At 68.9% G+C, this 57,215-nt stretch carries 55 protein-coding genes (1 of these 55 running past the window's edge); 17 read left to right on the plus strand and 38 right to left on the minus strand.

The window, feature by feature from the left end:
- A partial coding sequence (guaA, locus tag QSJ19_RS21850) for a glutamine-hydrolyzing GMP synthase (RefSeq protein ID WP_286323107.1) occupies positions 1-804 on the minus strand: 804 nt, incomplete at its 3' end.
- 43 nt (positions 805-847) lie between these two features.
- Between guaA and QSJ19_RS21855 the strand changes: the two genes are divergently transcribed.
- The 3 genes from QSJ19_RS21855 to QSJ19_RS21865 are packed head-to-tail and all read left to right on the plus strand — an operon-like array spanning position 848 to position 2,761.
- Positions 848-1,459: a biotin transporter BioY gene (locus QSJ19_RS21855; RefSeq protein ID WP_286323108.1), complete on the plus strand. Its 612-nt coding sequence runs from the start codon at positions 848-850 to the stop codon at positions 1,457-1,459.
- Positions 1,460-1,487: 28 nt separating this feature from the next.
- The gene (locus QSJ19_RS21860; RefSeq protein ID WP_286323109.1) at positions 1,488-2,162 is read left to right on the plus strand and encodes an energy-coupling factor ABC transporter ATP-binding protein; all 675 of its coding nucleotides are present in this window, start codon (positions 1,488-1,490) and stop codon (positions 2,160-2,162) included.
- Complete coding sequence (locus tag QSJ19_RS21865) at positions 2,159-2,761, plus strand: energy-coupling factor transporter transmembrane component T family protein (protein WP_286323110.1); 603 nt, start codon at positions 2,159-2,161, stop codon at positions 2,759-2,761. Before QSJ19_RS21860 ends, QSJ19_RS21865 begins: the two co-directional genes overlap by 4 nt.
- Here the strand turns inward: QSJ19_RS21865 and QSJ19_RS21870 are convergent.
- The 3 genes from QSJ19_RS21870 to guaB are packed head-to-tail and all read right to left on the minus strand — an operon-like array spanning position 2,708 to position 7,244.
- The gene (locus QSJ19_RS21870; RefSeq protein WP_286323111.1) at positions 2,708-4,474 is read right to left on the minus strand and encodes a GMC family oxidoreductase; all 1,767 of its coding nucleotides are present in this window, start codon (positions 4,472-4,474) and stop codon (positions 2,708-2,710) included. The genes QSJ19_RS21865 and QSJ19_RS21870 overlap by 54 nt on opposite strands.
- 48 nt (positions 4,475-4,522) lie before the next feature.
- Complete coding sequence (locus tag QSJ19_RS21875) at positions 4,523-5,680, minus strand: GuaB3 family IMP dehydrogenase-related protein (RefSeq protein WP_286323112.1); 1,158 nt, start codon at positions 5,678-5,680, stop codon at positions 4,523-4,525.
- 52 nt (positions 5,681-5,732) lie between these two features.
- Positions 5,733-7,244 carry an IMP dehydrogenase gene (guaB, locus tag QSJ19_RS21880; RefSeq protein WP_286323113.1) on the minus strand — a complete coding sequence of 504 codons (1,512 nt, stop codon included), beginning with the start codon at positions 7,242-7,244 and terminating at the stop codon, positions 5,733-5,735.
- A gap of 131 nt (positions 7,245-7,375) precedes the next feature.
- Here guaB and QSJ19_RS21885 point away from each other — a divergent pair, with 131 nt between their 5' ends.
- Entirely contained in the window at positions 7,376-7,765 is a 390-nt protein-coding gene (locus tag QSJ19_RS21885; RefSeq protein ID WP_187584743.1) for a DUF5319 domain-containing protein, read from the plus strand.
- Between the two features lie 19 nt (positions 7,766-7,784).
- Here the strand turns inward: QSJ19_RS21885 and QSJ19_RS21890 are convergent, their stop codons facing one another.
- The 3 genes from QSJ19_RS21890 to QSJ19_RS21900 form a co-directional block, all read right to left on the minus strand.
- Positions 7,785-8,759, minus strand: coding sequence for an anti-sigma-D factor RsdA (locus QSJ19_RS21890; RefSeq protein WP_286323114.1), 975 nt, complete (start codon positions 8,757-8,759; stop codon positions 7,785-7,787).
- Entirely contained in the window at positions 8,743-9,330 is a 588-nt protein-coding gene (shbA, locus tag QSJ19_RS21895; protein ID WP_286323115.1) for an RNA polymerase sigma factor ShbA, read from the minus strand. Before shbA ends, QSJ19_RS21890 begins: the two co-directional genes overlap by 17 nt.
- Positions 9,331-9,421: 91 nt before the next feature.
- Positions 9,422-10,207, minus strand: a complete 786-nt coding sequence (locus QSJ19_RS21900; protein WP_286323116.1) for a hypothetical protein — start codon at positions 10,205-10,207, stop codon at positions 9,422-9,424.
- Positions 10,208-10,647: 440 nt separating this feature from the next.
- Here QSJ19_RS21900 and QSJ19_RS21905 point away from each other — a divergent pair, with 440 nt between their 5' ends.
- Complete coding sequence (locus tag QSJ19_RS21905; protein ID WP_187584736.1) at positions 10,648-10,944, plus strand: WhiB family transcriptional regulator; 297 nt, start codon at positions 10,648-10,650, stop codon at positions 10,942-10,944.
- A gap of 106 nt (positions 10,945-11,050) precedes the next feature.
- On the opposite strand, the gene groL is transcribed toward QSJ19_RS21905, so the two are convergent.
- The 21 genes from groL to eccCa all read right to left on the minus strand — a co-directional run bounded on the left by groL (position 11,051) and on the right by eccCa (position 33,950).
- On the minus strand, positions 11,051-12,664 hold the full coding sequence (groL, locus tag QSJ19_RS21910; RefSeq protein WP_286323117.1) for a chaperonin GroEL: 1,614 nt from the start codon (positions 12,662-12,664) through the stop codon (positions 11,051-11,053).
- Positions 12,665-12,757: 93 nt separating this feature from the next.
- Complete coding sequence (gene groES, locus QSJ19_RS21915) at positions 12,758-13,057, minus strand: co-chaperone GroES (RefSeq protein WP_006334733.1); 300 nt, start codon at positions 13,055-13,057, stop codon at positions 12,758-12,760.
- 180 nt (positions 13,058-13,237) lie between these two features.
- Entirely contained in the window at positions 13,238-14,290 is a 1,053-nt protein-coding gene (gene tsaD, locus QSJ19_RS21920) for a tRNA (adenosine(37)-N6)-threonylcarbamoyltransferase complex transferase subunit TsaD (RefSeq protein WP_286323118.1), read from the minus strand.
- Positions 14,287-14,793 carry a ribosomal protein S18-alanine N-acetyltransferase gene (gene rimI / locus QSJ19_RS21925; RefSeq protein ID WP_286323119.1) on the minus strand — a complete coding sequence of 169 codons (507 nt, stop codon included), beginning with the start codon at positions 14,791-14,793 and terminating at the stop codon, positions 14,287-14,289. Before rimI ends, tsaD begins: the two co-directional genes overlap by 4 nt.
- Positions 14,790-15,509: a tRNA (adenosine(37)-N6)-threonylcarbamoyltransferase complex dimerization subunit type 1 TsaB gene (tsaB, locus tag QSJ19_RS21930; RefSeq protein WP_286323121.1), complete on the minus strand. Its 720-nt coding sequence runs from the start codon at positions 15,507-15,509 to the stop codon at positions 14,790-14,792. Before tsaB ends, rimI begins: the two co-directional genes overlap by 4 nt.
- Entirely contained in the window at positions 15,494-15,955 is a 462-nt protein-coding gene (tsaE, locus tag QSJ19_RS21935) for a tRNA (adenosine(37)-N6)-threonylcarbamoyltransferase complex ATPase subunit type 1 TsaE (protein WP_286323122.1), read from the minus strand. The genes tsaB and tsaE overlap by 16 nt, the downstream gene beginning before the upstream one ends.
- Positions 15,952-17,073, minus strand: coding sequence for an alpha/beta fold hydrolase (locus QSJ19_RS21940; RefSeq protein ID WP_286323123.1), 1,122 nt, complete (start codon positions 17,071-17,073; stop codon positions 15,952-15,954). The genes tsaE and QSJ19_RS21940 overlap by 4 nt, the downstream gene beginning before the upstream one ends.
- Complete coding sequence (alr, locus tag QSJ19_RS21945; protein WP_286323124.1) at positions 17,066-18,211, minus strand: alanine racemase; 1,146 nt, start codon at positions 18,209-18,211, stop codon at positions 17,066-17,068. The genes QSJ19_RS21940 and alr overlap by 8 nt, the downstream gene beginning before the upstream one ends.
- A 38-nt stretch (positions 18,212-18,249) precedes the next feature.
- The gene (locus QSJ19_RS21950; protein ID WP_286323125.1) at positions 18,250-19,707 is read right to left on the minus strand and encodes an NAD(P)H-hydrate dehydratase; all 1,458 of its coding nucleotides are present in this window, start codon (positions 19,705-19,707) and stop codon (positions 18,250-18,252) included.
- Between the two features lie 7 nt (positions 19,708-19,714).
- Positions 19,715-21,577 (minus strand): glutamine--fructose-6-phosphate transaminase (isomerizing), encoded by a 1,863-nt coding sequence (glmS, locus tag QSJ19_RS21955; RefSeq protein ID WP_286323126.1) that lies wholly within the window; start codon positions 21,575-21,577, stop codon positions 19,715-19,717.
- 23 nt (positions 21,578-21,600) lie between these two features.
- Complete coding sequence (locus QSJ19_RS21960) at positions 21,601-22,473, minus strand: dienelactone hydrolase family protein (protein ID WP_286323127.1); 873 nt, start codon at positions 22,471-22,473, stop codon at positions 21,601-21,603.
- A gap of 105 nt (positions 22,474-22,578) precedes the next feature.
- Positions 22,579-22,854, minus strand: a complete 276-nt coding sequence (locus QSJ19_RS21965) for a hypothetical protein (RefSeq protein ID WP_502876315.1) — start codon at positions 22,852-22,854, stop codon at positions 22,579-22,581.
- Positions 22,851-23,870 (minus strand): hypothetical protein, encoded by a 1,020-nt coding sequence (locus QSJ19_RS21970; protein WP_286323128.1) that lies wholly within the window; start codon positions 23,868-23,870, stop codon positions 22,851-22,853. The genes QSJ19_RS21965 and QSJ19_RS21970 overlap by 4 nt, the downstream gene beginning before the upstream one ends.
- Positions 23,867-24,229, minus strand: coding sequence for a hypothetical protein (locus QSJ19_RS21975; protein WP_286323129.1), 363 nt, complete (start codon positions 24,227-24,229; stop codon positions 23,867-23,869). Before QSJ19_RS21975 ends, QSJ19_RS21970 begins: the two co-directional genes overlap by 4 nt.
- Positions 24,230-24,304: 75 nt before the next feature.
- Positions 24,305-25,345: an NAD-dependent epimerase/dehydratase family protein gene (locus QSJ19_RS21980; protein ID WP_286323130.1), complete on the minus strand. Its 1,041-nt coding sequence runs from the start codon at positions 25,343-25,345 to the stop codon at positions 24,305-24,307.
- A 15-nt stretch (positions 25,346-25,360) separates the two neighbouring features.
- Entirely contained in the window at positions 25,361-26,065 is a 705-nt protein-coding gene (locus QSJ19_RS21985; RefSeq protein ID WP_286323131.1) for an HAD-IA family hydrolase, read from the minus strand.
- On the minus strand, positions 26,062-27,405 hold the full coding sequence (glmM, locus tag QSJ19_RS21990) for a phosphoglucosamine mutase (protein WP_286323132.1): 1,344 nt from the start codon (positions 27,403-27,405) through the stop codon (positions 26,062-26,064). Before glmM ends, QSJ19_RS21985 begins: the two co-directional genes overlap by 4 nt.
- A 2-nt stretch (positions 27,406-27,407) precedes the next feature.
- Positions 27,408-27,959, minus strand: a complete 552-nt coding sequence (rpsI, locus tag QSJ19_RS21995; protein WP_286323133.1) for a 30S ribosomal protein S9 — start codon at positions 27,957-27,959, stop codon at positions 27,408-27,410.
- The gene (gene rplM / locus QSJ19_RS22000; RefSeq protein ID WP_286323134.1) at positions 27,956-28,399 is read right to left on the minus strand and encodes a 50S ribosomal protein L13; all 444 of its coding nucleotides are present in this window, start codon (positions 28,397-28,399) and stop codon (positions 27,956-27,958) included. Before rplM ends, rpsI begins: the two co-directional genes overlap by 4 nt.
- Before the next feature lie 173 nt (positions 28,400-28,572).
- Positions 28,573-29,859 (minus strand): type VII secretion-associated protein, encoded by a 1,287-nt coding sequence (locus QSJ19_RS22005; RefSeq protein WP_286323135.1) that lies wholly within the window; start codon positions 29,857-29,859, stop codon positions 28,573-28,575.
- Between the two features lie 5 nt (positions 29,860-29,864).
- Complete coding sequence (gene eccCa, locus QSJ19_RS22010; RefSeq protein ID WP_286323137.1) at positions 29,865-33,950, minus strand: type VII secretion protein EccCa; 4,086 nt, start codon at positions 33,948-33,950, stop codon at positions 29,865-29,867.
- A 132-nt stretch (positions 33,951-34,082) separates the two neighbouring features.
- On the opposite strand from eccCa, the gene eccD reads away from it, so the two are divergent.
- Both eccD and mycP read left to right on the plus strand, forming a co-directional pair.
- On the plus strand, positions 34,083-35,609 hold the full coding sequence (eccD, locus tag QSJ19_RS22015; protein ID WP_286323139.1) for a type VII secretion integral membrane protein EccD: 1,527 nt from the start codon (positions 34,083-34,085) through the stop codon (positions 35,607-35,609).
- A 46-nt stretch (positions 35,610-35,655) separates the two neighbouring features.
- On the plus strand, positions 35,656-37,011 hold the full coding sequence (gene mycP / locus QSJ19_RS22020; protein ID WP_286323182.1) for a type VII secretion-associated serine protease mycosin: 1,356 nt from the start codon (positions 35,656-35,658) through the stop codon (positions 37,009-37,011).
- Positions 37,012-37,043: 32 nt separating this feature from the next.
- Here the strand turns inward: mycP and QSJ19_RS22025 are convergent, their stop codons facing one another.
- A complete protein-coding gene (locus QSJ19_RS22025) occupies positions 37,044-37,997 on the minus strand; it encodes a 4-hydroxy-3-methylbut-2-enyl diphosphate reductase (protein ID WP_286323140.1) in 954 nt (317 codons plus the stop codon).
- Between the two features lie 146 nt (positions 37,998-38,143).
- Here QSJ19_RS22025 and QSJ19_RS22030 point away from each other — a divergent pair, with 146 nt between their 5' ends.
- The 3 genes from QSJ19_RS22030 to QSJ19_RS22040 are packed head-to-tail and all read left to right on the plus strand — an operon-like array spanning position 38,144 to position 40,502.
- Positions 38,144-38,995 (plus strand): lipid droplet-associated protein, encoded by an 852-nt coding sequence (locus QSJ19_RS22030; protein ID WP_286323141.1) that lies wholly within the window; start codon positions 38,144-38,146, stop codon positions 38,993-38,995.
- Positions 38,992-40,248, plus strand: coding sequence for an exodeoxyribonuclease VII large subunit (xseA, locus tag QSJ19_RS22035; protein ID WP_286323142.1), 1,257 nt, complete (start codon positions 38,992-38,994; stop codon positions 40,246-40,248). The genes QSJ19_RS22030 and xseA overlap by 4 nt, the downstream gene beginning before the upstream one ends.
- A complete protein-coding gene (locus tag QSJ19_RS22040; protein WP_286323183.1) occupies positions 40,248-40,502 on the plus strand; it encodes an exodeoxyribonuclease VII small subunit in 255 nt (84 codons plus the stop codon). The genes xseA and QSJ19_RS22040 overlap by 1 nt, the downstream gene beginning before the upstream one ends.
- A 22-nt stretch (positions 40,503-40,524) precedes the next feature.
- On the opposite strand, the gene QSJ19_RS22045 is transcribed toward QSJ19_RS22040, so the two are convergent.
- Positions 40,525-41,091, minus strand: coding sequence for a DUF4245 domain-containing protein (locus QSJ19_RS22045; protein WP_286323143.1), 567 nt, complete (start codon positions 41,089-41,091; stop codon positions 40,525-40,527).
- Positions 41,092-41,197: 106 nt separating this feature from the next.
- Here QSJ19_RS22045 and QSJ19_RS22050 point away from each other — a divergent pair, with 106 nt between their 5' ends.
- The 5 genes from QSJ19_RS22050 (at position 41,198) to QSJ19_RS22070 (ending at position 46,845) form a co-directional block, all read left to right on the plus strand.
- Positions 41,198-42,685: an ABC transporter permease subunit gene (locus QSJ19_RS22050; protein WP_286323144.1), complete on the plus strand. Its 1,488-nt coding sequence runs from the start codon at positions 41,198-41,200 to the stop codon at positions 42,683-42,685.
- The gene (locus QSJ19_RS22055; protein ID WP_286323145.1) at positions 42,682-43,491 is read left to right on the plus strand and encodes an amino acid ABC transporter ATP-binding protein; all 810 of its coding nucleotides are present in this window, start codon (positions 42,682-42,684) and stop codon (positions 43,489-43,491) included. Before QSJ19_RS22050 ends, QSJ19_RS22055 begins: the two co-directional genes overlap by 4 nt.
- 111 nt (positions 43,492-43,602) lie before the next feature.
- Positions 43,603-44,595 (plus strand): class II fructose-bisphosphatase, encoded by a 993-nt coding sequence (gene glpX, locus QSJ19_RS22060; protein ID WP_286323146.1) that lies wholly within the window; start codon positions 43,603-43,605, stop codon positions 44,593-44,595.
- A 75-nt stretch (positions 44,596-44,670) separates the two neighbouring features.
- Entirely contained in the window at positions 44,671-46,071 is a 1,401-nt protein-coding gene (locus tag QSJ19_RS22065; RefSeq protein ID WP_286323147.1) for a class II fumarate hydratase, read from the plus strand.
- A 90-nt stretch (positions 46,072-46,161) separates the two neighbouring features.
- Positions 46,162-46,845, plus strand: a complete 684-nt coding sequence (locus QSJ19_RS22070) for a PIG-L deacetylase family protein (RefSeq protein WP_286323148.1) — start codon at positions 46,162-46,164, stop codon at positions 46,843-46,845.
- A 10-nt stretch (positions 46,846-46,855) separates the two neighbouring features.
- On the opposite strand, the gene QSJ19_RS22075 is transcribed toward QSJ19_RS22070, so the two are convergent.
- The 5 genes from QSJ19_RS22075 to QSJ19_RS22095 all read right to left on the minus strand — a co-directional run bounded on the left by QSJ19_RS22075 (position 46,856) and on the right by QSJ19_RS22095 (position 53,305).
- Positions 46,856-47,839 carry a L,D-transpeptidase family protein gene (locus tag QSJ19_RS22075; protein ID WP_286323149.1) on the minus strand — a complete coding sequence of 328 codons (984 nt, stop codon included), beginning with the start codon at positions 47,837-47,839 and terminating at the stop codon, positions 46,856-46,858.
- A 410-nt stretch (positions 47,840-48,249) separates the two neighbouring features.
- Positions 48,250-49,548 carry an RNA 5'-3' helicase PhoH2 gene (gene phoH2 / locus QSJ19_RS22080; RefSeq protein WP_286323150.1) on the minus strand — a complete coding sequence of 433 codons (1,299 nt, stop codon included), beginning with the start codon at positions 49,546-49,548 and terminating at the stop codon, positions 48,250-48,252.
- Between the two features lie 295 nt (positions 49,549-49,843).
- Complete coding sequence (locus QSJ19_RS22085) at positions 49,844-50,710, minus strand: acyl-ACP desaturase (protein WP_286323151.1); 867 nt, start codon at positions 50,708-50,710, stop codon at positions 49,844-49,846.
- Positions 50,711-50,768: 58 nt separating this feature from the next.
- The gene (gene glyA / locus QSJ19_RS22090; protein ID WP_286323184.1) at positions 50,769-52,046 is read right to left on the minus strand and encodes a serine hydroxymethyltransferase; all 1,278 of its coding nucleotides are present in this window, start codon (positions 52,044-52,046) and stop codon (positions 50,769-50,771) included.
- Between the two features lie 26 nt (positions 52,047-52,072).
- Positions 52,073-53,305 (minus strand): DUF885 domain-containing protein, encoded by a 1,233-nt coding sequence (locus tag QSJ19_RS22095; RefSeq protein WP_286323152.1) that lies wholly within the window; start codon positions 53,303-53,305, stop codon positions 52,073-52,075.
- Between the two features lie 52 nt (positions 53,306-53,357).
- Here QSJ19_RS22095 and coaA point away from each other — a divergent pair, with 52 nt between their 5' ends.
- The gene (gene coaA, locus QSJ19_RS22100) at positions 53,358-54,299 is read left to right on the plus strand and encodes a type I pantothenate kinase (RefSeq protein ID WP_286323153.1); all 942 of its coding nucleotides are present in this window, start codon (positions 53,358-53,360) and stop codon (positions 54,297-54,299) included.
- A 31-nt stretch (positions 54,300-54,330) separates the two neighbouring features.
- Here the strand turns inward: coaA and QSJ19_RS22105 are convergent, their stop codons facing one another.
- Together QSJ19_RS22105 and QSJ19_RS22110 are read right to left on the minus strand one after the other, a co-directional pair.
- Positions 54,331-54,816, minus strand: a complete 486-nt coding sequence (locus QSJ19_RS22105; RefSeq protein ID WP_286323154.1) for a carboxymuconolactone decarboxylase family protein — start codon at positions 54,814-54,816, stop codon at positions 54,331-54,333.
- Complete coding sequence (locus QSJ19_RS22110; RefSeq protein ID WP_286323155.1) at positions 54,813-55,568, minus strand: SDR family oxidoreductase; 756 nt, start codon at positions 55,566-55,568, stop codon at positions 54,813-54,815. Before QSJ19_RS22110 ends, QSJ19_RS22105 begins: the two co-directional genes overlap by 4 nt.
- A gap of 86 nt (positions 55,569-55,654) precedes the next feature.
- Between QSJ19_RS22110 and pdxR the strand changes: the two genes are divergently transcribed.
- On the plus strand, positions 55,655-57,169 hold the full coding sequence (gene pdxR / locus QSJ19_RS22115; RefSeq protein WP_286323156.1) for a MocR-like pyridoxine biosynthesis transcription factor PdxR: 1,515 nt from the start codon (positions 55,655-55,657) through the stop codon (positions 57,167-57,169).
- Here pdxR and QSJ19_RS22120 read toward each other — a convergent pair.
- Positions 57,136-57,215 carry the end of an isoprenyl transferase gene (locus QSJ19_RS22120; protein ID WP_286323157.1) on the minus strand. The gene runs 703 nt beyond the window's last position, so only the last 80 of its 783 coding nucleotides appear in the window; its start codon lies off the right edge, out of view — the gene reads right to left on this strand; it ends in the stop codon at positions 57,136-57,138. The genes pdxR and QSJ19_RS22120 overlap by 34 nt on opposite strands.

Below are 57,215 nucleotides of genomic sequence, written 5' to 3' on the forward strand. Positions count from 1 at the left end.
GAGCGCACCGGCGACCGCGGAGTCGACACCCCCGGACAGTCCGCAGATCGCGCGACCATCCCCGATCTGGTCGGAGACGGCATCGATCAGGGCGTCGGCGATGTTGGCCGGCGTCCAGGTCGCCTCCAGCCCGGCGATCTCGTAGAGGAAGCGGGTGAGGATCTGCTGGCCGTGCGGGGTGTGCAGCACCTCGGGGTGATACTGGACACCGGCCATCTGCCGCGCGACGCACTCGAATGCGGCCACCGGCGCACCCGGCGTCGACCCGGTCACGGTGAAGCCGTCCGGCGCGACCTGGACCGCGTCGTTGTGGCTCATCCACACGGGCTGGGTCTCGGTCAGCCCTTGGTGCAGGACACCGTCGCCGCTGATGGTCAACGTCGTGCGGCCGAACTCGCGACCGCCCGTGTTGGCGACCTCGCCACCCAGTTGCTGCGTCATCGCCTGGAATCCGTAACAGATCCCGAAGACCGGGATACCCAGGTCGAACACCCCGGGATCGAGCGACGGCGCATCGTCGGCGTAGACCGAGGCCGGTCCCCCCGACAGGATCAGGGCGACCGGGTTGCGCGCCTCGATGTCGGCCAGCGGCGCGTCGTGGCCGATGACCTCCGAATAGATCCGGGCCTCACGCACCCGCCGGGCGATCAGCTGGGCGTATTGCGCGCCGAAGTCGACCACGAGGACGGGTCGGGGGCCGTCGGGAAGGGCCGCGGCGGGAGAACCGTCGGTGGAACCGGCAGAGGTACCGGCAGAGGTACCGGCAGGGGTACCGGCAGGGGTACCGGCAGGGGTAACTGTCACCCCAGCGAGTTTAGTGACCGCGGCCGCCAGACATAATGCAGGCATGTCCCAGACCACCGGCGTCCCCCGGACGCGACGGTTCTCCCTGTCGGTGGCCGACCTCACCCAGGCCGCCGTCTTCGCCGCTCTCATCGCCGCGCTCGGCCTGCCGGGCACCATCACGATCGGGTCGTCGGGCGTGCCGATCACCCTGCAGACCCTCGGTGTGATGCTCGCCGGATCCATCCTGGGGCCCCGCAAGGGCACCCTCGCGGTGATCATCTTCGCCGTCCTGGCGATCGCGGGGCTGCCCATCCTGGCCGGCGGACGCAGCGGGCTGGTGGCGCTGGCATCGCCGACCGCCGGGTTCTTCGTCGGCTTCCTGCCCGCCGTCCTCGGGATCGGCCTCGCGACCGCGTTGATGATGCCCCGCTACCGGGTGCTGTGGGGCATCGTCATCAACATCGTCGGCGGCATGGTCGTCATCTACGCGTGCGGTGTGATCGGACTGCTGCTCCGCACCGATCTGTCGCTGTGGGCGGCGATCTCGACCAATGGCGTCTACGTCCCGGGCGACATCGCCAAGGCGGTCGTCGCGGCGCTGGTCGCCGCGCAGGTCCATCGCGCATATCCGGGGCTGATCGCACCGATCCGCCTGCGGCGCGGCACACGCTGACCGCGGTCGAACACGGCAGCGTGCGTCCATGATCGAGTTCCGGGCCGTCGGGCATGCCTACGACGATCGTGTCGTGTTGTCCGACATCACCCTTGACCTCGCCGAACGCCGGATCGGCATCATCGGTGCCAACGGCAGCGGCAAGTCGACACTGGCACGGATGATCAACGCCCTCGTCGTCCCGGACACCGGCACGGTGCGCGTGAACGGGATCGACGCCGCACGCGACAAGCGCCGTGTACGCCGCGAGGTCGGGTTCATCTTCAGCGATCCGGACCGCCAGATCATCATGCCGACGGTTGCCGAGGACATCGAGCTCTCGCTGACCCGCACCGTCTCCGACCGCGCGACGCGACGCGACCGCGCCCAGGACGTCCTGCGCCAGTTCGGACTCGCCGATCACGCCGACCATCCGGCACACCGACTGTCCGGCGGCCAGAAGCAACTCCTGGCGCTGGCGTCTGTGCTGGTGACCGGCCCATCGGTCCTGGTCGCCGACGAGCCGACGACACTTCTCGACCTACGCAACAGCTCCATGCTGGCCGATGTCTTCACGACACTCGACGAGCAGCTGGTCGTCCTCACCCACGATCTGGACCTGATCGCCGACTACGACCGGGTCATCGTGCTCGATGAGGGACATGTCGTCGCCGACGACGAGCCGGCGGCCGCCGTCGCCGCCTATCGGGCGCTGATGGCATGACCGCACTCGGCGTCTATCGGCCCGGACGATCTCCGCTGCACCGACTGCCGGCGGGCGTCAAGCTGTTCGCGCTCGGCGCGGCGATCCTGCTCATCAGCCTGACCGTTCGCACTCTCCCCACGGTCGGCGCCGCCGCCGCCGCGGTCGTCGCCGTGTTCGCGCTGGGCGGCATCGGACCGGCCGAGGCGTGGCGACAGATGCGCCCCATGCTGTGGGTGCTGCTGTTCGTCTTCGTCTTCCAGGTGATGTTCACCGACTGGCGACGGGCCGTGATCGTGTGCGCCGTGCTCGCCGCGTCGGTCGCGCTGGCCGCCGCGGTATCGCTGACGACGAGGACCTCGGCGATCCTCGACACCATCCTGGCCGCGCTGTCCCCTCTTCGGCGGATCGGCGTGCGCACCGACCACATCGCGCTCGCCCTGGCGCTGGCGATCCGCTCCATCCCGCTGATGGTCGAGGTCGTCGCCCAGGTCGACGAGGCCCGCAAGGCCCGCGGATTGCGGCCCGGCGCACGGATACTCGTCGCACCGGTGGTGATCGCCGCCCTACGCACCGCCGACGGCTTCGCCGACACACTCGTCGCGCGCGGGCTGGACTGACACGATCGGCAGGATCAACGCGCCCGGCGCGTCGGCCGGGACGACCGGCCTCCGTGGGGGCGTCGGATCGATGCGCCGGTAGGCCTCACCCTGCGGAGGCCGACGGTCGGCCTCACCGTTGTTGGGCCACAACGACATCGCACGTTCGGCCTGGGCACAGATGGTCAACGACGGGTTCACCCCGAGGTTGGCGCTGATCGCCGCGCCGTCGGTGATGTGCAACGTCGGATGGTTCCACACGCGGTGATACGGGTCGATCACCCCGTGGGCCGGGTCGTCGGAGATGACGCATCCGCCCAGATAGTGCGCGGTCAGCGGCATGTTCACGATGTCACCCCAGGTGCCTCCGGCGACACCGCCGGGAAGCTTCGAGGCCACCCGGCGGGTGGCCTCGTTGCCCTTCGGTATCCACGTCGGATTGGGTTCACCATGTCCCTGGCGGCTCGTGATGTATCGGAACGGACCGCGCCGTCGGACGAACGTCGTCAGCGAGTTGTCACTGTTCTGCATCACCAGTGCGATCACCGTCCGTTGACTCCACTTGCGCACCACGAGGAGTCGGACGAGCAGGAACGGATTGGCGATGACCTGGCGGAAGAACTGGGAGAACCGATTGCGCCGTGTCCCGCCGTCGGTGAGCAGGCTCTGCAGGTACGCGATGGCGTTCGATCCCCGGCCGTACCGCACGGGTTCGATGTGGGTGGTCGGTTCGGGGTGGAAGGACGACGTGATCGCGACTCCACGCGAATAGTCATGGGCGGGATCGTACTTCGCGGCCATCGCGCCGAGGATCGACTCCGAGTTGGTCCTGGTCAACACCCCCATCGCGTCCGAGATGTCCGGCAGTGTGGTGCGTTTCGCCGTGTGCAACAGGCGCTGGGTGTTGAAGGTGCCTGCCGCGACGATCACGTGTCCCGCGGTGAGAGTGCGCCGACGACCCCGGCCCAGCCACGCTGCGGACGGCCGCATCCCGACCTCCCAACTGCCGTCGCCCCGTGGTGCGATCCGATCGACGGTGGTGCGGTCGATGATGGTCGCGCCATGGCGTTCGGCCAGTCCGAGATAGTTCTTCATCAACGTGTTCTTCGCGCCCACCCGGCACCCCGTCATGCACGCCCCGCATTCGGTGCAGGCCGTGCGGTCGGGCCCCGCGCCACCGAAGTACGGATCCGGCACGGTCTCACCGGGCGTGCCGTCGAGGCCTGTCTTCTCGCCGAAGAACACGCCGACCGGGGTGGCCGTGAACGTGTCCCCCGCACCCATCTCCTCGGCGACGTCTCGCATGACCCGATCCGACGCGGTGACGGTCGGGTTCGTCACGACACCGAGCATGCGGCGCGCCTGCTCGTAGTGGGAGGCGAGTTCGTCGTGCCAGTCGGTGATGTGTCGCCATTGCGGATCCTCGAAGAACGGCGCGGGCGGCTTGTACAGGGTGTTGGCGTAGTTGAGCGACCCGCCGCCGACGCCGGCACCGGCCAGGATCATGACGTCTTTGAGCGCGTGGATGCGCTGGATGCCGAACAGTCCGAGCCTCGGCGCCCACAACCACTTGTGCAGACGCCAACTGGTCTTCGCGAACTCGTGATCCTCGAACCGCCGCCCGGCCTCGATCACCCCGACGCGGTATCCCTTCTCCACCAGACGGAGGGCGCTGACGCTCCCACCGAATCCGGAACCGATGATGAGGACGTCGAAGTCATGGTGGGCTGCCATGACGGAACATACTAACGAACATTGTCAAGGTCTGCGCAGCCCCGACGCTCAGGAGTGCAGCGAGAGCCCGACCTTCTGGAACTCCTTGAGATCGCTATACCCGGCTTTCGCCATCGAACGGCGCAGCGCACCAACGAGATTCAGCTCGCCGAACGAATCCTGCGACGGCCCGGTCAGCACCGACTCCAGACTCGGCCGATCCGACTCGGTCGCCACCTGGAGCAGGGCCCCGCGCGGGGTGTCCGGGTGCGCCGCCGCCGACGGCCAATACCAGCCCCGTCCCGGCGCCTCCGAGGACGCGGCGAGCGGGGTCCCGAGCACCGCGGCGTCGGCGCCGCACGCGATCGCCTTCGCCAGGTCGCCCGAGGTGTGGATGTCGCCGTCGGCGATGACGTGCACGTAGCGTCCGCCGGTCTCGTCGAGGTATTCCCTTCGGGCCGCCGCGGCGTCGGCGATCGCGGTCGCCATCGGCACGCCGATACCGAGGACCTCACCGGTCGTCGTCGCCCCTGCCGCCGATCCGTACCCGACGATCACTCCGGCGGCGCCGGTCCGCATCAGGTGCAGAGCCGTCCGGTGGTCGTGTACGCCGCCGGCGATGACGGGGATGTCGAGGTCGGCGATGAAGGTCTTGAGATTCAGTGGCTCCCGGGCCGCTCCGTCGGCGTCGACCTGCGCAACATGCTCCGCAGAGATGATGGTGCCGTGCACGACGAGCAATTCGACACCGGCCTCGAGCAGGGCCGGGGTCAGCTCCGGTGCATGCTGCGGGCTGACCCGGACGGCCGTGGTGACGCCGGCCTCGCGGACGGTGGCGACGGCCTCGCGCAGCAGTCCGGTGTCGAGTGGGGCCGAATGCAGGTGCTGCAGATGGCGGATCGCCGCCTGCGGATCGGAATTCTCCGTCGCCACCGCGATCAGATCGGCGATCTTCTCGTCGACGTCGCGATGTCGGGCCCACAGTCCCTCACCGTTGATGACACCGAGCGCACCGAGTTTGCCGAGCGCGATGGCCATCGCCGGCGACACCAGGGCGTCGGTGGGATGGCTGAGGATGGGCGACTCGAAGCGATAGGCGTCGATCTGCCAGGCCGTGGAGACGTCCTTCGACGACCGGGTCCGGCGGGACGGGACGATGCTGATGTCAGCGAGTTCGAACGTCCGACGAGCCGTCCGGCCCATCCCGATGTCCACGAGGTCACGCACCATTGCGCCTTTCTGCTACGCGGGCTGTTCTGACGACAGGTGTGCAACAGCGTCAGCGAGAATAGTAGTTGGGCGCCTCGGCCGTGAGCGTGATGTCGTGGGGATGCGACTCCTTGAGACCCGCGGAGGTGATCTGCACGAAGCGGGCCTGCTGCAGCCCGGCGATCGACGATGCGCCCGTGTAGCCCATCGCCGCGCGAAGACCGCCCACCAGCTGGTGGATGACCTGCCCGAGCGGTCCGCGGAACGGCACCCGTCCCTCGATGCCCTCGGGGACGAGCTTCTCCTCCGCGAGGACGTCATCCTGGAAGTAGCGGTCCTTCGAATACGATTTGACCTGGCCGCGGCCCTGCATCGCACCCAGCGATCCCATGCCGCGGTAGCTCTTGAACTGCTTGCCGTTCACCAGGATCAGTTCTCCCGGGGCCTCGGCCGTGCCGGCCAGCAGCGAACCGAGCATCGCCGTCGACGCACCGGCGGCGAGGGCCTTGGCGATGTCGCCCGAGTACTGGAGGCCGCCGTCGGCGATCACCGGGACGTCGTGCTGCTTGCAGACCGCGACCGCCTCGAGGATCGCGGTGATCTGCGGCGCACCGACACCCGCGACCACTCGCGTGGTGCAGATGGAACCGGGACCGACACCGACCTTGACCGCGTCGGCACCCGCCTCGACGAGTGCCAGCGCCGCCTCGCGGGTGGCGACGTTGCCGCCGACGACCTGGACGCGCTCCCCCACCTCGGCCTTGAGCTTGGCGACCATGTCGAGGACCAGACGATTGTGGGCATGTGCGGTGTCGACGATGATGACGTCGACACCGGCGTCGGCCAGCGCCATCGCGCGATCCCACTGCGGATCGCCGGTACCCACGGCGGCGCCCACCAGCAATCGGCCGTCGGCGTCCTTGGTGGCCAACGGATGCTGCTCGGTCTTGACGAAGTCCTTCACCGTGATCAGACCGGTGAGTTTGCCGTTGCCGTCGACGATCGGGAGCTTCTCGATCTTGTTGCGTCGCAACAGACCCAGAGCCGCCTCGGCCGAGACGCCCTCCTGGGCCGTGATCAGCGGGGCCTTGGTCATGACCTCCGAGACCGGGCGGGACTGATCGACCTCGAACCGCATGTCGCGGTTGGTGATGATGCCCACGAGCTCGCCGACCTCGTCGACGACGGGCAGACCCGAGATGCGGTAGCGCGCGCACATCGCGTCGACCTCGGCAAGAGTGTTCGTCGGAGAACACGTGACGGGGTCGGTGACCATCCCGGCCTCCGAGCGCTTCACCGTCTCGACCTGACCGGCCTGGTCCTCGATGGCGAGGTTACGGTGCAACACACCCATCCCACCCGCGCGCGCCATCGCGATGGCCATCCGCGACTCGGTGACGGTGTCCATCGCCGAACTCACCAGCGGGACCCGCAGGGTGATGTTCTTGGTCACGCGCGACGAGGTGTCGGCGTCGCTGGGGATCACGTCGGATGCCGCGGGCAGCAACAAGACGTCATCGAAGGTGAGGCCGAGCATCGCGACCTTGCCGGGGTCGTCTCCTCCGGTGCGAACGTGCGTCATTGCTCCATGGTATCGGCATCACGGGTGTGGTCAGGCCCACCCCGTACGGATGCCACTCGACGACTCGCCCGACGTCGGCGCCTGTGTACTCCTCGAAGCACCCGGGCGCCGTCATCGGTTACCGTGGTGGTGTGCGTGACCACCTACCACCCGGCCTGCCGCCAGACCCGTTCGCCGACGATCCCAGCGATCCGGCGTCGGCCCTGGACTCGGTGGAACCGGGCATCCCTCTCGACGAGAACGAGCGCATGGCGGTCGAGGAGGATCTCGCCGATCTGGCGGTCTATGAAGCGCTGCTGGCACATCGGGGAATCCGCGGCCTCGTCGTCGTGTGCGACGACTGTCACGAGGATCACTATCACGATTGGGACATGCTGCGCGCGAACCTGCTGCAGCTGCTGATCGACGGCACCGTCCGCCCGCATGAGCCGGCGGTCGATCCGCGCCCGGATGCCTACGTGACGTGGGATTACTGCCGTGGCTACGCCGATGCGCGCAGCCACGTCGACGACGAGCGCTGAGCGCCCGCAGCTCAGCGGATCACCAATACCAGCGGGCCGGCGCCGGCAGCAACGTCGTCGTGATCGTCGGCAGTTCCGGGCTCACCGTCGGTTCGGGCTCCACCGGTGACGGATTCGCGGTCGGCACCGGGGTCGTCGTCGGCACCGGGATGTCCGTCGTGCTCGGCAGCTGCGGATCGGTGGTACCCGGCTGACCCGTACCGGGCTGGCCGGTGCGTGCGTCGGTCGGCGGATCGCTGGTCGGGGGTGTGCTCGGCACGGTCACGGAGGTCGACCGGCCGTCGGTACCCGACTTCAGCAGATCTCGCGGCGGCGACGCCGGATCGTTGGGATTCCGGCCGGTGACCGAGGAGTCACGGCTCGCCGAGGACTTCGACGAGCTGCTCGATGCGGCCTTCGACGCGCCGTCGGTGCGCAGACGATCGATCCACTCGTTCATCCGCTTCTTGTCCGCGTCGGCCACCGGGCCCATGTTCTTCTGGGCCTTGGCGATCAGTTCCGCGGCCTGCGCGGTGTCGCCCGAAGCGGCGGCCGCCTCGGCCTGCTCCAGATAGGACTGGACGTCCATCGACGCCTGGGTCTGGCTCGCCGCCTCGGCGAACACCACACGCTTGACGCCCCACAGCGGATCTCCCGGCGACGAGCCCTCGGCGAGGACCGTCAGGCCGGCACCCGCGATCACGACGATTGCGGCAGCGCCGGAGGCGACGCGCAGATGTCGGATCACGCCCCGCCCACGACGCGCACGCTCGGTGGCGGCGATCGCGGATTCGACCTCCTCCACAGTGGGCAGCTCGGGCAGCGGCTCGACGATCACGTCGTGGCGCCAGCCGGCGAGAAGTTCAGCGAGGTGATACTCGGCGTCGTCTCGCGTCGGTACGGGCTTGTCGCCGGACAGCGCGTCGAGGAACCGGTCGTCGAGGTGGACGGCCGTCAGATCGATCGGATCCGTCAGGTCCCAGGTGGGGTCGGCAGGATCATGCTCCTCGTTCATCCGCCTCACCTGCTTTCCTCAGTTGGTCCTTCAATTTCGCCAGTGCCCGATGCTGTGCCACCCGGACGGCGCCTGCCGTGCTGCCCACCGCATCCGCGGTCTCTTCAGCCGAGAGGCCGACGACCAGACGCAGGACCAGCACCTCGCGCTGCTTCTCCGGGAGGATCGTCAGCAGCGCGCGCATACGGCGGCTGGCATCGGCGTCCAGGGCCATCTGTTCCGGTCCCCCGGTGAACGTCGTCAACTCCGGCAACGTCTCCACCGGGTCGGCCTTGACCCTCCCCGCCACTCGCATCGCATCGGCGACCTTGTGGGCGGCGATACCGTATACGAAGGCCATGAACGGCCTGCCCTGGTCTTGGTACCGGGGCAGTGCTGTCATCACCGCCATCAACGCCTCCTGCGCGATATCGTCGGCGGAGAACAGGTGGCGTTCTCCGACTCCAATTCGCCCTCGGCAGTAGCGCAGGATCGGCTCCTGCACACTCTCGAGAACTGACGTGAGCGCGCCGCGATCGCCCTGCCCCGCAGAGCGGACTGCCTCGTCGAGCTCAACACCCGTCAGTTTCATCGTCAGTTGAGATCCCCGTGTTACATGTGTGGTGGTGTTGCCGAGCGATTTCGTCCCCACGTCACCTTAGCGATCACCTGTCACGCTCCGATCACCCACTCGCCGTCACCCGGTGTTCGAACGGGACACCTCGGCGGATGAGGTCGGCCCGCAGCCGCGCGAGATCCGCTGCGACCGCGGTGTCCGACGGATTCAGACCCGTGCGCAGCGCTGATGACGCCCATTCGAGCGGGAGCAGCCCGTGTTCGGCGGCACGAGCACCCACCCGCGCGGCCTGATCTGAGGCCTCGGCCGATCGGCCCGCCGTCGCCGCGGCCGCCGCGGCGATGAGGGACGTCTTCACCCGATGGCGGTGCGGTGTGTCGGGTGCAGCCGCGATCAACAGTGCAGCGTCGGCGTGGCTGCACGCACCGGGGGCGTCGCCCGAGTACATCGCGAGCTCGGCCGACACCCATTCGATCCGCAGCCGCGGACGTCGTCCGGCGAGCCACTCGGGGTCGTCGGCCGCCACGCACCGGCGGGCCCGCTGCAGCAGACTGCGCGCGGCAGTGAGATGGAGCTGTCCGAGATGATCGGCGGCGAGTCCGACGACGGCATCGAGGACGGCCGCCCGGGTGTGCGGATCGCCGTCGCGTCGCGGGCCACCGACGGAAAGCAGCGCCCTCCCGTCGATCGTCGCGGCGAGCCGGTGGCGGCCGGCCTGGCGCAGCAACGATGCGCGCGTCGAACCGGACAGAGAGGCCAGCACGCCGTCGTCGGCGGCCCGTGCACTGCGGTCCACGTCGGCGAGCAGTGAGAAGGCGCGCGCGGTGTGACCCACACCTCCCCACTCGACGGCGTCGTACCAGCGCGCATACCCTTCCGTACGTCTGCGCATTTCAGAGCCTATTTTCCGACTCTTTCACGCGGTCTACGCGCAGTGGAACCGGTTGCAGTTTGCATGAATTTAACCTGCCGTCACAAACGTTAATTCGGGAAACAGATCACGTATGAATAATCGTCGGGTTTCTTCTGGGTTACACGGCCCGCGTCGTGTCACCTGCCTGTCATGCGCGAAATGGTTCATCGAAATGGCCCCTCCAGCAAGAGAACCCGCAGATCAGCGGGGATTGTCAGGACATACACGGGGGGCGGATTCGGCACCCTCCGTTCATATGCTATGCCTTCTGCACTCCTCAACATTGCGTTAACAATTACCGAACTTTCACCATCGTAGAGCAGCCATTTAGCGGGATTGACTCAATTAATTTCGCTTGCCTACTGTGTGTTTGCGCCGACGAAAAACGGAGCGCCACACGCAGACAAGGAGCCGCTGCCATGCCTCAGCCGAATCATCTCCCCGGTCCGAATGCTGACATCTGGGATTGGCAGATGCAGGGCTTGTGCCGCGGAGTGGAATCCTCGATGTTCTTTCATCCGGACGGTGAGCGAGGACGGGCCCGCGCCCAGCGTGAGCGGCGCGCCAAGGAGATGTGCCATCAGTGCCCGGTCATCGCCCAGTGCCGAGAGCACGCGCTCGCGGTGGCCGAACCCTACGGGATCTGGGGCGGGCTGTCCGAGTCCGAGCGGAGCATGCTGATGAAGCGCGGCGTCGGACGCCGCATCGCGAGCTGAATCCGGGCGCCGACCTACACCTCCACGACGACGAGACGGGGGCATCGATCAGTGGATCGATGCCCCCGTCTTCGTCGGTCAGCGTCCGAGAGGGTCGATGCGCACGTCAGTGCGCGTGACCGTGGTGTCCGCCGGCCGGCTCGTCCTCGGGCTGGTCGACGACAGCGGTCTCCGTCGTCAGTACCATCCGAGCCACCGACGCCGCGTTCACCACGGCCGAACGGGTGACCTTCACCGGGTCGATGATGCCGTCGGCGAGCAGGTCGCCGTAGGTGAGCGTGGCCGCGTTGAATCCCTGGCCGGGTTCGGCCTCGGACACCTTCGCGACGACGACGGCACCGTCGACACCTGCATTGCCGGCGATCCAGAACAGCGGGGCACGCACAGCATCGCGGACCAGCCGCACACCGAGCGCCTCGTCCTCGTCGAGGCCGTCGGCCAGTCCGTCGAGGATCTTGGCGGCCTGGACGATGGCGGTCCCGCCGCCGGGGATGATGCCCTCCTCGACCGCGGCCTTGGCTGCGGCGACCGCATCCTCGACACGGTGCTTGCGCTCCTTGAGCGCGGTCTCGGTGGCCGCCCCCACCCGGATGACGGCGATGCCACCGGCGAGCTTCGCCAGACGCTCGGCGAGTTTCTCGCGGTCCCAGTCGGAATCGCTGTTCTCGATCTCGCGACGCAACTGCTCGGCACGCTTGGCGATCTCCTCGGAGGTCCCGGCGCCCTCGACCAGCGTGGTGGTGTCCTTGGTGACGACGACGCGGCGGACCGAACCGAGCAGATCGAGCTCCGCGTTCTGCAGGCTCACCCCGATGTCGGAGGAGATCACGGTGCCACCGGTCACGACGGCGAGATCCTCGAGGAACGCCTTGCGGCGGTCACCGAAGAACGGCGCCTTCACGGCGACGGCCTTGATCGTCTTGCGGATCGAGTTGACCACCAGGGTCGACAGCGGCTCGCCCTCGACGTCCTCGGCGATGATCAGCAGCGACTTGCCCTCGGAGGCGACCTTCTCCAGCAGCGGGAGGAAGTCCGGCAGCGAACTGATCTTGTCGCGGTAGAGCAGCACGAGGGCGTCGGTGAGGACGGCCTCCTGGCTGTCGCCGTCGGTGATGAAGTACGGCGAGAGGTAGCCCTTGTCGAACTGCACGCCCTCGGTGATGTCGAGTTCGGTCTGCAGGCCCGAACCCTCTTCGACGGTGACGACGCCGTCGCCGCCGACCCGGCTCATCGCCTTGCCGACCATCTCACCGACCTCCTCGTCACGTGACGAGACGGTGGCGACCTGTCCGATGGCCTTCTCCCCTTCGACCGGGGTCGCGACGCGGAGCAATTCGGCGCTGATGGCGTCGGCGGCCTTGCCGATCCCGATGCCGAGAGCGATCGGGTTCGCGCCGGCCGCCACGTTGCGCAAACCGGCCGAGACCATGGCCTGGGCGAGGACCGTCGCGGTGGTGGTCCCGTCGCCGGCCACGTCATTGGTCTTCGTCGCGACCGACTTGACCAGCTGGGCGCCGAGGTTCTCGAAAGGATCCTCGAGGTCAATGTCGCGGGCGATGGTGACGCCGTCGTTGGTGACGTTCGGGCCGCCGAAGGCCTTGGCCAGCACCACGTGACGGCCACGCGGGCCGAGGGTGACCTTCACGGCGTCGGCGAGCTGGTTGATGCCACGCTCGAGCGCGCGGCGCGCTACGTCGTCGAATTCAATCTGTTTGGACATGGGTCTCTTTCACATACGGAGATTGTGGTGAACGGCAACGCCCCGGCGCCCGAGAGGGCACCGGGGCGCGAGACACGCGGAAAGTCGCGGGTCTTACTTGCCGATGACGGCCAGCACGTCGCGCGCCGACAGGATCAGGTACTCCTCACCGGCGTACTTGATCTCGGTGCCGCCGTACTTGCTGTAGATGACGGTGTCGCCTTCTTTGACGTCGACCGGGACGCGGTTGCCCTGCTCGGTCACCCGTCCCTCGCCGACGGCGATGACGGTGCCTTCCTGCGGCTTCTCCTTGGCTGTGTCCGGGATGACCAGACCGGACGCGGTGGTCGTCTCTGCCTCCACGGCCTGCACCAGGATCTTGTCCTCAAGCGGCTTGATGTTCACGCTCGCCACGATGTGGGTCCTCAACTTTCGTACTGAGTTGTTGAACGGTATCGACTTGCACGTTCATTGGCCCTGGGCCGAAGCCCCGCAGTCGCGGGTGTACGAGACTTCATCACAGTGCCACTAGCACTCTATACATGCGAGTGCCAGCACTCAAGGGCAGAGGGTGCGAAAGTCTGGGCTGATCGCTCAGAGCTGACTGACCTGCACCGACATACCGGGGTCGGTCGCCACTGTCAGCGGCGACGGTGTCGCTCCGCCGCCGATGACGTGAGCACCGAGCGTCGCGATCATGACACCGTTGTCGGTGCACAGACGCGGTCGCGGCACGCGCAGGGTGATGCCGGCCGCGGCGCAGCGCTCCTGTGCCATCGAGCGGATGCGGGAGTTCGCGGTCGCGCCCCCGCCGAGGACGAGGGTGTCCACGTCGAGGTCGGTGCAGGCGCGGATCGCCTTCATCGTGAGGACATCGGCAACCGCTTCCTGGAACGACGCCGCGATGTCGGGAATCGCCGGCTCGGCACCCTCGCGCTCACATCTCTCGACGTGACGGGCAACCGCAGTCTTGAGGCCGCTGAACGAGAAGTCATATCGTGCGTCGCGCGGTCCGGTCATCCCGCGCGGGAACGCCATGGCGTGCGGATCTCCACGCTCCGCGGCACGGTCGAGGGCGGGACCACCGGGGAACCCGAGATCCAGGAGTCGCGCCACCTTGTCGAAGGCCTCCCCCGCCGCGTCGTCGACGGTGGTGCCGAGTTCGGTGATCGGGCGGGCGAGGTCGGTCACGTGCAGCAGGTGTGTGTGGCCGCCGCTGACCAGCAGCGCGACGCACTCCGGCATCGGTCCGTGTTCGAGAGTGTCGACCGCGACGTGCCCGCCGAGGTGGTTCATCGCGTACAGCGGCACATCCCACGCCAGTGCGTAGGCCTTGGCCGCCGACACTCCCACGAGCAACGCCCCGGCCAGACCCGGACCGATCGTCACCGCGATCGCATCCGGACGGTCGATCCCGGCCGCCTCGCGGGCACGCCGCATCGTGGGGACGATCGCCTCGAGATGAGCGCGGGATGCGATCTCGGGGACGACACCACCGAATCGCGCGTGCTCGTCGACGCTGGAGGCCACCTCGTCAGCCAACAGTGTCGCCGTGCCCCGACCACCGTCGCCGATCCCGTCCGGTTCCCACCGCACGATGCCGACCCCGGTCTCGTCACACGAACTCTCGACACCCATCACGATCATGGGGCGCTCCCCGGCTGTGGAGCGGTCGGCGACTGGGCCGGCCGGATCATGGTGTACGCGTCGGCTCCCGACGGCTGATAGTAGTTGCGCCGAATCCCCGACCGTACGAAGCCGTTTCGCGCATAGAGTTCGATGGCCGTGTCGTTGTCGGTGCGGACCTCGAGGAACATCGGTGCGCCGCAGTCGTCGGCGACGTCGAGCAGTGCGGCCAGCAGCGCCCGGCCGTACCCGCGACCACGATGTGACGGCGCCACGGCGATCGTGTGGATCTCGCATTCGTACGATCCCGCCGTTCCCAGCGTGGACACCCCCGCGTAGCCGACGACCTCGCCGCCACGCACCTCGCGGGCCGCGAAATAACGATTGTAGGGGGCGTTGAGTTCCGCCCGGAAAGCGGTTGCAGGCCACGGCGAGTCGCCGGCGAACATTTCCTTCTCCAACGCCGCGCAGCGCGGGATGTCGACGTAACCGAGATCGTCGATCAGCAACTCAGAGGTCGTCATCGGCCCACTCCGCCCGCAGCGGCCCGCCGGCGCTTGGCCGTCGGCTCCACCGCGTCCGGCCGGCGGAGGTACAGCGGCACCAACGGCGCCGGGGTCGCCACGGATCGCAGGTCGGTGATCGCGCTGCCGACGAGTCCGGCGGTCGACGGCGCGGTCGCCCTACCGACCGGCCGATCGAACAACCGCGCATGTTCGGGTGAGCCGACGACGAGGTCGATGTCGACCGCCGCGAGATCGGCCACCACCTCCGCGGGCGCGGTCACCGACGGTCCACTGACGCGTTCGCCGTCGACATAACGCGCCCAATAGATCTCGCGTCGACGGGCATCGGTGACCACGAGAACCGAGCGAGGCACCGAACCCCCCGCGATGTCGTCAGCGGCGCACGCCGCCACCGCGTCGAGCGAACACACCCCGTACACCGGCAGCGCCAACGCATCCGCGAACGATGCCGCCGTCGCCATGCCGACGCGCAGCCCGGTGAACGGACCCGGACCGCAGCCGAGGACCACCGCGTCGAGATCTCCTCGCGCGACGGCCGATTCGGTCAGCACCTCGGCGATGAGGGTCGTCAGCACCTCGGCGTGCCGCCGGCCGTCGGACACCGCACGTTCGGCGAGGACCCCGGTCCCCGCGTCGTCGACGCGCGCCACGCCCGTCACGACCGCGTCGGTCGAGGTGTCGATCGCCAGGACGTACATCAGTGCTCCACCCATCCCCAGTCGGCCTGCCGGACATCGGAATCCGGCTCACGGCGGAGCCGGACCAGCAGGTGGCGCTCCGCGAGTCGCTCGGCCACACCCTCACCCCACTCCACGACGACGACCGCGCCCCTCAGATCCGAGTCGAGGTCGAGGGCGTCGAGTTCGTCGAGCCCGCCGAGCCGATAGGCGTCGACATGGATCATGCCGGGTAGATCGGGAAGTGAGGGACGGTGCTCACGCGCGATGATGAAGGTCGGCGACGACACGCGTCCGACAACGCGCAGGCCGGCCCCGATCCCGCGGGCGAGTGCGGTTTTGCCGGCACCGAGCGGGCCGTCGAGGATGACCAGATCGCCGGCGGACAGCGTTGCGGCCAGTTCCCGGCCGAGGTCTTCGGTGTCGGCGACGTCGGGCAACACCCGTGAACCCGTCGCACCCCTGGTCGCGGACTCGATCACCGGGCGCCCACCATCTTCTTCCACCACCGTCGGCGCGGCTGCGGAACCGCCGCGCGCGCCCGGTCGACGAGTTCGGCGATCGCCGCGGTGACGATCTCCGGTTCCTCCATGGGCACCATGTGGCCGGCACCGTCGACGACGACGAGTTCGGAGTCCTCACCGAGCTCGCCGTACATGCGCATCGACTTCTGGAGCGGCGTGAGTCGATCCTCGTTGCCGCACACCACGACCGAGGGCACCTGCGCGAGCACCGGCAGCGCCGTCGACTCGTCGTGGTCCTCCAGGGCGTGCAGGAAGTCGACGATGGTCTCGATCCGGGTGTTCTGGATCATCTTCTCGACGGCACGCCCGGCGACCGGACTGTAGAAGTCGGACCCGAAGCTCGCCGCCACCAACACCGGCTCGAGAGCCGCACGTGTGACGCCACGCCCGGCCCGCACCAGAGCGGGCACATGCCGCACCGACAACCGGAACGCGTCGAGCAACGGATTGGTCAGTCCCTCACCGAGTCCCGCCTCCGTCAGCCCGCGGGACGCGGTGGCGATCAGTCCCACCCCGGTCACCCGGCCATCGGAACCGAACAGTGCGGGATCGCGGCGCGCCAATCCCATCACCGACATCCCACCCATCGAATGTCCGACGAGCACAACGGGTCCCGACGGCGCAATGGCGCGGATGACGGCGCCCGTGTCGTCGGCGAGCTGACCGATCGTGCAGGTGTGTGACGGCGCGGGATCGCTGCGCCCATGTCCCCGGTGGTCGAAGAACACCATGCGGATCGGCCGGTCCGACCATTGCTCGGCGAGCGCATATCGCTGGAAATGCCAGCTCGCCATCCGGAGGCTGAAACCGTGGACGAACACCACGGTGAGTTCCGGATCGATGCCCTCGGGTCCGGTGACCACTGACCGGACCGCGAGTTCGAGCCCGTCGTCGGTGGTGACCGTGGTGGCCGGATCGTCGTAGATCGAGGTGAAGTCGATGTCCGCGAACGGATCCGCACGCCCGTGGACCCGGCGTCGCGCCACGTTCCGGGCGACACCACCGGCAGCGACCGCGCCGAGCCCGGCGACTCCGGTCACACCGGCCAGCCATCCGATCCGCTCGGACCTATCCATGTCCGTCACCGGCCCGTCTGCCACCGACGTACACCCGCTCGGCGCGTCGGCCGATCCCCGTGACGATCTCGTAGTCGATGGTGCCGATCGCATCGGCCCAGTCCTTGGCGGTGGTACCACCGTCGCGACCTGTTCCGAAGAGTTCCGCACGATCCCCCTCTCGGACCCCGCCACCGTCGGCGCCGAGGTCGATGACCAACTGGTCCATACAGATTCGTCCCACACCCCGGAACGTGCGCCCGTTGACCCGAACCGCGATCGCTCCGGACAGCAGGCGCGGCACCCCGTCGGCGTAGCCGGCCGCGACGACGCCGATCCTGGTGTCGGACGGGGCGATCCACGTGTGGTTGTAGCTGACGCCGTCGCCCGCGGCGAGGTTCTTGACGAGCACGATGTCCGCCTCGAGCGTCATCGCCGGAACGAGGCCGAAATCGCCGAGTTCCGGGATGGGCGTCCGGCCATACAGTGCGATTCCCGGCCGGATCAGGTCCCGCGCCAGGTCGGGACGGGTCAGCGCCGCAGGTGAATTGGCGATGTGCATGACCTCCGGCCCGGCGCCGAGTCGGCGCAGGTCCGCCGCCGCCTCGTCGAGCCGGTCGGCCTGCAGGGAGTTCAGTGGATGATCGGGCTCGTCCCCACGCGCCAGGTGACACATGATGGCACGGACCTCGACTGCGCCGTCGGCACGCGCCTTGGCCAGCATCTCGGCGACATCCGACCAGTCCTCGGTGGCGACACCACTACGGTTCAGCCCGGTGTCCACCTTGACGGTGACCGTGGCCGTCTCCGACCGTCGGCGCGCGGCGTCGATCACCGCTGCGAGCTGGCGCGACGACGAGACCGCGATGTCGATGTCGTGGGCGATCGCACCGTCGAAGTCGGCGCCCGCGCCGTGTAGCCAGGACGTCACGTGCGCGGAGATCCCGGCGTGTCGCAACGCGAGGGCTTCGGTGATGTGGGCGACTCCGAGTTCGGTGGCACCGGCGGCCAGGACCGCCCGGGCGACCGGGACGGCGCCGTGACCGTAGGCGTCGGCCTTCACGACCGCGAGGACGTCGGCGCCCGCGGTGGTACGCAGCACGTCGACGTTGTGGGCGATCGCATCGAGATCGATGGTCGCGGTCAGGGCAGAGGTCATCGCTGCCATTCTCCCAGACGGGCGCTGATCATCGGTCCTCAGGCGCTGCTGCGCAGGTCACGGATGGCAGGACGGATGGCCGACGACAGTGCGGACGCGCCGATCGGGGCACCGCGCGCGGCCAGGACGGCGGCGCGTGCGTGGACGCGCGCGGCGGCGGCGCCGGCGAGTCGCGGCGCGAGACCGGCGGCGAGCAGCGAGCCGGCGATCCCGGACAGCACGTCACCGGCGCCGGCCGTCGCCGCCCACGAACTGCCGGCGTCGTTGCCGAGGACGTCGCCGGACGGGTCCGCGATCAGCGTGACGCGGCCCTTCAGCAGGACGGTCACCTGCCACCGCCGGGCCAGGTCGCGCACCGCCCCGAGTCTGTCGGCACCCAGGTCGGTGCCGGTGAGCCGGGCGAACTCACCCGCGTGCGGGGTGAGCAGGGTCGGCGCCGCACGTTCGGTCACCAACTCGGGATGCTGCGCCACCAGCGACAACCCGTCGGCGTCGACCAGGACCGGCAGATCGGTCGACAGGACCCGGCGGAGCAGCGCGAGAGCGGCGTCGTCGGTGCCGGCACCCGGTCCGATGACCCAGGCCTGCACGCGGCCGGCATCGGGAAGTGTCGCCGCGACGACGACCTCGGGGAAGTGGGAGACGACCTCGTCGCCGGCGGATCCGACATACCGCGTCATGCCCGAGGTGGCGGCGACGGCCGCACCGGTCGCGAGGAGTGCCGCACCCGGATAGCGGGCGGAGCCGGCGATGACGCCGACAACACCCTGGCTGTACTTGTCGTCGGAGGCACCGGGCACCGGCCACAGCCGGCCGACCTCGTCGTCGGTGAGCGACTCGAACCGGGGCCCGGGATCCGTTCCGCCGTCGGTTCCGTCCGGACCGAGCCCGATGTCGACGACCTCGACTCGACCACACCGCGGCGCGGCCAGCAGATGAGCGTTCCGCGGAACGCCGAACGTGACGGTGACCGACGCCTGCACCGCGGGATCGTGCACCTCGCCCGTATCGACGTCGACGCCGGAGGGCAGATCGACGGACACGACGGCAGGACCCCCTGCGTCGGCGGGTTGCAGTGCGGCGAACACCTCTGCGGCAGCCGGCCGCAAAGGGCCCCGACCGCCGATCCCCACGACGCCGTCGATCACGATGTCGAGCTCGGCCGGGAGCGCCGGGACCTCACGACCACCGGCGCGGCGGAAGGCGGCACGGCCACCGGCGTGCGCCTTGTCGGGAGCGAGAAACAGTGCGGCACAGGCGACTCCGCGACGCTGCAGGGCGGCACCCGCGAAGAGTGCGTCACCGCCGTTGTCGCCCGCACCCACGACGAGTCCCACGCGCCGCCCGTACACGCCGCCGGTGCGGTCGAGTTCACGGATCACGACGTGAGCGACTCCCGCCGACGCCCGGCGCATCAGCGTGCCGTCCTCCAGCAGGTGCCCGGTCGCGTGCTCCGCCTCCCGGACCCGCTCGGCGGTGAGGTAGCGGATCGGCATGGTGTTGCTACTCGACGGTGACCGACTTGGCCAGATTGCGTGGCTTGTCGACGTCGTAGCCGCGGGCCTGTGCCACCGTTGCCGCGAAGACCTGCAACGGGATCGTCGAGACCAGCGGCTGCATCAGCGTCGGCACCTTGGGCATCGGGATGAGATGGTCGGCGACCGCGGCCGCCGCCGCATCGGCCTCCTCCGCGATGACGATCGTCCGGGCGCCCCGTGCCTGGATCTCGCGGATGTTGCTGATCATCTTCGAGTGCAGGACCGCACGCCCCTCGGCCGACGGCATGACGACGATGACCGGCAGCCCGTCCTCGAGCAGTGCGATCGGACCGTGCTTGAGCTCACCCGCGGCGAAACCCTCCGCGTGCATGTACGCGAGTTCCTTGAGTTTCAGCGCACCCTCGAGTGCGACCGGGTAGCCGACGTGGCGCCCGATGAACAGCACGGTGTCGTGATCGGCCAGCGACCGGGCCAGGTCGCGTACCGGCTCCATGGTCCTCAGCACCTCGGTGACCGCACCGGACATGGCCTCCATCGCGGCGAACTCCCGCGACACCTCGTCGGCATACTTGGTCCCTCGAGCCTGTGCCAGCGCCAGTCCGACGAGGTAGGCGGCGACGATCTGGGCGAGGAAGCACTTGGTCGAGGCGACGCCGATCTCCGGACCGGCGTGGGTATAGAGGACCGCGTCCGACTCCCGCGGGATCTGCGCCCCGTTGGTGTTGCAGATCGCCAGGACGCGGGCCTTCTGATCCTTGGCGTGCCGGACCGCTTCCAGCGTGTCCGCGGTCTCGCCCGACTGGGAGATCGCGACGACCAGGGTGGACCGGTCCAGGACGGGGTCGCGGTAACGGAACTCGCTGGCCAGTTCGACCTCGACCGGGATGCGTGTCCAGTGCTCGATCGCGTACTTCGCCAGCAGACCTGCGTGATACGCCGTGCCACAGGCGACGACGAACACCTTGTCCACGTCGCGGAGGTCGTCGTCGGTGAGGCGCTGCTCGTCGAGGACGATCCGACCGTTCTGGAGATGACCGAGCAGGGTGTCGGCCAGCGCCGCCGGCTGCTCGGCGATCTCCTTGAGCATGAAGAAGTCGTAACCCGACTTCTCGGCCGCCGCGAGATCCCAGTTGATGTGGAAGGGCTTGCCGGGGCGCGGATCGCCGTCGAAATCGGAGATGCGGTAGTCGTCGGCGGTGATGATGACGACCTCGTCCTGACCGAGTTCGACGGCATCCCGCGTGTGTTCGATGAACGCGGTCACATCGGAGCTGACGAACATCTCGCCGTCGCCGACGCCGACGACGAGCGGCGTGGACCGGCGTGCGGCGACGATGGTGTCCGGGTGATCGGAATGGGTGAAGACGAGCGTGAACGCACCCTCGAGACGGCGGAGCGCGGCGTAGGCGCTGGAGACGAAGTCACCGGCGGTCGGCCCCGCCGCGTAGTAACTCTCCAGCAGATGCACCGCGGTCTCGGTGTCGGTGTCCGAGGTGAAGTCGATCCCGGCGTCCTCGAGTTCGGCACGCAGCGGGGCGTAGTTCTCGATGATGCCGTTGTGGACGACGGCGATCTTGCCGTCGGTGCTCACGTGGGGGTGGGCGTTGCGGTCCGTCGGCTGTCCGTGGGTGGCCCAGCGGGTGTGTCCCATCCCGGTGGTCCCGGAGAGGGTCTCCGCGCCGACGGCCGCGATCTGCTTGTCCAGGTTCTCCAGGCGGCCGGCCTTCTTCTCGACGGCGGTGCTGCCCTGCCCGTCGAGAATCGCCACCCCGGCCGAGTCGTATCCGCGGTACTCCATCCGCCGAAGTGCCTCGACCACGATGCCCAGCGCATCGCGCCGCCCGACGTATCCGACGATTCCACACATAGACAGTCAGGGTACCTGTGAGGTCAGCGCTTCCGCGTACGCCGCTTCCGAGATTTGGCACCGAGGAGGCGGGACACCGGGTCGACCGCCTGCGCGGGCGGGTCGTCGAGGTCGATGACACCCAGTTTTCCCAGCGTGGCGGATGGATCGGTGAACGCCTGGTACTCGGTGTCACCAGCCACGGTGTGCAGCAGGAATCCGGTCGTGACGGCCCGGATGAGTCCGTGCAGTGCACGGTCGGAACCGTTCATCCCGATGAGGGAGTTCACCGTCCGACGCTCGAGGAGATCCTTGGCGTTGCCCTTGGGGACAGTGCGCAAGACCACATCGCCCGCGTACGCGGTGGCCAGCGTGAGAGCGTTGCTGTCGACGGTCCGGAGTTCACCCGCACCGGCGACGACGAGACCCGGCGCGGTGACCAGTCCGGCGGCCGGGAGCAGGACCGACGTGGTGGGGGCCGGGAAGAGCGCGGCCACCCCGGACACCTCGGGCGCGTGCTGGCCCTGCACCTGTTGGCCTGATGCAGCGAGAACCGCCGCGGCGGCACCGAAGCCGTGCCCGACGAGTCCCAGCCGATCGGGGTCGACGGTGACCGCGCCGAAGCCCAGCGCTACCCGGGAGACGAGCCCGAGGGCGCCGCGGAGATCTGCGGCGAGGCCGGTGTCGGAGACGAGGACCCCGCTGTTGCCGTCGGGCGCGACGGCGACGAATCCCCACGAGGCGAAGTGATAGAGCAGATCACGGTACCGACGACTGTCGGCAAGCCATGCGTGCCCGAGCGCGATGGCGGGCAGACGACGGCCGGTCGCCGGAGTGAAGACCTGGCCTCGCATCCCGACGATCCCCAGGTCGCCGCGGAGGACCTTGTGCGGGCCCCGCCGCGACAGCTCGGTCATCAGCCGTTCCGGTGATCGCGACGGCGTGGCACGTCGTGAACGACGACCCGAGGGGGACCCGGGTTTCGGGGACTGCACTGGTTTCGTGGCCGGCACACCGACAGCCTATTCGTCGGTGGCGCGACGATGGGGACTGGCCTCGGCAACGTCGGCCGGCAGCAGCAGTCGTGGGGTGTCGACGTCGGCGGCGTCCGCCTCCCGCCGTAGCCCCTCGCGCAGGCGTTCACGCGGGTCGTTGTCCTCCCGGTGCTCGGCCAGTTCCGCGGTGAGACGCCGCTGGGTGTCGGAGAACGCATTCGACGCGGCGGTGACGTGGGCCGTGGCCCGGCGGGCGATCGCCTCGATCTGATCGGCGAGATTCATGACGATGCCACCACTCATTCCTCCCCGGCCAGTGCGAGATCCCCGCCCGAGGACGCCTCACCCGGTGGACTGGCGTCCCGACGGTCCGGCGCATCCTGCCGGCCGGAGGCCTCGGGTGTCGTGGAGGCCTCCGGTCCGGTCGCCGGAGAGGCCGGGCGGGCCGCCAGGCCGGCATCCTCCGCAGGGGCGGTTCGGGCGTCGGCCCCGGTGTGGTCTGCCCCGGTGTGGCCGGTCCCGGGTGTGGCGGTGTCCGGTGTGGCGGTGTCCGGTGTGGCCGTCTCCGGAGCGACGCCGTCCGGCGTGAGGCGGAGCGGGACGTCCGACGCCGAGGGATCGCCGGGTTCGGTCGCAGAGGCCGGGGCCGGGGGTTCGGTCGCAGAGGCCGGGGCCGGGGCGTCGGGGTACGGCTCGAGATCCATCGTCTCGGTGACGCGGTTCAGCTGGTCGAGAATGTCGTCGATGCCTCGGACCGTCGCCTCCGCCGTGGTGAAGTAGAGCCGGGCGCGTGAGGCGATGTCCTCGACGACGACCGGCAGCGGCACCCGGCCGGTCACGATCGCCTCGGGGACCTCGGCGATCGGAACACCCGCGACGAGTGGCGCCGACAATCGGGCCACCGTCAGATACCAGGTGCGCAGCAGCTGATCGATCCCGGACGATGCGGCACCCGTCGCCTCTGCCAGTGTGCGCAGACCGTGGAGATCGGACTCCGCCCGCCGCTGGTGCTCGATCACTGCCGCGACCGCCCGCATCCCGGTGTCACCGGTCCACCCGCGACCCAGCCGGACCTGCTGTTCGGGGAGTCGGTGCAGGTGATCGGCCACCGCGTGATGCGCGGCGGCGAGACGGTGGGCGTCCGCGGCGAGACGGCGGGCGTCGAACCCGCCGACGCGCCGGAACGGTCGGTGCACCATGTCCGGGTCGGTCGGGTCCCCGCCGAGCGTGGCGGACAGGGCGAGGACGTCGACGAGGTCCTCGACTCCGGCGACCGCCTGATCGCGCAGGGCGCCGAGGGAGTCGCCGGGCCGCGTCACCGGCCACCGCTCTCGTCGGCCCGATGCCGGCCCCTGCCGCGCAGATCGTCGCCGATCTCGGCGTCGGTGTGGACGAGTGTAGTGACGCCGCGGTCGAGTGTGTCCGCGAGTCGCCGTGCCGCACGGGACTGTTCGGCGAGGCGATCGGCGATCACGCGTCCCATGTCGCGATACCGTCGGCCCATGTCGGAGTAGTCCGCGCCCGCCCACTCCCCGAGCTCGTCGGCGCCGATCCGGTCGGCGGCGTCGCCGACGACGGTTGCCGCGGCACGATAGAAGCCAGCGACGGATCGGATCTCGTCGACGTCGACGGTCACCCGGGGGCCGGTGGGCCGGACGGGCAGCGCACTCTCGGACAACGGTTTCCTCCCCCGGGCGTCGAATGATTCGTGTGCAGTTTAGACGCGCGAGCGGCGGGTCCGGTTCCCTCGATCTCAGCGGATCCCGAATTCGATCAGCGACGTGGCGCAGTCCTCGACGGTGTCGCGGGCCGGTCGCGGTTCCCAGCCAAGGGTGTCGCGGGCCCGGCTCGGATCGTGCCGGATACGACGACCGAGCAACGGCAGGACCGATGCCACCGCGGGTGTCCTGCGGCCGAGCAGGCGGATCAGTCGATCCGGCATGCCCTTCGTGCTCACCTGGTCGGCGTCGGCTCCGAGCCGCTCGCGCAGGGTCTCCGCGATCTCTCGCAACCACAGGAACTCACCGGTGACCAGGAACCGGCTTCCGGCCGCCTCCGGCGCCGTCAACGCCCGCAGGTGGACGGTGGCGAGGTCCCGGACGTCGGTGACCTCGACCCCGATGGCGGGGATGCGCGGAGCCTTCCCCGCCAGCATCTGACCGATGACACCGGTCGCCCCGACCGCCTCCGACGACAACACCGGCCCCAGCACGGCGCCCGGCAATATCGTCACGAGCTCGGGTGTGCCCGGCCGCTCGGCGAACTCCCAGGCCGCCCGCTCGGCGATCGCCGCCAGCAGACGCCCGGGTATCGCATCGTCCCGGAGATCGAGATCGATTGCGGTCCAGACACTCTCGTCGGTGGGTGAATCGTCGACGACCGTCTGCGGTCGAGCGGCGCCGACCGCCGAGGTCATCACCACCCGCCGGACCCCGGCCTCGCCGGCCGCTCCGAAGAGCCGCCGCGTGCCGCCGACGACACGCTCGACGACGTCGGCCTCGACGATGCCGTCGGGACCGCCTGGCCCGGAGGCAGCGCCGCCCGCGGCGGCGTGCACGACGATGTCGACACCCGCCAGTGCGGCGTCCCAGCCGTCGTCGGACGAAAGTGCGACAGCGGCGATCTCCAGTTGATCGGGAGAATCACCGATCCGCGCGATCGCGGCGCGAAGGCCGTCGGACCGGGTGGAGTCACCGACGACTGCTCGCACGCGGTGCCCGTGTCCGATCAGCTCCGCGACGATCCATCCGCCGATGTGGTCATCCGCGCCGGTGACGAGGACAGGACCGGACATCGTTCGATCCGCTGATCAGTCGGCGACGTCGATGGCCACGCCACGTGCGCGCACGGCATCGAGGAGTGCGGTGCGCCGCTGCACCACCGGGACGTCGTGGACGAGTTCGAAAGCACATCCGAGTGCGCGGCAGCCACCGTCGGCCTCTTCGCTGTCGCCGATCATCAGGGCGGACTCGGGCGCGACGCCGAGAGGATCGAGGGCGGCGTGGAAGATCCGCGGATCGGGCTTGATCGCGCCGACCTCGAACGACAGGGCGTAGGCGTCGACGAGATCGACGATCCCGTGCAGCGCCAGCACATCCCGCAGATCGAAGGCGATGTTGCTGACCACGCCGACCCCGATACCCGCGGAACGCAACCCGCGCAGGACCTTCTCGGTGTCCGGGAAGATCTGCCACGAGTGTGGGTCGACGACGCGACCGTAGAGCTGCTCGGCGTGCCCCTCGCCGGTGAGACCGGAGGCGCGCAGCATCGACAGGTACGCGCGACGGTGTTTCGCCGGGTCGAGATCTCGCTGTTCCCAGGCGATCCGGTCGTCGTCGGCGATGGCGGCGGGCAATCCGACCGGCTGGGTCATCCGACGGATCAGCTCGGCCTGCGCATCGAGATGGAGGTCGTCACCGTTCTCGTCGTGCAGGCCGGCGAACCAGTCGTCGGCCGCCTCGAACCGGAAGAGCGTCCCGGAGAAGTCGAACAGGACCGCGGCCGGGGTACTCACCCGCCCGCTGCTTCCACGACGTCGGCGATGCGCCGTGCCACCGACCGTGCGAGATCGCCGGTCGGGGCCTCCACCATCACCCGAACCAGTTGTTCGGTTCCGGAGGGGCGCAACAGCACTCGTCCGTGATCGCCGAGTTCGGCCTCCGCGTCGGTGACCGATTGCTTGACGGTCGCCGATTGGGCCACCGCGTGTTTGTCGCCCACCCGGACGTTGATGAGCTCCTGCGGCAGCACGGTCATGATGCCCGCGAGATCGGCGAGTCGCCGTCCGGTCGCGGCCATCTGCTCCATCAGCAACAGACCGGTCAGGATGCCGTCGCCGGTGGTGCCCCAACCGGGCACCACGATGTGGCCCGATTGCTCACCGCCGAGCGAGAAGTCGCCGCGGCGGAGTTCCTCGAGGACGTAGCGGTCGCCGACCGCGGTGGTACGCAACGTGATGCCGGCCTCACGCATCGCGATGTGCAGGCCCATGTTGCTCATCACCGTGGTGACGAGGACGTTGTCGCGCAATCGGTCCCGCGACGCGAGGGCGGTCGCCAGGATCGCCATGATCGCGTCACCGTCGACGACCTGCCCGGTCGAGTCGACCGCGAGGCATCGGTCTGCGTCGCCGTCATGGGCGAGCCCGATGTCTGCCCCGTGCTCGAGGACGGCCGCCTGCAGTTTGCCCATGTGGGTCGACCCGCAGTCCTCGTTGATGTTGAGACCGTCGGGCTCCGCGTGAATCGCGATCACGGTCGCGCCGGCATCCGAATATGCCTGTGGCGCAAGCGTCGATGCAGCCCCGTGAGCGCAGTCGACGACCACCGTCAGTCCATCGAGGCGAGATCCGACAGCGTTCGCGAGGTGCCGCCGGTAGCGGTCTCCGGCATCGAGCGCGTCGGTGACCCGACCGACCGCGGCACCGATCGGCCGGGCGAAGTCGTCGGACATCGCGGCCTCTATCCGGTCCTCGACCGCGTCCTCGAGCTTGTGTCCTCCGCCGGAGAAGAACTTGATGCCGTTGTCGGGCATCGGGTTGTGCGATGCCGAGATCATGACGCCGAAATCGGCGGAGTAGTCGGCGGTCAGGTACGCCACAGCAGGCGTCGGGACGACACCCACCCGGATGGCGTCGACCCCGGTGGCGGCGAGACCGGCACAGACGGCGGCCTCGAGCATCTCACCGGAGGCGCGGGGGTCGCGGCCCACCACGGCGCGCGGACGCACGTCGGTGGCCGACGACTGTTGCTCGAAAACGACCGCGGCGGCCGAGGCCAGGCGCAACGCGAGCTCGGGAGTGAGCTCGTCGTTGGCCAGGCCCCGGACGCCGTCGGTTCCGAAAAGGCGTGCCAAGATCAGCGCTTGGAGTACTGCGACGCCTTGCGTGCCTTCTTCAGGCCGTACTTCTTGCGCTCGACCGCACGCGGGTCACGGGTGAGGAATCCGGCCTTCTTGAGGGCGGGACGATCATCCGGGGTGACCTCGATGAGCGCGCGGGCGATGCCCAGGCGCAGCGCACCGGCCTGGCCCGAGGGGCCGCCGCCGACGAGCTTGGCGAAGATGTCGAACGACTCGGTGCGCTCGACGGTGACCAGCGGTGCCTTGATGAGCTGCTGGTGCACCTTGTTGGGGAAGTAGTCCTCGAGGCTGCGGCCGTTCAGCTCGAACTGACCGGAACCCGGGACCAGGCGGACCCGCACCACGGCTTCCTTACGGCGGCCGACGGTCTGGATCGGGCGGTCGATGACGACCGGCTCGCGGACCTCGCCGGCCTCGGCGACGATCTCGGTGTCGTAGTCGTCCGACGCCTGCTCGACGACCTCCGCGACCTCGGCGCCGCCGTCAGCGGCGACCTGGATCTCCTCGTCGATCTCGACGGCCGGCTCGTTGATGTTCTCGTTGCTCACTGGGCCACCTGCTTGATCTCGAAGGGCACGGGGCGCTGTGCCTCGTGGGGATGGTTCGGGCCGGCGTAGACCTTCAGCTTGGCCGCCATCGCGCGTCCGAGCTTGGTGTGGGGCAGCATGCCCTTGATGGCCTTCTCGACCACCCGCTCGGGATGGCTCTCGAGGAGCTCGGCAGTCGTCTGGACCTTGAGTCCACCCGGATGCCCGGAGTGGCGGTAGTTCAGCTTGCGGTCGGCCTTGTTGCTGGTCAGCGCGACCTTCTCGGCGTTGATGATGACGACGAAGTCGCCGCCGTCGGCGTGCGGTGCATAGGTCGGCTTGTGCTTGCCGCGGAGCAGGTTCGCGCTCTGCACGGCGAGGCGGCCGAGCACCACGTCGGTGGCGTCGATGACATGCCACGAACGCGTGATGTCACCGGCCTTCGGGGTGTAGGTGGGCACAGTGGTCCTCAACTCTGTCGATGTGGATGCTGGTCGGGTGCGACGGCAGAGGTTGTTCCCGGCGACCAGTGGGGACCCGGGCCTCGACGATCCCGTCCCGGTCGCCCGGTCGGGGATGCCATGCACCAGCGGTCCAGGTTACGCGATCGCGCTGGTCAGGGTCAAAACGCGGGTCATCGCGCGATCTGCACCGTCGAGACCGCCCGCGCACATTCGGCGTCCACCGACTCCCCCGCGTTCCCCGACTGACAGCCGACCGAGACCTGCGTGCCGTCGGCGACCAGCACGTACCAGCGGATGGCACTGCCGGAGGCCGGTGCCTCGCGGTAGCTGATCACGTCACGGCCCATGAATCGGGTGGACGGCGAGAACTCGGTGACGACGTCGTCGCCGCGCTGACGGATCCGGTTGCCCAGGCTCGTCGCGACCGACGCCAGCGTCGAATCCGATCGCACGTCGCTCTGGACCAGCAGGATGCGGCGTCCGGTGTCCGGGTCGGCGAACACCGTGCGTGAGGGGCCGTCGCGGCCGGGAGCCGCGCCGAGCTCGCTCTGTCGCCAGTCCGCGGGGACGGAAAGGCTCGTGCGCCCGACGGTGGCGGTACGGTCGGACGCCGCGTCTCCGCTGTCCCGCTGCAGGAATCCGACACCCGCGGCGACCAGGGCGATCACGACCGCGACCGCCCCGGCCACCGGGATCCACCGCGTCGTACGGCCCTCGCCCTCGCCGTCGTCGACAGGGATCGCGGCCGCGGCGCCGTGGCCGGCCGGTGAGTCCGCCCGACCGGAGCGCCATCCGTACCGGCGGATGAGGCCGCCGTCGACCGGCACGACCCGCCCGGCGAGCGCGTGCAAGGAGACGATGTCGGCGGCGCGCGCGATCTCCTCCGGGACGGTTCCGTCGACGAACACGGCCTCGACCGAGTCGTCGACGACCTCCTCGGTGCGCGCGGCGATGTCGTCGGCGTCGGGTTCGAGCACGTCGGACGCCTCGATCTCCCAGCCCGCCGCGGTGCGCCGCAACCGGGTGACGTCCCAGGATGTCCGTCGCGGGCGTGCCGGATCGGCCATCACGGAGGGCAGGTGCGTCGTCTCGACGACGGCACAGCGCTGCATCGCACCGTCGGAATGGCTACGGGCGATGAGGACTGCTCGTGGCAGGAGCGACACCGGCACGCCGAGATCGGCGACCGATCTCGACAACGCCGACACCCGCAGCCTGCCCCAGGTGCTCGGATGTCCCAGCACGATCGGCACCGGACCGTCCGGTCCGTGATCCGGCAGACCGAGTCCGGCCCACTGCGCCTGCCATGCCTGGTGGGCGTACTGCCGCAGGCCTGCCACGACGACGGTGGCGGCATCGACCGCCTCGAGCAGCGCCCTCACGTCCGCTGATCGGCCCCCGACACGGACCTGTCCGTAGGCGAGGTCGACGACGGTCGGCCGGGACGGCGACGGCACGCTGGTCACTCCTCCGGTTCGACGAAGCCGACCTGGATCATCTCCTGCGGCCGGGAACGCGAGATGAGCTCGCCGCGACCCGGGATCAGCTGCTGCATGCGCACCCGCCCGGTGATGTAGCCCTCGTCGCGGTCGCCGCTCATCAGCAACATGTCACTGGAGAGATCCTTGAGACGGCCGATCAGCGGGTCGAACATCGCCCGCCCGACGCCGCCCGACCGCCGCGCCAGGATGATGTGGAACCCGATGTCACGGGCGTGCGCGGCGAGGTCCACGAGCGGCATGAGCGGATTGCCGGACGCGGTGGCCACCATGTCGTAGTCGTCGATGACCAGGTAGACGTCGGCACCCGTGTAGTAGGTGCGATCCCGGAGTTGCTGTGGCGTGACGTCCTCCGGAGGGAGTCGGGCGGTGAGGATGTCGGCCAGCTGGGCCATCATCGGCGCCGCCTTGTTCGCCGAACTGGCGTATCCGCCGAGGTGATCGCCGTCGATGATGCCGAGCATCGTGCGCCGGTAGTCGACGAAGACGATCTTCACCTGTTCCGACGTCGAGTTGTGCACCAATCCACGCACGATGTTGCGCAGCAATGTGGTCTTGCCGTGCTCGACGTCGGAGAACACCAGGAAGTGCGGCTGGGTGGTGAAGTCGAGCACCACCGGCGCGAGTTCGAGCTCGCCCACACCGATGGCCACCTGGTTGGCAGCCAGGGTGATCCCGGCCTCGGCGACGAGATCGTCGACCGCGCGCTGGGAGATCTCCGCGCCGAGCTTGCGCACCGCCATCGCCTCCCGGCCGCGATAGGCGGCGGACAGCTGGTCGACCGCATGTGCCATCCCGGCCGGCAGAGACTCGGGCGAGCTGACCCCGTCGAGACGCGGCAGCGCGATCAGCATGTGCAACTCGTCCGGGGTGAGACCCCGTCCCGGACGGTTGTGGGGCACCAGAGCCGCCGCGCGGCGGCCCATCTCGGAATCCATCGCATCGCCGAGTTTCAGTTCGATCCGGCTGCCCATCAGATCCTTCACCGCGGGGCGGACCTCGGCCCAGCGCGTCGCGGAGACGATCACGTGCACGCCATACGACAGGCCCTGGCCGACGATCGCCGAGATCTGGTCCTCGAGGAAGTCGAGTTCGTTGCGGAGCAGACCGATCCCGTCGAGCACGAGGAACACATCACCGTGGCGGTCCTCGGTGAGCGGGTCGGCCGGATCCGGTGTGCCGCCGGCGAACCATGCGGCCCGCCGGGCGCGGTAGTCGCGCATCGACTCGATACCCAACCGGGAGAACAACAATTCGCGCGAACGGACGATCGCGGAGACCTCGGCAACGGTACGGCGCACCGCGTCCATGTCGCCGCGCGACGCCACGGACCCGACGTGCGGGAGTCCGGCGACGCCTGCGAGACTTCCGCCACCGAAGTCCAGGCAGTAGAACTGCACCTGCTCCGGGGTGTGCGTGGCCGCGGCCGACATGATGATGGTGCGCAGGGTCGTCGACTTGCCCGACTGTGGGCCCCCGACGACGGCGACATTGCCCGCCGCGCCGGCGAGATCGACGATGTAGACGTCGCGACGCTGATCGAAGGGACGGTCCACGTAGCCGACCGCGAGTCGCAGATCGCCGACGCCACCCGGCACCGACCAGTCGCGACGTCCCACGAACTCGTCGACGGTGGGCGACTCGTCGAGCGGATCGAGCCAGACCTCGTGCGCGGGCGGACCGTGGCCCGCCATCCGGCCGACGAGGGTGTCGAGCAGGCTGGGCACCGAGGCGGCGGCCGGGTCGTCGTAGGAGGTGACCGGGCCGGCGACGGGCGGCTCCTCGTCGAGCAGCGCCTGTGCCTGATCGAGCACGGACGAACTGGTGCTGCCGTCTTCCAGCGGGACCGGCAGCGCGGTGAAGATCTTCATCCGCCCGCGCCGGCCCGCGTATGCCGGGCCGTCGTCGATCACGCCGTCGATCGGCACCGGCGAGTGGTATGGGCCGGACACATAGGATGTGTTGAATCGGACCGGCTCTGCCGAATCGCACTTCAGGTAGGCCGATCCCGGCACACTCGGCAGATGGTACGCGTCTGGCACCCCCAGCACAGAGCGGGACTCGTTGGCGGAGAACGTCTTCAGACCGATGCGATAGGACAGGTGACTGTCCAGGCCGCGCAACTTGCCCTCCTCGAGGCGCTGCGAGGCCAGCAGCAGATGGATGTGCAGCGACCGCCCGAGCCGGCCGATGGCCACGAACAGCTCCGCGAAATCCGGTTTCTGCGAGAGGAGTTCGGAGAACTCGTCGACGACGATGAACAACGCGGGCAACGGTTCGAGGCGCACACCCGAGGCCCGGGCGCGTTCGTAGTCGGTGACGTTCGCGAAATTACCTGCCGACCGGAGGAGCTCCTGGCGCCGGTTCATCTCGCCCGACAGCGCGTCCTTCATGCGGTCGACCATCGACAGCTCTTGCTCGAGGTTGGTGATGATGGCCGCGACGTGTGGGGCCGACTCGAGTCCGAGGAACGTTGCGCCACCCTTGAAGTCGACGAGGACCAGGTTGAGCTCGGTCGGCGAATGTGTGGCCAGCATGGCGAGCACGAGCGTCCGGAGGAACTCCGATTTGCCCGAACCCGTCGCACCGATGCAGAGGCCGTGCGGCCCCATGCCGCCGTGCGCACTCTCCTTGATGTCGAGGTCGACCGGCGTCCCGCTCGGCGTGTACCCGATGGGCACCCGCAACCGTTCACGACCGGTGCGGCCCCGCCAGTGCACGAGCGGATCGAACCGTGCTGCGTCGGTGATGCCCAGCAGCGACGGGAGTCCCGGGTCGCTCGACGCGGCCTCCGACTCGAGGTTGGCCAGCGCGGCCGCCGTCGCGAGACGGTACCGGGCCATCCGCCGGGCCAACGTCTCCGCCTCGGGGATGGTCAGCGAATCCATGTCGCCGAACTCCTCGACGTCGAACGCGGTGCGCGCGGACAACCGCCGGTTGCGGACCACGAGCGCGAGACCGCGTCGGGCCGCCAACCCGTCCGGCGGCGCGGTGAGGTCGAGCACGGTCACGCCCTCCATGCCCGCATCGTTGATCAGCCGTTCGTCGCCGGCCACGTGGCCGTCGTCGATGACCACCACCAGGTGGGCACGGCCCGGGCTCGGCGGCGCGGACCGGCTGAACCGGCCGCGCTCGAGCAGATCCGCGGCCATCGAGTTCTCGAAGTCGGCGAGTGTCGGATAGATCATGCGCATCGCCCCGAGACCGTCGCGCAGAGTCGGATGACCTACGTGCGGAAGCCATTTCGCCCAGTCCCAGGCCTCCCCCGCAGGGTCGCCGGTGATGATGGCGATCTGCAGGTGATCCGGACCGTGGAATGCGCACAGCTGGACCAGCATGGCGCGCACCAGATCCCGGGTCTCCTGGCGAGCCCCTTCGATGTTGACCGCCGGGAACCCGCGTAGGGAGATCGACGTCGGCAGTCGATGGACCATCGAATGGGTGCGCACGAATCGTCGCAACGCCACCATGGACACGGGTTCGATGTCCTCGAGCGGTCCCGTCTCGGGCGGCATCAGCCGGGTCGCCAGGCGCTGGGAGCCGACCCCGATCCGTACGTGGGCGAAGTCGCTGTCGGTGGGCCGGCGCTCCCACATCCGGCGGCTGCCGACGATGTCGAGCAGCGCGGCCGGGTCCGGATGACTCCACGACCGCGCCGCCCGCTGCGCCTCCACGGTCTCGAGCACCTGCTCGCGGGTCTGGCCGAGATAGCGGAAGTAGTCCTTGCGCTCCTCGTTGAGCTCGGCAGCCCGTTTCCCACCCCCGCGGCCACCCCCCGCGGCGAACATGCCGAACATCGACATCAGCATCATCAGGGGGAACATCATGAACAGCGGGTTCGACAGGATGTTGCGGCCGCCGGTCGCGAACATCATCGCGATCATCCCGACGACGGCGACCACCATCACGACGGGCAGCATCTTGACCAGCATGTTGCCGGGGACGACGCGGGGCACGTCGGGCGGCGGCTGCAGATTCAGCTCGCCCCCGGGGGTCCGCGGCGGGGTGATCCGCGGACGACGGACGAACCCTTCCGTTGTTGTCACCACTCTGTTGTCACCACCAGATGTTCCCCCCGGAGAAGCTCCCGCGCCCCCGACGTGGTCCGACGAGGCGGCGCTGGTACACAATTGACGCGGTTCGCTATGTTAACCGCGAACAGGGCGGGGAGGATCCACCAGATGTCGACTCTGGATGCGCACACGGTGACGGGTCGGTCACCGGCCGGGGGGCCACGCGAGGACACCGGCATCGAGCCGGAGCTCGTGCGCGTCTCCGTGCTGGGCGGGAACACGCAGCTCGACGTGGGTCTACCTGCCGGGTTGCCGATCGCCGCCCTCATCCCGGACCTGGTCGCGCAGATCAGCTCCCGTACACCGGCGCGACGCGACACCGACGACCCCGACGATGGTGAAGGTCGTCCGTACGACCGACAGAACCGGTGGACGCTCAGCCTCGTCGGGCAGGAGGCGATCGCCCCGAACCGCTCGCTGTCGGAGGCCGGAATCCGCGACGGGGATCTCCTCGTCCTGCGTTCGACGCGCACCGGTGAGTCCCCCGCGCTCTTCGACGACGTCGTCGACGCTGTCGCTCGTCTGAATGAATCCCGGTTCGCCAGCTGGTCCCCGGTATCGGCCCGGTATGCCGGATTCGCCGTCGCCCTCATCGCATCGGTGGCGGCGGCGGTCGCCCTCGGCGCCTTCCGATGGACCAGTGACGCCCTGTGGGTCGGTGGCCTCAGCGCCCTCGGCGCGGTCGCGCTGCTCACCGCCGGGACCATCGTCGCGCGTCACTACCGCGACGCCACCAGCGCGGCGGTCCTCGCCGCCGCGGCGATGCCATTGGCCGCCGTCACCGGCATGTTGCTCACCCCGGGCCGTTTCGGGTCCGCGCACCTCACCCTCGGCTGCGCGCTGACCCTCGTCGCAGCTGTCGTGTCCTACCGGCTCACCGCGGTCGGGTCCGCCCTGCACAGTGCCGTGACGACTGCCGCCTTCCTCGTCGGATGCGCATCGGCGGCCGAACTCCTGCTCGGCGCAAGCGTTCCCGACGTCGCTGCGGTCCTCGCGGCCGTCGGGCTCCTCGTCGTCGCCCTCGCGCCGCGGGCCACCATCATGCTGGCGAAGCTGCCCCTTCCCCCGGTCCCCACCGCGGGTGCCGCAATCGACACCGAGGACATCGAACCGAAGCCCACCATCGAGGGGATCGGCGCCATCGGTGCGATGGCACTGCCGAAGGCCGACGCCCTGGAGCGGCGGTCGTTCGTCGCGAACGCGTATCTCACCGGCATCATCGCCGGCACCGCCACGGTCACCGCCGTCGCCGCGGTGCTCGCCGCGGCCCCTCTCGCCGGGTTCGCACCGAAGGCGGCGGCGTTCGCCGCCATCGTCGCCGTCGTGCTGTGTCTGCGCGGCCGATCCCACAGCGATCTCGCCCAGGCCGCGTTCCTGGTCGCCGCCGGATCGTCGGCGATGATCGCGCTGGCGACCGGACTCGCCTTCGGCGCAGGCGAGTGGCCGATCATCGGGTTCGTGGTCGCGATCGTGATCGTGGCGGCTGCGCTGGTGCTCGGCGTCGTCGCACCGCGGCAGGAGTTCTCGCCGGTGATGCGTCGGGCCGCCGAGATCCTCGAATACCTTCTCGTCGCCGTCATCGTGCCGCTGCTGCTCTGGATTCTCGACCTGTACCGGATCGTCCGGGAGATCTGACGTGCGCACACGCGCGATCGGCACCGCCGGTGCCCTGCTGTCCACGATGACACTCGTCGTGGGCGTCGGCGGTGGGCCCGCGGCCGCGATGACACCGCCGACGATCGATCCCGGCGCGCTGGTGCGTTCGGCACCGGTCGGGCCCGCCGAACCCACCGAGCAGCGGACGCTGTGCGCGAAGCCGTTGGCAACCGGTCGCCACGACAACTCGAAACCGACTGCGGCGCAATCGATGATGAATCTCCCGCAGGCATGGCGGTTCAGTCGGGGAAAGGGTCAGCGGGTCGCCGTCATCGATACCGGCGTCACCCCACACCCGCGCCTGGGGCGCGTGCAGGCCGGTGGCGACTACGTGTCGTCGGGCAACGGGCTGGTCGACTGCGATGCACACGGGACCCTTGTCGCGGGCATCATCGCCGCATCCCCCAGCCGAGGGGACGCGTTCGCCGGCGTCGCACCCGACGCGGCGCTCATCTCCATCCGGCAGTCCAGCGGCGCGTACTCGGCGAAGAACCAGCGATCGGCCGACGACGCCGATCCCACCGTCGGTTCCGGCTACGGCTCGGTGCGCACCCTCGCCAACGCCGTCGTGCGCGCCACCGATCTGGGCGCCACCGTCATCAACATCTCGGAGGTGGCCTGCGCACCGGCGGGTACCCGACTCAACGACCGCTCACTCGGGGCCGCGGTCAAATACGCCTACGACCGCGACGTGGTGGTCGTCGTCGCCGCCGGGAACCTGTCGCAGAACTCCGGTTGCCGCCAACAGAATCCGGCCCCGTCGCCGGGCGACGCCGGCGGTTGGGGATCGGTCGGGACGGTCGCCAGCCCCGCATGGTTCTCACCGTATGTGCTCGCCGTCGGATCGGTCGACGCCGGAACCGGCGCGCCGAGCGGGTTCAGTCTGCACGGACCATGGGTGGGGGTGGCCGCGCCGGGCACCGACATCGTCAGCCTCGACAGCACCCGCGGGTCGTCGGCGCTGGTCGATGCCCAGCAGGGTCAGGACGGGCCGGTACCGATCGTCGGTACCAGTTTCGCCACCCCGTACGTGGCCGGGACCGTGGCGCTGATCCGGGCGCGATTCCCGGACCTGCGCCCCCGCGCGGTGATGGAACGGATCACCCGGACCGCACATGCGCCGGGCACCGGGCGTGACACCCAGATCGGTTACGGGGTCATCGATCCGATCGCCGCCCTCACCAGCGAGATCCCGGCCGAGCTGCCCGATCCGACCGACGGCGAGGCCATCGCGGCGCCCGCCGTCCAGACCCCACCCGACCACACCGCGCGCACCATCGCCCTCGTCGGTACCGGGGTGTGCGCAGCAATGATCGCCGCGGTCCTCGGCATCGCACTGCCCCATCGGCGCGTGCGACGGCTCGATCCCGACGACTACTGACCTGAGCCGGGCCGGTGCTGCCGGACCGAGGACTACTTCGCGGTGCGCGCCGGTCGCAGCTCGCGCGGGAGCGCGAACGTCAGGGTCTCGTTGGCGGTGTTCACGGTGTCGACCGTGTCGTAGCCGTACTCGGCCAGGAAGTCGAGCACGCCGCGCACCAGCACCTCCGGCACCGATGCGCCCGAGGTGACGCCGACGGTCGTGACACCGTCGAGCCAGGCCGGATCGATCTCGCGGGCGTAGTCGACCAGATGCGACGCCGACGCCCCGTTCTGCAGGGCGACCTCCACGAGCCGCACCGAGTTCGACGAGTTCTTCGAGCCCACCACGATGACCAGATCACACTGCGGCGCCATCGCCTTCACCGCGACCTGCCGATTCTGGGTGGCGTAACAGATGTCGTCGCTCGGCGGATCGGCCAGCGCCGGGAACCGGGCACGCAGACGTTTGACCGTCTCCATGGTCTCGTCCACCGACAACGTGGTCTGCGACAGCCAGATGACCTTCGACTCGTCCCGCACGACCACGTCGTCGACGTGATCGGGGCCGTCGACGAGTTGGATGTGCTCCGGGGCCTCACCCGCGGTGCCCTCGACCTCCTCATGTCCCTCGTGGCCGATGAGGAGGATGTCGTAATCGTCGCGGGCGAAACGCTTGGCCTCTTGATGCACCTTCGTCACCAGCGGGCACGTCGCGTCGATGGTCTTCAGGCTCCGCTGCGCGGCGCTGCGATGGACCTCCGGGGACACACCGTGGGCGGAGAACACGACGATGGCGCCCTCGGGCACCTCGTCGGTCTCGCCGACGAAGACCGCACCGCGATCGGTGAGCGTCTCGACGACATGCCGGTTGTGCACGATCTCCTTGCGCACGTAGACGGGAGCGCCGTGTTTGTCGAGCGCGCGCTCGACGGTCTCCACGGCACGGTCCACACCGGCGCAGTAGCCGCGTGGTTCGGCCAGAAGGACACGTTTGCGTTCAACCATGGTCCCCAGGGTACGGGTCCGGCCACGGTTCCGAACCGCTCGCTCCACGAGCGTCGTCCTGTCCGGCGTCGAGGAGTCCACACCTCGCGGTACTGTCGTCGGGTCACCCGGTGGACCCCCGTCACACTGGATGGCAGAGTGTGGGCATGGTTCGTGCACCCTATCCGGCCCGGATCGCCGCCGGCCTCGTCGTCACCGCGATCGAGGAGACCAAGAAGCTGCCCGCGCTGGTGATCACGCTGCCGATGACGGCGGTGAGTCAGACGCTGCAGGCCGGCATGCGGATGCAACAGAACATCGCCGAACTCGCGATCAAGGGTGACCTCACCCTGGAGTCGCTGTTCGAGAAGCCTGCCGACCAGCCCGAGTGGGCACGGTTCGACGAGGACGACGACGCGATCGACGCCGAAGCCGACCGCACCCCGATCGAGAGTGCGGGTACCGCCCCGTCGGTGACCGACAACACATCCGACAATCCCGCGTCACCGCCTGCCCGGAAGACGCCCCCTCCCAAGGCCGCGACGCCGAAGGCAGGCGCGCAGAAGGGCGGCACCCAGAAGGCAGGGGCGCAGAAGGCAAGGGCGCAGAAGGCAAGCACACAGAAGGCAAGCACACAGAAGCCGGCGAAGAAGACCGCCCCACGCTCGGCAGCATCCACCTCGAAGGGCAGCGATACACCGTCGTCGCCCGATCCGTCGGCCGGGCGGTTCGCGCTCTACAGCGCGCCACCGGAGACGGTCGTCAACGGCAGCGACGGCGACTCCTCGGGTGCAGTGAAGTCGTCGACGGCCGGTGGCGATGTCCCGGATATCGTCGAGTACATCGAGTACGACAACCTGACCCTCGCCCAACTGCGCGCCAAGCTGCGTTCGGTCGGGCTGGAGGAGTTGGAGCAACTCGTCGCCTACGAGAAGGCGACCAAGGGCCGGGCACCCTTCGTCACCATGATCGACAACCGCATCGCCTCGCAGAACAGCAAGCGGCAACAGCCCACGTGACGGCGGCAGAGTCGGCCAACTCGGCCGAGAATCCGTGGCCCGTCCGGACCGTCAACACCAAGATCGCCGACTGGATCCACCGGCTCGGACAGATCTGGGTGGAGGGGCAGGTCACCCAGATCAACCGCCGTCCCGGCACGCGGGTCGCCTTCCTCACCCTGCGCGACCCCGCCGCCGACATCTCTGTCTCGGTGACGTGCAGCCCGGATCTCTTGTACCGCACCGAGATCCCGCTCACCGAGGGCAGCCGAGTGGTCATGCTCGGCCGCCCGACCTACTTCACCGGACGTGGCACAGTGTCGTTGCGCGTCACCGACATCCGGCCGGTCGGCGTCGGCGAACTCCTCGTGCGTATCGAGCGGCTGCGTCAGCTGCTCGCCGCGGAGGGCCTCTTCGATCCTCGCCTCAAGCGTCCACTTCCGTTCCTGCCCAAGGCAGTCGGCCTCATCAGCGGGCGTTCGAGTGCAGCACAGCGGGATGTGGTGGCGGTCGCGACGTCGCGCTGGGAGGCGGTGCGCTTCGTCGTCCGCGATGCGCCGGTGCAGGGCCCGACGGCCGTCCCCCGCATCCTCGGTCATCTGACCGCGCTCGACGCCGATCCCGACGTCGAGGTGATCGTCATCGCTCGCGGCGGGGGCAGTGTCGAAGATCTGCTCCCCTTCTCTGACGAGGCGCTCCTGCGGGCCGTGTCCGCCTGTCGCACACCGGTGATCAGTGCGATCGGGCACGAGCCGGACACTCCGCTGCTCGACCTCGTCGCCGACGTCCGCGCCGCGACGCCGACCGACGCCGCCAAGCGGGTCGTGCCGGATGTGGCCGCCGAACTCGCCGGCATCGACGAACTCCGGGCACGCAGTGCGCACGCCCTGCGCAACTGGGTCCGCCGCGAGACCCACGTGATCGACGGGTTGCGCGCCCGGCCGGTGCTCGCCCGCCCGTTCACCACGATCGACGCCCACGCCGCACAGGTCGACCGGATGCGGCGCGACATCCGACGTGACGTCCGCCGCCACGTCGACGCCGAGGAACGCCGCCGTGACCATCTGTCGGCGCGACTTGCCACACTGGGTCCGGCCCAGACGCTGGCGCGGGGATACGCGGTGGTGCAGCGCACCGACGTCGAGCGTCCGCATGTGGTCGGCGAGATCGCGGACATGCCGCCCGGCGCCGAGGTGCGCATTCGGGTGGCCGACGGTTCGGCGGTCGCGCACGTGACCGGCGGTGCCCACGTGACCGAAGGAGAAGCATCGTGATGCAGGACAGCGACGACGAGACCGCCGACATCACCGAGGACTGGGTTCCCGTCGAGGAACTGGGATACGAGCAGGCCCGCGACGAACTCGTCGACGTCGTCGCGACCCTCGAACACGGTGGCCTCGACCTCGACGCATCACTCGCACTCTGGGAACGCGGTGAGGCGCTGGCCACACGCTGTGAGGAACATCTCGCCGGCGCGCGCGCGAGAATCGAGGCGGCGATCGCCGAAACCGATCCGGACGACGACTGACTGGCGGCGCGGCTGGTCCGGCTCAGGCCCGCCCGGGCAGCGGCTGCCGGGCGAGGACCGCGGTGGCGATCTCGGTCATGTCCTCGTCTGGTCCGCGTGACAGCACGGCGATCCGGACGTCGCCGAGGTCGGTGATCCAGAATTTCTTCTCGTCCGGCGTCTCGTAGGCCACCCATTCGCGTCCACCCACCTGCCGGGTGCCCCTGCCGAGCGCCTCGCCGCCGCCCAGCTTGACCACGAGGTCCTCCTCGGCGGCATCCGTCTGGCTGAGCTGCACGTATGCGCCGACATCGGAGATCCAGCCGACGGTGCTGACCCGCGTGTTGCCGACGGGCTGGGTCGACCCCGAGTTCGGCTTCCATCCCGCAGGCGTCGCGGGGCGTCGGATCGGGAACGGCAGGTCGCGGGCGTCGGCCTGCAACGCGTTGGCGACATCGAAACTCGGGGTGCGGTCGTCGGAGGCCTGACCGGTGAGCCCGACCGAGCAATTGCCGGAGGCGATCGCGACGATCGCGCAGATGACCAGCAGCGGGATCAAGGACCAGATCATGTCCTTGCTGCTGTGCAGGATGCGGGGTTTGGCGGCCATGTCATCGAGTATCCCAAGGACCGCGCGCCGGGCCGGACGCCACCCATCCGACCAGTCTGATCCCAAGGGCTGTTCACCGGGTCGTCGCGCAGTGTTGAGTGGTCACATGAGACGACTCCGACGCGCGGCGCCCGCGCTGTGCCTCGTCATCCTGCTCGTCGTCGGGCTGTCCGGGTGTGGACGCGACCCCGCCGCCAACGGGTTCGAGAGCATCCGGGAATCCGGCGTCCTCCGGGTGGGCACCGAGGGTACGTACGCGCCGTTCAGCTACCACGATCCGACCTCGGGACAACTCGCCGGATACGACGTCGATGTCGCCAACGCGGTCGCCGACAAACTCGGTGTCCGTGCCGAGTTCGTCGAGACGCCGTGGGACTCGATCTTCGCCGCCCTCGGTGCCGACCGCTTCGACGTGGTCGCCAACCAGGTCACCATCACCCCCGAGCGACAGGCCAAATACGATCTCTCCGAGCCGTACTCGGTGGGTGAAGGCGTCATCGTCACCCGTGCCGACGACTCCTCGATCCGCTCACTCGAGGACCTGAACGGAAAGGTCACCGCGCAGTCGGCGACGAGCAACTGGGCCCAGGTCGCGGCCGACGCCGGGGCCCGGGTCGAGTCGGTCGAGGGATTCACGCAGGCGATCAAGCTGCTCAACCAGGGACGAGTGCAGGCGACCGTCAACGACAGCATCGCCGTGTACGCCTACCTCGCCGAGACCGGCGACAAGAGCGTGAAGATCGCCACCACCACCGGCGACACCAGCGAGCAGGCGTTCGCGGTACGCAAGGACAGCCGGATCGTCGGCGAGATCGACCGCGCGCTCGACGAGCTGAAGGCCGACGGCACACTGACCCAGATCTCCCAGAAGTACCTGAAGGCCGACGCCAGTGGCTCACCGACCGCCGCCGCGCAGGAGCAACCCGCCTCACGCAGTACATGGCAGCTGATCGCCGACAACCTGTGGCCGATGGCGAAGGCCACGCTCACCATGACGATCCCGCTGGCGGCGATCAGCTTCCTCGTCGGACTGGTCATCGCCCTGGTGGTCGCCCTGGCCCGGCTCTCGTCGAACCGGATCGTGTCAGGAGCGGCGCGGTTCTACATCTCGGTGATCCGCGGCACCCCGCTGCTCGTGCAGTTGTTCATCATCTTCTACGCCCTGCCCGAGCTGGGGATCTCGGTGCCGCCGTTCCCCGCGGCGGTCGTGGCGTTCTCGCTCAACGTCGGCGGGTATGCGGCCGAGATCATCCGCAGCGCCATCCTGTCGGTGCCGAGGGGACAGACCGAGGCGGCGCAGACCATCGGCATGGACTACGCGACGACGATGCGGCGGATCGTCTTGCCGCAGGCGGCGCGCAACGCGGTCCCGGGGCTGTCGAACACGCTCATCTCGTTGGTGAAGGACACCTCGCTGGCGTCGACGATCCTGGTGACCGAATTGCTCCGGGTGGCCCAGATCGCGGCGGCACCGACGTTCGAGTTCTTCGCCCTGTACACCACCGCGGCGGTCTACTACTGGATCGTCTGCTTCATCCTGTCCGGCCTGCAGGGCCGACTCGAGAACCGACTCGGAAGGTTCGTGACGGTATGACACATGCTCCCGGTGATCCCAGCGACCCGATCGCACCCCCGGCCGCCGACGACGACCGCCCGCTGGTCGAGGTGACCGGACTACGGAAGTCCTTCGGCGACAACGAGGTCCTCAAGGGTATCGAGTTCTCCGTTCCCGCCGGCAGTGTCACCGTGATCCTCGGCCCGAGCGGGTCGGGCAAGACCACGATCCTCCGGTCTCTCAACGCCCTCGACCGCCCCGACGCCGGGATCGTGCGGGTCGCCGGGGCGACGGTCGACTTCGCCGGACGGGTCACCAAGGCCGACATCGCCCACTACCGCAGGCAGAGCGCCATGGTCTTCCAGAGCCACAATCTCTTCCCGCACAAGACCGTGCTCGAGAACGTGATCGAAGGACCCGTGATCGTGCAGAAGCGCCCGCGAGCAGAGGCGATCGCCGACGCCGAGCGGCTCCTCGGTGAGGTCGGCCTCCTCGACAAGCGCGATCAGTACCCCGCCCAACTCTCCGGCGGTCAGCAACAACGTGCCGGGATCGTCCGGGCCCTGGCGTTGCGCCCCGAGGTGATGCTGTTCGACGAGCCGACGTCGGCACTCGACCCGGAACTCGTCGGCGACGTCCTGTCGGTGTTGCGCGACCTCGCCGCCCAGGGCTGGACGATGATCGTCGTGACCCACGAGATCCGGTTCGCACGACAGGTCGCCGATCAGGTCATCTTCGCCGATCACGGCGTCGTTCTCGAACACGGGACCGCAGCGGAGGTCATCGACGACCCGTCGCACGACCGCACCCGACAGTTTCTGCGCCGACTCCTCGATCCGCTCTGACCCGGCTGATCAAACGTCCGGTGTGACATGCAAGGATGGTGACAACCCGCCGCAAGTCAGCACTGGCCACATCCCGGACGGTGCTCAGTCTCCACGACGAGGAGTTCGCCGATGTCACCTTCCCCGCAGGCCCCCGACCGCAACCTGGCAATGGAGTTGGTGCGCGTCACCGAGGCCGCGGCACTCGCCGCCGGACGCTGGGTCGGCCGCGGTGAGAAGAAGAAGGGCGACGGGGCGGCCGTCGACGCGATGCGGGAACTCCTCTCGACCGTCTCGATGCGGGGCGTCGTCGTCATCGGCGAGGGTGAGAAGGACGAGGCGCCGATGCTGTTCAACGGCGAGGAGGTCGGCAACGGCGCGGGCCCCGAGTGCGACGTGGCGGTCGACCCGATCGACGGCACCACGCTGATGGCCGAGGGCCGGCCGAACTCGATCGCGGTCATCGCGGTCAGCGAGCGCGGCACCATGTACGACCCGTCGGCGGTGTTCTACATGGACAAGATCGCCGTCGGCCCGGAGGCCAAGGGCGCGATCAACATCGACGAGTCCGTCGCCTGGAACATCAACTCGGTCGCCAAGGCCAAGGGCATCGACATCGCCGATCTGACCGTCGTCGTCCTCGACCGGCCGCGCCACGCCGAGCTGATCGGCGAGATCCGCGATGCCGGTGCCAAGATCCGCCTCATCTCCGACGGTGACGTCGCCGGCGCGATCGCGGCGGCCGGCGACTACTCCACCGTCGACATGCTGATGGGCGTCGGCGGAACCCCCGAGGGCATCATCACGGCCGTCGCGATGAAGTGCATGGGCGGCGAGATCCAGGGCAAGCTCTGGCCGCGCAACGACGAGGAGCGGCAGAAGGCCCTCGACGCCGGCCACGACCTCGACCGCGTCCTCACCAACGACATCCTCGTGAGCGGCGAGAACTCCTTCTTCTGCGCCACCGGCGTCACCAACGGTGACATGCTGCGCGGCGTGACCTACCGCCCGAACGGCGCCACCACCCGCTCGCTGGTGATGCGTTCCAAGTCCGGCACGATCCGCCGGATCGAGGCGGTCCACCAGGTCGAGAAGCTGCGCGAGTACGCGCGCGTCGACATCTGATCCCACCCCCACTCTGCAGCCCGACATCTCCACCGAGCCGCTGGCTCATCGATTCGAACGAGGATGGTTGCCGTCATGGCCGAACAGCAGTACCGCATCGAGCACGACACCATGGGCGAGGTCAAGGTCCCGATCGACGCGCTGTGGCGCGCACAGACCCAGCGCGCGGTCGAGAACTTCCCCATCAGTCACCGCCCGCTCGAGCGGACGCAGATCCGCGCGATGGGCCTGCTGAAGGCAGCATGCGCGCAGGTGAACAAGGACCTCGGCCTGCTTGACGCCGAGAAGGCCGACGCGATCGTCGCCGCGGCCAAGGAGATCGCCGACGGCAAGCACGACGATCAGTTCCCGATCGACGTGTTCCAGACCGGATCGGGCACCAGCTCCAACATGAACGCCAACGAGGTGATCGCGTCGATCGCGAAGGCCAACGGCGTCGCGATCCACCCGAACGACCACGTGAACATGTCGCAGTCGTCGAACGACACCTTCCCCACCGCGACCCACGTCGCGGCCACCGAGGCCGCCGTCACCGACCTGATCCCCGCCCTCGACCATCTTCGGCTCGCGTTGCTGGACAAGGCGACGCAGTGGCGTGAGGTCGTCAAGAGCGGGCGGACGCACCTGATGGATGCGGTGCCGGTGACGCTCGGTCAGGAGTTCGGCGGGTACGCACGGCAGGTCGAGGCCGGCATCGAGCGCGTGACCGCAACGCTGCCGCGGGTCGGCGAACTGCCGATCGGCGGTACGGCCGTCGGCACCGGGCTCAACGCGCCCGACGGATTCGGCACCAAGGTCGTCGCCGAGCTGCGCGGCCTCACCGACGTCGACGCGCTCACGCTCGCCAAGGACAACTTCGAGGCGCAGGCCGCACGCGACGGCCTCGTCGAACTGTCCGGTGCGCTCAAGACCATCGCCGTGTCGCTCACCAAGATCGCCAACGACGTCCGCTGGATGGGCTCCGGTCCGCTCACCGGCCTCGGTGAGATCGCGCTCCCCGATCTGCAGCCGGGCAGCTCGATCATGCCGGGCAAGGTCAATCCTGTTCTGCCCGAGGCGGTCACGCAGGTCGCAGCTCAGGTCATCGGCAACGACGCCGCGGTCACCTGGGGTGGCGGCAACGGGGCGTTCGAGCTGAACGTCTACATCCCGATGATGGCGCGCAACGTTCTCGAGTCGCTCAAGCTACTGGCCAACGTGTCGCGACTGTTCGCCGACCGCTGCATCGTCGGCCTCGTGGCCAACGAAGACCGACTGCGCACCCTGGCCGAGAGCTCACCGTCGATCGTGACCCCGCTGAACAGCGCGATCGGGTACGAGGAGGCGGCCGCTGTCGCCAAGCAGGCGCTCAAGGAGGGCAAGACGATCCGGCAGACCGTGATCGATCGCGGGTTGATCGGCGACACGCTGTCCGAGGCCGAACTCGACAAGCGCCTCGACGTCCTGAAGATGGCCAATCTCGACCGCGAGCGCTGACCGACCGACATCCGATCCAGGCGACATCTGATTCAGGGCAATGGTCCGCGATCACCGCGGACCATTGCCCTGAATTCGTAAGCTGGGGTGATGAAACCCTTCCCCACGGACTGGCAGACCGCCCTGGCGCTCGTCGCGCATCCCGACGATCCCGAGTACGGGATGGCATCCGCGGTGGCCCGGTGGACGGGCGAAGGCCGACGGGTGGTGTACGCGCTGGCATCGAGCGGTGAGGCGGGCGTCGAGGGCATGGCCCCGGACATCGCCGGCCCCGTCCGCGAGGCCGAGCAGAGGACGTCGGCACGCATCGTCGGCGTCGACGAGGTGGAGTTCTGGGGCTTCCCCGACAGCAACATCCGCAACACGCCGGACCTGCGCGCACGAATCCGCGACACGATCCTGCGCGTCGCCCCCGATATCGTCCTGTCCCTGTTCGGCGGGCCGGAATGGGCTCCCGGACAACCGAATCAGCGCGATCACATGGAGTTCTCCGCGGCCGTTCTCGAGGCGTACGACGCCCTGGCACCCGACGACCGGCCACGGCTGCTGTTCGAGAACGGCCCCCACGCCACCCACGGAGTCGACGTCACCGATCAGATCGAGGTGGCGGTGCGTTCCCTGACCGCCCACGAGCAGTACCTGTCGGTCCTCGATCCAGACACGCCCGTCGCCGAGCAGGCCCGCGAGCAGATCGAGATGGTCACGGCGCCACGCGACGACTTCGCGGGGGTGCGGGCAGCCTTCTTCGAGCAGAAGCGTTCACGCGCACGCTGATCGACTGCGGTCAGCTCCCGGATTCGACGCCGAGGAGAGCCGGCACCAGGTTCACCAGTTGACTGAGCAGGCCGGTGAGCGCGTTGTCCTCGATCGCCGGAGCCGCGGGTGCAGTCGAGTTCGGTGCAGTCGAGTTCGGTGCGGCCGAATTCGGGGCAGTCGAGTTCGGTGCGGAGCCGGACGGTGAGGTGCTCGACGGCGCACTGGACGACGGCCCCGCCTGGTTGACCCCGATCGCGATCTTGGGGTGCCTGGCCGGGTCGAGCCACACGAGGATCTTGCGCATCAGTTCCCGATCGATGGCCACACAGCCCATCGTCGGCTGACCGTTGGTCACGTGCAGGAACATCGCCGACGCCTTGCCCGGCGTGCGTTGCGGGTTGTGCGCGATGTTGACGGCGTAGTCGTACACCGGGCCGGAGTCGTAGAGGTTCTCGCTGTCGCCGCCCGGGCTCTTGGCCTGGCGCACCATGGTGTTGTAGGTCGGCGACTTCATGTTCGAGTCCCACCAGTCCTGGCGGTCCACCTGCTTGTACGGCATCTTGGTGCCGGGGTTGGCCGCCCGGCCGAACGCCTGGTCGAGGGCGAAGGTGCCCTGCGGAGTGCGATAGACGTTGTCCTTCGGCTCACCCATACCGAGGGAACCGAGGAAAGCCTTCGTGGGGCCGATAACCGGTTTCCACGATTGATCGGCGCCCCGTTCGAAAGCGGTGAGGCTGGCGGTCTGGTCACTCGCCTTCGGAGCGGTCACGACGATCATCTGGCTGGTGTCGGCTTCCGAGCTCCCTCCCCCGCCGACGCCGAGATTGCCGGCGAGCGACTCCAGGACCGAGTCCAGCAGCGTGATGCCGGTCTTCGGGATGGTCAGGCCACCCGGGGTCCCCGACGTCGGCGGTGCGCTCGGCGTCGTCGTCCCGGGGGCTGCGAGCGCGGTCCCGGCACCTCCGACGAGCGCAGCCATCGCCGCGATCACCACAAGTCCCAATAACCTCATTCGCCTCATCAGTAACTTCAGCACCACACCAGTGTGCCATCGCGCAAGAGGCAGCGAATCTCGTGATGATCACGGTGCGATACAGATCGGGTCACCGGTACATCCGTCACACCAGTCCCAGGACCGGGGTCCCACAGTGCGGCCGACGGGGCTCACCAGTAATGTCTCGTCGCAGGTGACGAATTCACAACATCTGTTGACGAAACAGGGTCGAGACATGACTTTCTTCGCACTGTGGGCGGCGCTTGCAGAGGCAATCGCCGCAGGAATCCCCCTCGGCTCGTCCTGACCGCCAGGACCAGCTACAACGACGCCTCCCAGATCGCCGACCGTGCCCTGTTTCTCTCCCATCGTGCCCAACTCGGGCACGGTCGACGACATTCTGGACACGGTCGGCGAATTCGCGGGCGTCACGCGCCCGGGGCGAACTCCTCGAGCATCTCGGTGACCAGGGCGGCGATCGGGGACCGTTCGCTGCGCGTCAGCGTCACGTGCGCGAACAGCGGATGCCCCTTCAGCTTCTCGATGACCGCGGCGACACCGTCGTGCCGGCCGACACGCAGGTTGTCGCGCTGGGCGACATCGTGGGTGAGCACCACCCGTGAACCGGCACCGAGCCGTGACAGCACCGTGAGGAGCACGTTGCGTTCCAGCGATTGCGCCTCGTCGACGATCACGAACGAGTCGTGCAGTGATCGTCCGCGGATGTGGGTCAGCGGCAACACCTCGAGCATGCCGCGACTGAGCACCTCCTCGATGACCTCGGGCGAGGCCAGCCCTTCGAGAGTGTCGAACACCGCCTGCGCCCACGGCCCCATCTTGTCGGCCTCGCTGCCGGGGAGGTATCCGAGCTGCTGACCACCGACGGCGTACAGCGGCCGGAAGACGACCACCTTCCGTTGCGTCCGCCGTTCCAGGACGGCCTCGAGTCCCGCGCACAGTGCGAGCGCGGATTTACCGGTGCCCGCCTTGCCGCCCAGGGAGACGATGCCCACGCTGTCGTCAAGCAGGAGGTCGAGGGCCACACGCTGTTCGGCCGAGCGTCCGTGCAGTCCGAATGCCTCGCGGTCACCGCGCACCAACTGCACCCGTTTGTCCTCGTTCACCCGGCCCAGCGCACTCGACGAGTGGCCCAGCAGCCGGATTCCGGTGTGGCACGGGAGCTCTCGCGCGTCGTCAACGTCGACGACACCGTCGGCGAACAGGGTGTCGATCGTCGAGGAATCCACGTCCAGCTCGGTCATGCCCGACCATCCGGAGACCACGACGTCCTGCGCGTGGTACTCGTCGGCGGCCAGTCCGACCGCACCTGCCTTCACCCGGAGCGGGGTGTCCTTCGACACCAGGGTGACGTCCTTGCCCTCGGCGCGAAGATTCAACGCGCAGGCCAGGATTCGCGAGTCATTGGTCTCGGTGCGGAAGCCGGCCGGAAGGACTGCGGGATCGGTGTGGTTCAACTCGACCTGGAGGGTGCCGCCCTCGTCGCCGATCGGGAACGGGACGTCGAGACGGCCGTGTTCGAGTCGGAGATCGTCGAGCATCCGCAACGCCTCACGAGCAAACCAGCCGAGCTCGTGGTGGTGACGTTTGCCCTCGAGCTCGCCGATGACCACCAGAGGCAGAACCACATGGTGTTCGGCGAAACGCAGAACCGCCCAGGGATCGGACAGCAGCACGGAGGTGTCGAGGACGTAGGTGCGTGTGGTCACGTAGGGCTCCTACATTTGTACGGCTCCCGCACAAACCAGTAGCGACGACCGGCTGGTTCTTGCCCGTCCCGGCTGGTCAGCCGAGGTGGACGAGGACCGGGGCCGGCCCTCTCGCGATGCTGGTGCAGACCACGATTCGAACCTCCCGGACGAACCGCTTCCCCGCGGCCCGTCACTCGTCAACGTACGCCGAACACACCCCTGCGGCTCGCCAGGCAGGGGTGTGTCGGCGTGAATTATGCGTTAACGCAGATTGCCCCGGCGCTACGTCGAGGCGACGTTCTCGCCGCGGGTCCTACGCCCCGGCGAGGCCGAGGACGCGCTGCCGCGCGGCCTCGGCGTCGGCGCCCAGACCCTGGACGGTGTCGAGCTTCAGCTGATCGACGAGCGTCGCGGCGATCGCGGTGCGGGTCTCGTCGCTCTCGTAATCGGCGATGAGTGCGCGCTCGTCGTCGAAGTCGGCGACATCGGCACCGATCGGCTCGATGTTCGCGAGGCGACGGTCGAGGGCGAGCACGGTGCCCTCCGGGTCGGCGACCAGCGATGCGTTGAGGAATGCGGCGAATGTCGTGGCCTGCACGGCGTCGTCGTGGGCGATCTTGGCGAGGATCTGCTTGAACACGTCGTCGGTGACCGCGGACCCGAGCCTCTCGGTGAACGCGACGCTCTGGTTCTCGTGCACCGCCATCAGCGCGAGCACGTCGAGGGGCGACAGATCGGCAACACCCTCGGTCGTCTGACGGTAGCCGGCGGTCACGTGGATGCGGCGGCGCTCCTCGGCGTCGACCGGATCGATCGCGCGGGTCACGACGAGGAAATCGCGCAGCACGATGGCGTGGCGATTGTCCTCGGCGGTCCACACACCGACCAGCTGCCGCCACTCCGAGAACGCCGGGAAGTGGATGGCGAGCACACGGTGGTACGACGGCAGGTTGTCCTTGGTGAGCAGCAGGGCCAGGGTGCCGGCCCGCGCCTCGTCGGACAGGGTTCCCTGCGACGGATCCCAGTCCTCACCGCCGAGGAAGGCGAAGTTGCGGCCGGATTCCCACGGCACCCAGTCATGCGGGTTCCACGGAAGGGCCGCCGCCTGGTGATCCTCGGCGATCTCGGGGAGCGCCTTTTCCAGCGCGATGATCAACTCGTCCTCGGTCAATGCGTTCATCGTCAGACAGGATAGGCACTCGCGCGACGCTGTGGCCAATTTCTCTCGAGCCGGGGTCTCAGACCCGACTCATCAGGCCCCATTCCTCGAGTCCGTCGTAGAGCGGGAAGTCCAGGGCGAGGCGCGACACGCGGCCGCGCAGCGCGGAGATGTCGGCGGCCTCACCTGCCGCGAGGGCGGTTCCGATGATGTCGGCCACCTCGGTGAACTGGTCGTCGCCGAAGCCCCTCGTCGCCAGTGCGGGTGTCCCGATGCGCAGGCCGGAGGTCACCATCGGCGGCCGCGGATCGAAGGGCACCGCGTTGCGGTTGACGGTGATGCCGACCTGGTGCAGCAGATCCTCGGCCTGCTGGCCGTCGAGCCGGCTGTTGCGCAGGTCGACGAGAACCAGGTGGACGTCGGTGCCGCCGGTGAGCACGGAGATGCCTGCCCTCTCGACGTCACCACCGGTCAGGCGGTCGGCGAGGATCTTCGCCCCCGACAGCGTGCGACGCTGGCGATCGGCGAACTCGTCGGTGCCGGCGATCTTGAGGGCCACCGCCTTCCCCGCGATCGCGTGCATGAGCGGACCGCCCTGCTGCCCCGGGAACACCGCGGAGTTCAGCTTCTTGGCCCACTCCTGCTTGGCGAGGATGAGACCCGAGCGCGGTCCGCCGAGCGTCTTGTGCACGGTCGAGGACACGACGTCGGAGTAGGGCACGGGCGACGGATGCAGATCGGCGGCCACCAGCCCGGCGAAATGCGCCATGTCGGTCCAGAGGTACGCACCCACCTCGTCGGCGATCGAGCGGAACGCCTCGAAATCGAGGGTGCGCGGATAGGCCGACCACCCGGCACAGATGACCTTCGGCTTCGCGGTGAGGGCGATCTTGCGCACCTCGTCCATGTCGATGCGGAAGTCCTCCTTGCTCACGCCGTACGACTCGATCTCGTAGAGCTTGCCGGAGAAGTTGAGCCGCATACCGTGCGTCAGATGGCCACCATGTGCCAGGTCGAGGCCGAGCATCTTCTCGCCTGGGTTCATCAGTGCCATCAGCACGGCGGCGTTGGCCTGGGCGCCGGAGTGCGGCTGGACATTGGCGAAGTCGGCGCCGAACAGTTCCTTGGCACGGTCGCGGGCGATGTCCTCGACGACGTCGACGTACTCGCAGCCGCCGTAGTACCGCCGGCCCGGATAGCCCTCGGCGTACTTGTTGGTGAGCACGCTGCCCTGCGCCTGCAGCACTGCCCGAGGGACGAAATTCTCCGACGCGATCATCTCGAGCGTGTCGCGCTGACGACTCAGCTCACCGTTCATCGCCGCAGCCACGTCCGGATCGAGCTCGGCCAGGGACATCGAATTCAGGCTCATGGGAGACAAGTCTATGGTCCGGCTCCCGCCGGGCCGAGTTCGGCTCTCAGCTGCGCCGGGGTGAGGGGTTCGTCGAGCAATCGTCCGAATCGCGCGAGGCGGCTCGAGGCCGGCACCTCGTCGAGCCAGGTGTCCAGCAACCGGTAGCCCTCGACGTAGGTAGAGATGTAGGCCCGCCACAGCGGCGACGTCAGGAAGCGCAGCATCTGGCGTGCCCGCTCCGGCGGGGCGAGCAGCCACCGCTGCAGGAAGGACGCGACCGAATCGTGGTCGAGATGCCGATCGTGCAGCAGCAGCGCCGCGTCCTGACGCACTCCGAGCAGGCCCGACGACGCCGTCGACATCCGCTGCGCCCGCGCCCCGTCGAAGCGCAGTCCGAGGTCGGCGTAGATCTCCTGCGCCCACAGTCCCCAGTCGGGGCCGACCGCGGCGCGCAGCGCGTGGTCGGCGAGACCTTCCGCCATCAGACACTGTGGCGTGTTCACCAGGAAGATCGTCTGCTCGAGTTGTCCTCCGCCGACGAGGATCTCCTCTTTCCGGCAATGCTCGGTGTGGTGTCCGGGGTAGGCCTCGTGGGCGATGAGGTGCGGCAGTGTCGACATGTACTGCGTCAGATCGGTGTTGATCGCCACCCTCGACCGGTAACCGCCCAGGTAGTAGTTGAAGCCCGACCACGGCTTGTCCGAGACGACCTCGAATTCGACGATCTCGTTGTCGGGCAGCGGAAAGGTCGATCGAACCCGCTCGCGCAGTGCACCGCTGAAGGCCCGCACGCACTCGTCGACGCGGTCGGCGGGGATCTCGTCGGCACGTTTGTACGCGGCGTACGCCTCGATGAGCCGCTCGCCGCCGGAGTCCGCGACGTCGAGTTCGGCCGCCATCGCCGCCTGTGCGTCGCGGTACTCCTGCTCGTCGCCCAGCGCGATGTCGACGTCGAAGTAGGTGCGGACCTCGTCGACGAAGCCGATGTCCTCCCCCGCGAATCGGCGGGCCGAGCACTCGAGTGCGGCGAGGTGGGCCGAGATGAACTCGGCCCGCGCGGAGGGGAGATCGCCGGGTAGGTCGCGGCGCAAGCCGCGTGCGCGGTCGGCGAGAACGGTGGGATCCGGAGACGGCGCGTTCATCACCTCCGCCCTCAGGGCCGCGTCGCCGGTGAAGGCGTCGACGAATCCCTCTTCGAGGCGGTCGAACGCGAGCCCGAGACGCAGGTACTCGGTCACCGGCGAGGTGGCGGCAGAAGTCATGAGCGAAGGCTACCGATCATCGGCGAATCCGTGCGCCCTAAGCTGTAGGACCATGGCACGCGACACGACCGGGCGCGATCCCAGTCTGTATCTGGAGCTCGACCGTCGGCAGTGGCGTGACCTGCGCGAATCGATGCCGATGGTGCTGACCGACACCGAGCTGCAACAGCTCGTGGGTCTGGGCGAGCAGGTCGACCTCGACGAGGTCGCCGACGTCTACCTCCCCCTGTCACGTCTCATCCACCTCCAGATCGCCGCCCGCCAGCGCCTGTTCGCGGCGACCTCGACGTTCCTCGGCGAACGTCAGACCAGTCGCCAGGTGCCGTTCGTCGTCGGCATCGCCGGCAGCGTCGCGGTCGGCAAGTCGACGACGGCCCGCGTGCTCGCCGCCCTGCTCGCACGCTGGGATTCGCATCCGAAGGTCGACCTCGTCACCACGGACGGATTCCTCCTGCCGACCGCCGAGCTCGAACGGCGAGGAATCATGCACCGCAAGGGGTTTCCCGAATCCTACGACCGTCGGTCGCTGTTGCGGTTCGTCACCGAGGTCAAGTCGGGGGCGCGTGAGGTGACCGCACCGGTCTACTCGCACATCGCCTACGACATCGTGCCGGACGTGAAACACTATGTGCGTCAACCCGACATCCTCATCCTCGAGGGGCTGAACGTCCTCCAGACGGGTCCCACGCTCATGGTGTCGGACCTGTTCGACTTCTCGATCTACGTCGACGCCAAGACGACCGACATCGAGCGGTGGTACGTGTCGAGATTCCTCAAGATGCGCACCACCGCCTTTGCCAATCCCGAATCCCACTTCCACTATTACGCATCGCTCACCGACGATCAGGCGACGATCGCCGCGCGCGACCTGTGGACCTCGATCAACCTGCCCAACCTGAACGAGAACATCCTGCCCACCAGGCCGCGCGCGACCCTCGTGTTACGCAAGGACGCCGACCACTCCATCAACCGCGTCCGGCTCCGCAAACTCTGAGCAGCACAACCGCTCCCCGCAGGTCGGCCGGTCAGCGCAGCTGCCGTTCGTCCAGACCGGCCGGATAGCGACCCGTCACCGCGATCCGGTTCCAGGCGTTGATCATCACGATCGACGCCACCACCTGCCCGAGCTCGACCTCGTCGAAAACCGCACGGGCCGAATTGAACACATCGTCGGGAACGCCGTTCTCCCCGAGCCGGGTGACCGCCTCGGTCAGCGCGAGCGCGGCACGCTCACGGTCGGAGAACAGATGCGGGGCCTCCGACCACACCGACACCATCCCCAGCGACAGCGGCTCCATGCCGGCGGCCAGGGCATCCGACAGGTGCATGTGCAGGCAGTAGGCGCAGCCGTTGAGCTGCGACGCGTGAATCCTGATCAACTCGGCGAGTTCGGTGGACAACCCCTCCGACGACGCGCGCTGTAGTGCGACGAGCGCCTTGTACACACCGGGATTCGTGCGGGGCAACCACATCCGCCGGGTGTCGGGGAGCGCCTCGGCCGTGGCGCTCATGCGGCGAACTCCTCGTCCAGCCACTGCTCCAGCGTCGTCGTCGTGACGATCGTCGGGTCGTCGGGAACGAGCCCGCCGTCGCGGATCGCCGATCCGCCGACCCGGACGCCGACGACCCATCTCGGCGAACCGGCGCGTCGCGCAATGGCTTTGCCGATGTCGGCGAGGTCGAGCACCTCTGGTCCGGCGACCTCGATGTCCTGCTCGGGCCGGATGCGCACGGCGTCGGCGAGCGCGGCCGCCGCGTCGCCGGACGACAGTGGCCTGCATCGCATGTGTGGGACCGCGGCGACCGGACCCAGCCGCAACGACCCCATCATCTGACGGGCCAGTTCGTACCACTGGGCCGAGCGCACCACGGTCAGCCGCGCGGCCGGCAGAGCATCGCGATAGGCCTGCTCCTGCGCCGCCTTTCCCTGGTAGTAGCCGAACTTCGCGTTCACCTCGGGATCTGCGGCGTTGATGATCGACAGACATACCACCCGGCCCACCCCGGCGGCATCGGCGGCGGCACTCACCTTCCGCGCGACCGTGCCGAAGAAGTCGATGGCCTTCGCCGCGCTGGTCGTCGTCACGTTGGTGCAATCGACCACGACGTCGGCCCCGGCGAAGGCCGCCTCGAGGCCCGTACCGGTGTAGGCGTCCACGCCGGTCGACCGATGAGCGGCCACCACGTCGACGCCGTTCTCCCGCAGTCGGCGGAGGAGTGCCGCGCCGATCTCCCCGCTCGCCCCGAGCACCACAGTTCTCATCTCACGTGTCTCCTTCTCCTCGTATGCCCGACTCTCACGTTCCACGGTAGGCCGCGATTGCATCAGTAAAGTGGTTCAATCTGAAGGTGGACAAGAGAGTCAATTCGAGTCGATCCACCTCGGATCCCTGGGATGAGGTCGCACGGCACCTCGGGATCGATCTGTACCTGGATCTCCAACCCGACCCGACCGCGAGCCCCCGCGGCCGCGGTGCCCGCCGACGACACTCGCTGGCCGAGGCGCTTCGGGCCGCGATCGACGACGGACGGTTGCCGGCGGGCACGCGTCTGCCCCCGTATCGCTCCCTCGCCGCCGACGTGGGACTCGCGCGCGGAACGGTCGCGTCGGTGTATCAGGAACTGATCGCCGAGGGGTGGCTGGTCGCGCGACAGGGATCGGGCACCCATGTCGCCGACACGGTCGGGCGTGCTCGCACGGGCACCGAACCTACCGCGGTCACGGCCGAACCCCCCACGCCGTGCCACAATTTCACTCTCGGACAACCCAATTCGTCACTGTTTCCCCGCGCTGACTGGATCGCGTCCACCCGGCGCGCGATCACCGACGCCCCGGACGACGCCTTCGCCCCGGGACACCCACAGGGTACGGCGCGGCTGAGAAGGTCTCTGGCCGGCTATCTGGCCCGTGCACGCGGAGTACGCGCCGAACCCGATCAGATAGTCCTGACCACTTCGGTGATGAACGCACTCGAACTGTTGTCCCGCAGCGTCTTCGGCGAGGACATCGCGGTGGAGAGCCACGGCCTGCCGTTTCATCGGCACGTGATCGAACGCGGCGGGACGTCGACCGTCCCGGCGCCGATCGACGCCGACGGTGCCGTCGTCGACGACCTGCCGGACACCGCGACGGGTGTACTGCTCACCCCGAGCCATCAGTTCCCGACGGGCGTCAGCCTGTCACCGCGGCGCCGGGCGGCGGTGATCGAGTGGGCACGCTCCGGCGGACGGCTGATCATCGAGGACGACTACGACGGCGAGCTCCGCTACGACCGGGAGCCGGTCGGCGCACTGCAGGCACTCGGCCCTGATGTGGTGATCCACGCCGGGTCGGTCAGCAAGAGCCTGTCCCCGGCGGTCCGGGTCGCCTGGCTGGTGCTGCCGCCACGGCTGGTCGACACCGTGGTGTGGGCCAAGGGGATTCGCGAGCCGGACGCGAGCATCGTCGATCAGCTCGTGCTCGCCGACCTGATCGACTCCGGGGCCTACGACCGGCACATCCGGCGCAGCAGGCAGTACTACCGGCGACGCCGGGACCGCATCACCGGTCGGCTGGCACGCACCGGGGTTCGGGTGCCGGGCATCGCGGCCGGGCTGCACGCGGTGATCCCGCTGCCCGCCGACACCGAGCCCCGTCTCGTCGCGGAGGCTGCCCGACGTGGCTTCGCCCTGGCGCCGCTCTCGTTCTTCCGTCATCCGGCATCCGGTGTCACCGATGGCATGACCGCTGACTGCGGGGGACTCGGCGGCGGGGTCGTCGTCGGATTCGGCACACCGGCGGCGTCGGCGTTCGCCGCGGATGTGGAGGCGCTCGCCGACCTGGTGGCCGACTACTTGCCGAATCGCCGACTGCGGGCGGAGTAGTCGCGCAGGGCGCGCAAGAAGTCCACGCGGCGGAACTCCGGCCAGT

The organism is Gordonia sp. ABSL11-1 (assembly GCF_030315685.1).
In the GTDB taxonomy this organism is placed as follows: Bacteria; Actinomycetota; Actinomycetes; order Mycobacteriales; family Mycobacteriaceae; genus Gordonia.

Bases quoted from the DNA above. Each gene is read 5' to 3' on its own strand.
- QSJ19_RS21855 (WP_286323108.1), top strand. From the start codon at position 848: ATGTCCCAGACCACCGGCGTCCCCCGGACGCGACGGTTCTCCCTGTCG.
- QSJ19_RS21860 (WP_286323109.1), top strand. From the start codon at position 1,488: ATGATCGAGTTCCGGGCCGTCGGGCATGCCTACGACGATCGTGTCGTG.
- QSJ19_RS21865 (WP_286323110.1), top strand. From the start codon at position 2,159: ATGACCGCACTCGGCGTCTATCGGCCCGGACGATCTCCGCTGCACCGA.
- QSJ19_RS21870 (WP_286323111.1), bottom strand. From the start codon at position 4,474: ATGGCAGCCCACCATGACTTCGACGTCCTCATCATCGGTTCCGGATTC.
- guaB (WP_286323113.1), bottom strand. From the start codon at position 7,244: ATGACGCACGTTCGCACCGGAGGAGACGACCCCGGCAAGGTCGCGATG.
- QSJ19_RS21890 (WP_286323114.1), bottom strand. From the start codon at position 8,759: ATGAACGAGGAGCATGATCCTGCCGACCCCACCTGGGACCTGACGGAT.
- shbA (WP_286323115.1), bottom strand. From the start codon at position 9,330: ATGAAACTGACGGGTGTTGAGCTCGACGAGGCAGTCCGCTCTGCGGGG.
- QSJ19_RS21900 (WP_286323116.1), bottom strand. From the start codon at position 10,207: ATGCGCAGACGTACGGAAGGGTATGCGCGCTGGTACGACGCCGTCGAG.
- QSJ19_RS21905 (WP_187584736.1), top strand. From the start codon at position 10,648: ATGCCTCAGCCGAATCATCTCCCCGGTCCGAATGCTGACATCTGGGAT.
- groL (WP_286323117.1), bottom strand. From the start codon at position 12,664: ATGTCCAAACAGATTGAATTCGACGACGTAGCGCGCCGCGCGCTCGAG.
- tsaD (WP_286323118.1), bottom strand. From the start codon at position 14,290: ATGATCGTGATGGGTGTCGAGAGTTCGTGTGACGAGACCGGGGTCGGC.
- rimI (WP_286323119.1), bottom strand. From the start codon at position 14,793: ATGACGACCTCTGAGTTGCTGATCGACGATCTCGGTTACGTCGACATC.
- tsaB (WP_286323121.1), bottom strand. From the start codon at position 15,509: ATGGGTGGAGCACTGATGTACGTCCTGGCGATCGACACCTCGACCGAC.
- QSJ19_RS21940 (WP_286323123.1), bottom strand. From the start codon at position 17,073: ATGGATAGGTCCGAGCGGATCGGATGGCTGGCCGGTGTGACCGGAGTC.
- alr (WP_286323124.1), bottom strand. From the start codon at position 18,211: ATGACCTCTGCCCTGACCGCGACCATCGATCTCGATGCGATCGCCCAC.
- QSJ19_RS21950 (WP_286323125.1), bottom strand. From the start codon at position 19,707: ATGCCGATCCGCTACCTCACCGCCGAGCGGGTCCGGGAGGCGGAGCAC.
- glmS (WP_286323126.1), bottom strand. From the start codon at position 21,577: ATGTGTGGAATCGTCGGATACGTCGGGCGGCGCGATGCGCTGGGCATC.
- QSJ19_RS21960 (WP_286323127.1), bottom strand. From the start codon at position 22,473: ATGACCGAGCTGTCGCGGCGGGGCCCGCACAAGGTCCTCCGCGGCGAC.
- QSJ19_RS21965 (WP_502876315.1), bottom strand. From the start codon at position 22,854: ATGAGTGGTGGCATCGTCATGAATCTCGCCGATCAGATCGAGGCGATC.
- QSJ19_RS21980 (WP_286323130.1), bottom strand. From the start codon at position 25,345: ATGTCCGGTCCTGTCCTCGTCACCGGCGCGGATGACCACATCGGCGGA.
- eccD (WP_286323139.1), top strand. From the start codon at position 34,083: ATGTCGACTCTGGATGCGCACACGGTGACGGGTCGGTCACCGGCCGGG.
- mycP (WP_286323182.1), top strand. From the start codon at position 35,656: ATGACACTCGTCGTGGGCGTCGGCGGTGGGCCCGCGGCCGCGATGACA.
- QSJ19_RS22025 (WP_286323140.1), bottom strand. From the start codon at position 37,997: ATGGTTGAACGCAAACGTGTCCTTCTGGCCGAACCACGCGGCTACTGC.
- QSJ19_RS22030 (WP_286323141.1), top strand. From the start codon at position 38,144: ATGGTTCGTGCACCCTATCCGGCCCGGATCGCCGCCGGCCTCGTCGTC.
- QSJ19_RS22040 (WP_286323183.1), top strand. From the start codon at position 40,248: ATGCAGGACAGCGACGACGAGACCGCCGACATCACCGAGGACTGGGTT.
- QSJ19_RS22045 (WP_286323143.1), bottom strand. From the start codon at position 41,091: ATGGCCGCCAAACCCCGCATCCTGCACAGCAGCAAGGACATGATCTGG.
- QSJ19_RS22050 (WP_286323144.1), top strand. From the start codon at position 41,198: ATGAGACGACTCCGACGCGCGGCGCCCGCGCTGTGCCTCGTCATCCTG.
- QSJ19_RS22055 (WP_286323145.1), top strand. From the start codon at position 42,682: ATGACACATGCTCCCGGTGATCCCAGCGACCCGATCGCACCCCCGGCC.
- glpX (WP_286323146.1), top strand. From the start codon at position 43,603: ATGTCACCTTCCCCGCAGGCCCCCGACCGCAACCTGGCAATGGAGTTG.
- QSJ19_RS22065 (WP_286323147.1), top strand. From the start codon at position 44,671: ATGGCCGAACAGCAGTACCGCATCGAGCACGACACCATGGGCGAGGTC.
- QSJ19_RS22070 (WP_286323148.1), top strand. From the start codon at position 46,162: ATGAAACCCTTCCCCACGGACTGGCAGACCGCCCTGGCGCTCGTCGCG.
- QSJ19_RS22075 (WP_286323149.1), bottom strand. From the start codon at position 47,839: ATGAGGTTATTGGGACTTGTGGTGATCGCGGCGATGGCTGCGCTCGTC.
- QSJ19_RS22085 (WP_286323151.1), bottom strand. From the start codon at position 50,710: ATGAACGCATTGACCGAGGACGAGTTGATCATCGCGCTGGAAAAGGCG.
- glyA (WP_286323184.1), bottom strand. From the start codon at position 52,046: ATGTCCCTGGCCGAGCTCGATCCGGACGTGGCTGCGGCGATGAACGGT.
- QSJ19_RS22095 (WP_286323152.1), bottom strand. From the start codon at position 53,305: ATGACTTCTGCCGCCACCTCGCCGGTGACCGAGTACCTGCGTCTCGGG.
- coaA (WP_286323153.1), top strand. From the start codon at position 53,358: ATGGCACGCGACACGACCGGGCGCGATCCCAGTCTGTATCTGGAGCTC.
- QSJ19_RS22105 (WP_286323154.1), bottom strand. From the start codon at position 54,816: ATGAGCGCCACGGCCGAGGCGCTCCCCGACACCCGGCGGATGTGGTTG.
- QSJ19_RS22110 (WP_286323155.1), bottom strand. From the start codon at position 55,568: ATGAGAACTGTGGTGCTCGGGGCGAGCGGGGAGATCGGCGCGGCACTC.